This is a genomic window from Koromonas humicola, from assembly GCF_059726255.1.
The window spans coordinates 519,045-575,744 of sequence record NZ_AP040873.1; the positions used below are offsets into that span (position 1 = coordinate 519,045).

General features: G+C 56.2%; 55 protein-coding genes, 1 tRNA gene and 1 pseudogene (2 of these 57 running past the window's edge). 40 read left to right on the forward strand and 17 right to left on the reverse strand.

The genetic code is table 11. The features are described from left to right. The 18 genes and pseudogenes from pduB to AC6IZD_RS02370 all read left to right on the forward strand — a co-directional run. Nucleotides 1-294: the end of a propanediol utilization microcompartment protein PduB gene (gene pduB, locus AC6IZD_RS02285; RefSeq protein ID WP_497786060.1), read on the forward strand. 513 nt of this gene lie to the left of the window's left edge; the window shows 294 of its 807 coding nt (coding positions 514-807); the start codon falls outside the window, past its left edge; the stop codon is at nucleotides 292-294. 13 nt (nucleotides 295-307) lie between these two features. Then, on the forward strand, nucleotides 308-1,975 hold the full coding sequence (locus AC6IZD_RS02290; protein ID WP_497786061.1) for a propanediol/glycerol family dehydratase large subunit: 1,668 nt from the start codon (nucleotides 308-310) through the stop codon (nucleotides 1,973-1,975). 16 nt (nucleotides 1,976-1,991) lie between these two features. Beyond that, entirely contained in the window at nucleotides 1,992-2,645 is a 654-nt protein-coding gene (locus AC6IZD_RS02295) for a propanediol/glycerol family dehydratase medium subunit (RefSeq protein ID WP_497786062.1), read from the forward strand. 22 nt (nucleotides 2,646-2,667) lie between these two features. Beyond that, entirely contained in the window at nucleotides 2,668-3,216 is a 549-nt protein-coding gene (locus AC6IZD_RS02300; RefSeq protein WP_497786063.1) for a diol dehydratase small subunit, read from the forward strand. An 18-nt stretch (nucleotides 3,217-3,234) separates the two neighbouring features. Continuing rightward, the gene (locus AC6IZD_RS02305) at nucleotides 3,235-5,064 is read left to right on the forward strand and encodes a diol dehydratase reactivase subunit alpha (RefSeq protein WP_497786064.1); all 1,830 of its coding nucleotides are present in this window, start codon (nucleotides 3,235-3,237) and stop codon (nucleotides 5,062-5,064) included. 2 nt (nucleotides 5,065-5,066) lie between these two features. After that, nucleotides 5,067-5,540 (forward strand): glycerol dehydratase reactivase beta/small subunit family protein, encoded by a 474-nt coding sequence (locus AC6IZD_RS02310; RefSeq protein WP_497786065.1) that lies wholly within the window; start codon nucleotides 5,067-5,069, stop codon nucleotides 5,538-5,540. Between the two features lie 5 nt (nucleotides 5,541-5,545). Further along, nucleotides 5,546-6,184, forward strand: coding sequence for a BMC domain-containing protein (locus tag AC6IZD_RS02315; protein ID WP_497786066.1), 639 nt, complete (start codon nucleotides 5,546-5,548; stop codon nucleotides 6,182-6,184). Nucleotides 6,185-6,256: 72 nt separating this feature from the next. Continuing rightward, on the forward strand, nucleotides 6,257-6,880 hold the full coding sequence (locus AC6IZD_RS02320) for a hypothetical protein (protein ID WP_497786067.1): 624 nt from the start codon (nucleotides 6,257-6,259) through the stop codon (nucleotides 6,878-6,880). Nucleotides 6,881-6,926: 46 nt separating this feature from the next. Then, entirely contained in the window at nucleotides 6,927-7,763 is an 837-nt protein-coding gene (eutJ, locus tag AC6IZD_RS02325; RefSeq protein ID WP_497786068.1) for an ethanolamine utilization protein EutJ, read from the forward strand. An 11-nt stretch (nucleotides 7,764-7,774) separates the two neighbouring features. Then, nucleotides 7,775-8,725: a hypothetical protein gene (locus tag AC6IZD_RS02330; protein WP_497786069.1), complete on the forward strand. Its 951-nt coding sequence runs from the start codon at nucleotides 7,775-7,777 to the stop codon at nucleotides 8,723-8,725. Next, on the forward strand, nucleotides 8,607-8,912 hold the full coding sequence (locus AC6IZD_RS02335; protein ID WP_497786070.1) for a EutN/CcmL family microcompartment protein: 306 nt from the start codon (nucleotides 8,607-8,609) through the stop codon (nucleotides 8,910-8,912). The genes AC6IZD_RS02330 and AC6IZD_RS02335 overlap by 119 nt, the downstream gene beginning before the upstream one ends. After that, nucleotides 8,893-9,453, forward strand: coding sequence for a cob(I)yrinic acid a,c-diamide adenosyltransferase (locus AC6IZD_RS02340; protein ID WP_497786071.1), 561 nt, complete (start codon nucleotides 8,893-8,895; stop codon nucleotides 9,451-9,453). The genes AC6IZD_RS02335 and AC6IZD_RS02340 overlap by 20 nt, the downstream gene beginning before the upstream one ends. After that, nucleotides 9,450-10,064: a GlcG/HbpS family heme-binding protein gene (locus tag AC6IZD_RS02345; protein ID WP_497786072.1), complete on the forward strand. Its 615-nt coding sequence runs from the start codon at nucleotides 9,450-9,452 to the stop codon at nucleotides 10,062-10,064. Before AC6IZD_RS02340 ends, AC6IZD_RS02345 begins: the two co-directional genes overlap by 4 nt. Nucleotides 10,065-10,141: 77 nt before the next feature. Then, nucleotides 10,142-11,539: an aldehyde dehydrogenase family protein gene (locus tag AC6IZD_RS02350; RefSeq protein WP_497786073.1), complete on the forward strand. Its 1,398-nt coding sequence runs from the start codon at nucleotides 10,142-10,144 to the stop codon at nucleotides 11,537-11,539. A 47-nt stretch (nucleotides 11,540-11,586) separates the two neighbouring features. Further along, nucleotides 11,587-12,231 carry a sporulation membrane protein YtaF gene (gene ytaF / locus AC6IZD_RS02355; RefSeq protein WP_497786074.1) on the forward strand — a complete coding sequence of 215 codons (645 nt, stop codon included), beginning with the start codon at nucleotides 11,587-11,589 and terminating at the stop codon, nucleotides 12,229-12,231. 253 nt (nucleotides 12,232-12,484) lie between these two features. Beyond that, complete coding sequence (locus tag AC6IZD_RS02360) at nucleotides 12,485-13,054, forward strand: molybdopterin-dependent oxidoreductase (protein ID WP_497786075.1); 570 nt, start codon at nucleotides 12,485-12,487, stop codon at nucleotides 13,052-13,054. A 12-nt stretch (nucleotides 13,055-13,066) separates the two neighbouring features. Beyond that, nucleotides 13,067-15,520: pseudogene (gene fdnG, locus AC6IZD_RS02365) on the forward strand (formate dehydrogenase-N subunit alpha); the annotation flags it as partial. Beyond that, nucleotides 15,513-17,711, forward strand: coding sequence for a 4Fe-4S dicluster domain-containing protein (locus AC6IZD_RS02370; RefSeq protein WP_497786076.1), 2,199 nt, complete (start codon nucleotides 15,513-15,515; stop codon nucleotides 17,709-17,711). The pseudogene fdnG and the gene AC6IZD_RS02370, both read left to right, overlap by 8 nt. 308 nt (nucleotides 17,712-18,019) lie before the next feature. On the opposite strand, the gene AC6IZD_RS02375 is transcribed toward AC6IZD_RS02370, so the two are convergent. After that, on the reverse strand, nucleotides 18,020-18,292 hold the full coding sequence (locus tag AC6IZD_RS02375) for a hypothetical protein (protein ID WP_497786077.1): 273 nt from the start codon (nucleotides 18,290-18,292) through the stop codon (nucleotides 18,020-18,022). 301 nt (nucleotides 18,293-18,593) lie between these two features. Here AC6IZD_RS02375 and coxB point away from each other — a divergent pair, with 301 nt between their 5' ends. From coxB to AC6IZD_RS02415, 8 genes are read left to right on the forward strand one after another with little or no spacing between them, the layout of a single operon-like run. Further along, entirely contained in the window at nucleotides 18,594-19,598 is a 1,005-nt protein-coding gene (gene coxB / locus AC6IZD_RS02380) for a cytochrome c oxidase subunit II (RefSeq protein ID WP_497786078.1), read from the forward strand. Between the two features lie 7 nt (nucleotides 19,599-19,605). After that, nucleotides 19,606-21,309: a cytochrome c oxidase subunit I gene (gene ctaD / locus AC6IZD_RS02385; RefSeq protein WP_497786079.1), complete on the forward strand. Its 1,704-nt coding sequence runs from the start codon at nucleotides 19,606-19,608 to the stop codon at nucleotides 21,307-21,309. 20 nt (nucleotides 21,310-21,329) lie between these two features. Further along, complete coding sequence (locus tag AC6IZD_RS02390; protein WP_497786080.1) at nucleotides 21,330-21,923, forward strand: cytochrome c oxidase subunit 3; 594 nt, start codon at nucleotides 21,330-21,332, stop codon at nucleotides 21,921-21,923. 9 nt (nucleotides 21,924-21,932) lie between these two features. Further along, complete coding sequence (locus tag AC6IZD_RS02395) at nucleotides 21,933-22,775, forward strand: hypothetical protein (RefSeq protein WP_497786081.1); 843 nt, start codon at nucleotides 21,933-21,935, stop codon at nucleotides 22,773-22,775. Then, complete coding sequence (locus AC6IZD_RS02400; RefSeq protein ID WP_497786082.1) at nucleotides 22,772-23,518, forward strand: c-type cytochrome; 747 nt, start codon at nucleotides 22,772-22,774, stop codon at nucleotides 23,516-23,518. Before AC6IZD_RS02395 ends, AC6IZD_RS02400 begins: the two co-directional genes overlap by 4 nt. Continuing rightward, nucleotides 23,518-24,120, forward strand: coding sequence for a QcrA and Rieske domain-containing protein (locus AC6IZD_RS02405; protein ID WP_497786083.1), 603 nt, complete (start codon nucleotides 23,518-23,520; stop codon nucleotides 24,118-24,120). The genes AC6IZD_RS02400 and AC6IZD_RS02405 overlap by 1 nt, the downstream gene beginning before the upstream one ends. Next, the gene (locus tag AC6IZD_RS02410; RefSeq protein ID WP_497786084.1) at nucleotides 24,087-25,586 is read left to right on the forward strand and encodes a cytochrome b N-terminal domain-containing protein; all 1,500 of its coding nucleotides are present in this window, start codon (nucleotides 24,087-24,089) and stop codon (nucleotides 25,584-25,586) included. Before AC6IZD_RS02405 ends, AC6IZD_RS02410 begins: the two co-directional genes overlap by 34 nt. A 2-nt stretch (nucleotides 25,587-25,588) precedes the next feature. After that, nucleotides 25,589-26,431, forward strand: coding sequence for a cytochrome c oxidase assembly protein (locus tag AC6IZD_RS02415; protein WP_497786085.1), 843 nt, complete (start codon nucleotides 25,589-25,591; stop codon nucleotides 26,429-26,431). A gap of 6 nt (nucleotides 26,432-26,437) precedes the next feature. Here the strand turns inward: AC6IZD_RS02415 and AC6IZD_RS02420 are convergent, their stop codons facing one another. After that, complete coding sequence (locus AC6IZD_RS02420; RefSeq protein WP_497786086.1) at nucleotides 26,438-26,863, reverse strand: response regulator; 426 nt, start codon at nucleotides 26,861-26,863, stop codon at nucleotides 26,438-26,440. A gap of 261 nt (nucleotides 26,864-27,124) precedes the next feature. Here AC6IZD_RS02420 and AC6IZD_RS02425 point away from each other — a divergent pair, with 261 nt between their 5' ends. Beyond that, entirely contained in the window at nucleotides 27,125-28,408 is a 1,284-nt protein-coding gene (locus AC6IZD_RS02425) for a cytochrome P450 (RefSeq protein ID WP_497786087.1), read from the forward strand. 69 nt (nucleotides 28,409-28,477) lie between these two features. Here AC6IZD_RS02425 and AC6IZD_RS02430 read toward each other — a convergent pair whose 3' ends face one another. Both AC6IZD_RS02430 and AC6IZD_RS02435 read right to left on the reverse strand, forming a co-directional pair. Then, the gene (locus AC6IZD_RS02430; protein ID WP_497786088.1) at nucleotides 28,478-28,645 is read right to left on the reverse strand and encodes a hypothetical protein; all 168 of its coding nucleotides are present in this window, start codon (nucleotides 28,643-28,645) and stop codon (nucleotides 28,478-28,480) included. Nucleotides 28,646-28,699: 54 nt separating this feature from the next. Next, entirely contained in the window at nucleotides 28,700-29,260 is a 561-nt protein-coding gene (locus tag AC6IZD_RS02435) for a PAS domain-containing protein (RefSeq protein WP_497786089.1), read from the reverse strand. A gap of 378 nt (nucleotides 29,261-29,638) precedes the next feature. On the opposite strand from AC6IZD_RS02435, the gene AC6IZD_RS02440 reads away from it, so the two are divergent. Further along, entirely contained in the window at nucleotides 29,639-29,800 is a 162-nt protein-coding gene (locus tag AC6IZD_RS02440) for a hypothetical protein (RefSeq protein ID WP_497786090.1), read from the forward strand. A gap of 149 nt (nucleotides 29,801-29,949) precedes the next feature. On the opposite strand, the gene AC6IZD_RS02445 is transcribed toward AC6IZD_RS02440, so the two are convergent. After that, nucleotides 29,950-30,888, reverse strand: a complete 939-nt coding sequence (locus AC6IZD_RS02445; protein WP_497786091.1) for a universal stress protein — start codon at nucleotides 30,886-30,888, stop codon at nucleotides 29,950-29,952. 484 nt (nucleotides 30,889-31,372) lie between these two features. Between AC6IZD_RS02445 and AC6IZD_RS02450 the strand changes: the two genes are divergently transcribed. The 3 genes from AC6IZD_RS02450 to arcC are packed head-to-tail and all read left to right on the forward strand — an operon-like array spanning nucleotide 31,373 to nucleotide 34,695. Then, nucleotides 31,373-32,719, forward strand: a complete 1,347-nt coding sequence (locus AC6IZD_RS02450; RefSeq protein ID WP_497786092.1) for a cyclic 2,3-diphosphoglycerate synthase — start codon at nucleotides 31,373-31,375, stop codon at nucleotides 32,717-32,719. Further along, a complete protein-coding gene (argF, locus tag AC6IZD_RS02455) occupies nucleotides 32,716-33,678 on the forward strand; it encodes an ornithine carbamoyltransferase (RefSeq protein WP_497786093.1) in 963 nt (320 codons plus the stop codon). The genes AC6IZD_RS02450 and argF overlap by 4 nt, the downstream gene beginning before the upstream one ends. 15 nt (nucleotides 33,679-33,693) lie before the next feature. Next, the gene (gene arcC / locus AC6IZD_RS02460; RefSeq protein ID WP_497786094.1) at nucleotides 33,694-34,695 is read left to right on the forward strand and encodes a carbamate kinase; all 1,002 of its coding nucleotides are present in this window, start codon (nucleotides 33,694-33,696) and stop codon (nucleotides 34,693-34,695) included. On the opposite strand, the gene AC6IZD_RS02465 is transcribed toward arcC, so the two are convergent. Then, nucleotides 34,675-36,297 carry an acyl-CoA dehydrogenase family protein gene (locus AC6IZD_RS02465; RefSeq protein WP_497786095.1) on the reverse strand — a complete coding sequence of 541 codons (1,623 nt, stop codon included), beginning with the start codon at nucleotides 36,295-36,297 and terminating at the stop codon, nucleotides 34,675-34,677. The genes arcC and AC6IZD_RS02465 overlap by 21 nt on opposite strands. Before the next feature lie 178 nt (nucleotides 36,298-36,475). After that, nucleotides 36,476-38,521: a transketolase gene (locus AC6IZD_RS02470; protein WP_497786096.1), complete on the reverse strand. Its 2,046-nt coding sequence runs from the start codon at nucleotides 38,519-38,521 to the stop codon at nucleotides 36,476-36,478. A 302-nt stretch (nucleotides 38,522-38,823) separates the two neighbouring features. Here AC6IZD_RS02470 and AC6IZD_RS02475 point away from each other — a divergent pair, with 302 nt between their 5' ends. From AC6IZD_RS02475 to AC6IZD_RS02495, 5 genes are all read left to right on the forward strand, one after another. Continuing rightward, complete coding sequence (locus AC6IZD_RS02475; RefSeq protein ID WP_497786097.1) at nucleotides 38,824-39,297, forward strand: nuclear transport factor 2 family protein; 474 nt, start codon at nucleotides 38,824-38,826, stop codon at nucleotides 39,295-39,297. 221 nt (nucleotides 39,298-39,518) lie between these two features. Beyond that, the gene (locus AC6IZD_RS02480) at nucleotides 39,519-42,296 is read left to right on the forward strand and encodes a sensor domain-containing protein (protein ID WP_497786098.1); all 2,778 of its coding nucleotides are present in this window, start codon (nucleotides 39,519-39,521) and stop codon (nucleotides 42,294-42,296) included. Between the two features lie 79 nt (nucleotides 42,297-42,375). Further along, the gene (locus AC6IZD_RS02485) at nucleotides 42,376-43,065 is read left to right on the forward strand and encodes a CPBP family glutamic-type intramembrane protease (RefSeq protein ID WP_497786099.1); all 690 of its coding nucleotides are present in this window, start codon (nucleotides 42,376-42,378) and stop codon (nucleotides 43,063-43,065) included. Between the two features lie 90 nt (nucleotides 43,066-43,155). After that, complete coding sequence (locus AC6IZD_RS02490; protein ID WP_497786100.1) at nucleotides 43,156-43,458, forward strand: UBP-type zinc finger domain-containing protein; 303 nt, start codon at nucleotides 43,156-43,158, stop codon at nucleotides 43,456-43,458. Between the two features lie 144 nt (nucleotides 43,459-43,602). Then, nucleotides 43,603-43,770, forward strand: a complete 168-nt coding sequence (locus AC6IZD_RS02495; protein WP_497786101.1) for a hypothetical protein — start codon at nucleotides 43,603-43,605, stop codon at nucleotides 43,768-43,770. Nucleotides 43,771-43,971: 201 nt separating this feature from the next. Here AC6IZD_RS02495 and AC6IZD_RS02500 read toward each other — a convergent pair whose 3' ends face one another. The 8 genes from AC6IZD_RS02500 to AC6IZD_RS02535 form a co-directional block, all read right to left on the reverse strand. After that, nucleotides 43,972-45,120: an acyltransferase family protein gene (locus tag AC6IZD_RS02500; RefSeq protein ID WP_497786102.1), complete on the reverse strand. Its 1,149-nt coding sequence runs from the start codon at nucleotides 45,118-45,120 to the stop codon at nucleotides 43,972-43,974. 42 nt (nucleotides 45,121-45,162) lie between these two features. Further along, on the reverse strand, nucleotides 45,163-46,017 hold the full coding sequence (locus tag AC6IZD_RS02505; protein WP_497786103.1) for a prephenate dehydratase: 855 nt from the start codon (nucleotides 46,015-46,017) through the stop codon (nucleotides 45,163-45,165). Then, nucleotides 46,005-46,322 carry a chorismate mutase gene (locus AC6IZD_RS02510; protein WP_497786104.1) on the reverse strand — a complete coding sequence of 106 codons (318 nt, stop codon included), beginning with the start codon at nucleotides 46,320-46,322 and terminating at the stop codon, nucleotides 46,005-46,007. Before AC6IZD_RS02510 ends, AC6IZD_RS02505 begins: the two co-directional genes overlap by 13 nt. Nucleotides 46,323-46,857: 535 nt before the next feature. Next, nucleotides 46,858-47,613, reverse strand: a complete 756-nt coding sequence (gene modA / locus AC6IZD_RS02515) for a molybdate ABC transporter substrate-binding protein (RefSeq protein ID WP_497786105.1) — start codon at nucleotides 47,611-47,613, stop codon at nucleotides 46,858-46,860. Nucleotides 47,614-47,617: 4 nt separating this feature from the next. Further along, complete coding sequence (locus tag AC6IZD_RS02520; protein ID WP_497786106.1) at nucleotides 47,618-48,907, reverse strand: MFS transporter; 1,290 nt, start codon at nucleotides 48,905-48,907, stop codon at nucleotides 47,618-47,620. Between the two features lie 53 nt (nucleotides 48,908-48,960). Continuing rightward, nucleotides 48,961-50,139 (reverse strand): acyl-CoA dehydrogenase, encoded by a 1,179-nt coding sequence (locus AC6IZD_RS02525; RefSeq protein WP_497786107.1) that lies wholly within the window; start codon nucleotides 50,137-50,139, stop codon nucleotides 48,961-48,963. A gap of 130 nt (nucleotides 50,140-50,269) precedes the next feature. Further along, nucleotides 50,270-50,521, reverse strand: a complete 252-nt coding sequence (locus tag AC6IZD_RS02530; protein WP_497786108.1) for a hypothetical protein — start codon at nucleotides 50,519-50,521, stop codon at nucleotides 50,270-50,272. A 113-nt stretch (nucleotides 50,522-50,634) separates the two neighbouring features. After that, nucleotides 50,635-51,522, reverse strand: coding sequence for a tetratricopeptide repeat protein (locus AC6IZD_RS02535; RefSeq protein WP_497786109.1), 888 nt, complete (start codon nucleotides 51,520-51,522; stop codon nucleotides 50,635-50,637). Between the two features lie 408 nt (nucleotides 51,523-51,930). Between AC6IZD_RS02535 and AC6IZD_RS02540 the strand changes: the two genes are divergently transcribed. Then, nucleotides 51,931-52,974 (forward strand): N-acetylmuramoyl-L-alanine amidase family protein, encoded by a 1,044-nt coding sequence (locus tag AC6IZD_RS02540; protein WP_497786110.1) that lies wholly within the window; start codon nucleotides 51,931-51,933, stop codon nucleotides 52,972-52,974. Further along, nucleotides 52,961-53,989 (forward strand): rod shape-determining protein, encoded by a 1,029-nt coding sequence (locus tag AC6IZD_RS02545; protein WP_497786111.1) that lies wholly within the window; start codon nucleotides 52,961-52,963, stop codon nucleotides 53,987-53,989. The genes AC6IZD_RS02540 and AC6IZD_RS02545 overlap by 14 nt, the downstream gene beginning before the upstream one ends. Nucleotides 53,990-54,092: 103 nt before the next feature. On the opposite strand, the gene AC6IZD_RS02550 is transcribed toward AC6IZD_RS02545, so the two are convergent. Beyond that, nucleotides 54,093-54,168 (reverse strand) — tRNA-Thr (locus AC6IZD_RS02550). Between the two features lie 89 nt (nucleotides 54,169-54,257). Continuing rightward, nucleotides 54,258-54,704, reverse strand: coding sequence for a hypothetical protein (locus tag AC6IZD_RS02555; protein WP_497786112.1), 447 nt, complete (start codon nucleotides 54,702-54,704; stop codon nucleotides 54,258-54,260). Nucleotides 54,705-55,077: 373 nt separating this feature from the next. Between AC6IZD_RS02555 and sufB the strand changes: the two genes are divergently transcribed. Then, nucleotides 55,078-56,541 carry a Fe-S cluster assembly protein SufB gene (gene sufB / locus AC6IZD_RS02560; protein ID WP_497786113.1) on the forward strand — a complete coding sequence of 488 codons (1,464 nt, stop codon included), beginning with the start codon at nucleotides 55,078-55,080 and terminating at the stop codon, nucleotides 56,539-56,541. A 155-nt stretch (nucleotides 56,542-56,696) separates the two neighbouring features. Next, on the forward strand, nucleotides 56,697-56,700 hold the 5' end (the start) of the coding sequence (gene sufC, locus AC6IZD_RS02565) for a Fe-S cluster assembly ATPase SufC (protein ID WP_497786114.1). Its footprint extends 761 nt past the window's final position; 4 of the gene's 765 nt are visible here — the first part of the coding sequence; its start codon is at nucleotides 56,697-56,699; its stop codon lies beyond the right edge, outside the window.

Consider the following 56,700-nt stretch of genomic DNA (forward strand, 5'->3'; position numbering starts at 1 on the left):
GTGCTGAGCAAGGCGTTTGGCGTTCCCGAGGGCAAGGCCTTTGGCCTGATCCTTGGCGCGCCTGCCGTTGTAGGCATGCTGATGATCGATACCGCGGTGAAAGCGGCTGACGTTCAGGTCCTTGGACTTGGCACCCCGAAGAAGAACACCAGCTTCAGCAACGAAGTGTTCGTGTGGGTGACGGGTGACTCGGGTGCAGTTCGTCAGGCCGTAATCGCAGGTCGCGAAGTAGGCAACAAGTTGCTTTGCGGATGGGGCCAGAAACCGAAGTCGGCTGGAACACCGTACATCTAGAGGGAGGCTTGCAATGGCGAAGAGACAAAAACGCTTCCAGGTGCTAGCCGACCGACCGGTGAACAAGGACGGCTTCATCAAGGAATGGGTGGATGTTGGACTGGTTGCAATGGACAGTCCTAATGACCCCAAGCCAAGTATCAAGATTGAGAACGGCTCGGTGGTTGAACTGGACGGCAAGCGTCGCGATGAATTCGACATGATCGATACCTTCATCGCGGATCACTGCATCGACAAGGTGGTTGCGGAAGAGGCAATGGCGATCGACAGCGTGAAGTTTGCACGCATGTTGGTTGACATCAATGTTCCTCGCGCCGAAATCGTCCGTCTGTCTGTTGGCCTCACCCCGGCGAAGATCGTCGCAATCATGCGCGAAATGAATGTCGTCGAGTTAATGATGGCCATGCAGAAGCTGCGTGCCCGTAAGACGCCGATGAATCAGGCTCACGTCACGAACCTGAAGGATGCGGCTCCACTGCTGGCGGCAGACGCTGCTGAAGCAGCGTACCGTGGCTTCGCGGAAATCGAAACCACAGTAGGCGTCGGACGCTATGCCCCAATGAATGCACTGGCACTGCTGGTTGGTGGACAAACCGGACGTGCTGGAGTGTTGGCGCAGTGCGCGGTGGAAGAAGCACTGGAACTGAGCATGGGTATGCGTGGCCTGACCCACTATGCCGAGACGGTGTCGGTGTATGGCACCGAGCAAGTGTTTGTGGATGGCGACGACACGCCATGGTCGAAAGCATTCCTGGCTTCTGCCTATGCATCTCGTGGCCTGAAGATGCGCTACACCTCGGGCACCGGATCAGAAGTGCAGATGGGCTATGCCGAAGGCAAGTCGATGCTGTATCTCGAAGTCCGCTGCATCATGATCACCAAGGGCGCGGGCGTCCAGGGCTTGCAGAACGGCTCCATTAGCTGCATCGGCGTTCCAGGATCAGTTCCTGCCGGCATTCGCACAGTTCTGGCCGAGAACGTCGTCACCACGCTGATGAATCTGGAAGTCGCTTCCGGCAACGACCAGACCTTCACCCATTCCATTGAGCGCAACACTGCTCGCATGCTGATGCAGTTCCTGCCCGGCACGGACTTCGTGTTCTCCGGATACGCCGCCGAGCCGAACTACGACAACATGTTTGCCGGCTCCACGCATGATGTGGACGACTATGACGATTACCTCGTTCTGCAACGCGACCTTCAGGTTGATGGTGGCCTGAGACCCGTGACGGAAGAGGGCGTCATCGCTGTTCGCAACAAAGCTGCGCGGGCGCTGCAGGCGGTGTTCGATGAACTCGGCTTGCCTCCGATCACCGATGAGGAAGTCGAAGCTGTCACCTATGCCCACGGCACCAAGGACATCGGCGACCGCAACGTTCCTGAAGATCTGCGCGCAATCGACGAATTCATGAAACGCGGCAGCACAGGCCTGGATGTTGTCCGGGCGCTGGCGAAGCGCGGATTCAATGATGTTGCCGATGCTGTACTCCGCATGCAGATTGGAAAGGTCGCGGGCGACTATCTGCAGACCTCGGCTGTTTATACAGACAAGTTCGAGGTGCTGAGCGCCATCAACAATGCGAATGACTACGAGGGACCGGGCACCGGTTACCGTTTGTCTGGCGATCGTTGGGAGATGCTGAAGAACATCCCGCAAGCGATCGACCCCAAGAGCATCTAGGGTGGAGGTTTGATCAATGCAAATCACAGAGGAATTGGTAAGACAGATCATCCTGGATGTCTTGGAGCAAGAAGAGTCGACGAACGGAAAAGCTTCTGCTTCGAAACATCAGGACGAGCAGGTGCCGCCGCTCTCATTCCGCGAACTAGGCACGGCAACGCCGGGCACTGATCGGAATGAAGTGGTCGTCGGTGTGCCACCCGCATTCGGCACCTACATGACTAAGACAATCATCGACATCCCGCACAGCGAAGTGCTGAAGGAAATCTTTGCGGGTATCGAAGAAGAAGGGTTGAAACCGCGCCTGGTTCGCGTTGACCGCACGGCAGATGTGGGCGCAATCGCTCACGACGCCGCTCTGCTTAGCGGATCAGGAATTGGCATCGGAATTCTCTGCCGTGGCACGGCAGTGATTCACCAGCGCGATCTCGAGATTCTCCAGAACCTGGAGCTCTTCCCGCAGTCGCCGCTGGTCGATCGCGAAGTTCTCCGCGCTATTGGTCGCAATGCGGCCAAGTACGCGAAAGGCGAACGTCCGAACCCGGTCCCAACGCGCAACGATCCAATGGCACGCCCGAGGTACCAGGGTTTTGCCGCACTGCTTCATAACAAGGAGACACAGCACGTGAAACTTGGCGCACCGAGCGTTGAACTCGCGGTGCAGCGCTAGGTGGATCCAGGAGGTATGTTTCATGGCTCAGCAAGCAACGAAAATGGCACCAGAGATTTCTCCTGAGATGATTGCGGCTGCGGTCAAGCGAGTCCTTGCTAACCTTTCAGAAGGCAACGGGAGCGCGGTTGGCACGGCAGCCGCTCCAGCCAAGGAGCGTACGCTCGACGCCAACAAAGATTACCCACTCGCAATCAAGAGACCTGACCTCGTGAAATCTGCAACAGGGGCAAGGCTCAACGAGATAACCCTGGACAAGGTTGTTGAAGGCAAACTGACCTTCGATGACATCAAGATTCACCCCGACACACTGGAATACCAGGCACAGATCGCCATCAGCGCTGGCCGTCCGCACATTGCGAAAAACCTGCGCCGTGCGGCGGAACTGACCCGGATTCCCGATGCCAGAGTGCTCGAGATCTACAAGGCACTTCGTCCGTATCGTTCCACGAAACAAGAGTTACTCGACATCGCAAATGAACTCGAGACAAAGTACCAGGCACGAATTTGTGCAGAGTTCGTTCGCGAAGCCGCAGGTGTTTACGAGAAACGCGGTCGAATCAAAAAGTAATCCTCGGGGGCTATGGCAATGAAGTACATCGCCGGTGTGGATGTAGGAAACAACACGACGGAAGTGGCAATCGGTCAACTCTCCGGCAAGGATAATGTCCGGTTCCTTGCGAGTTCGATGGTGCGAACCGTCGGAATCAAAGGCACTCTCCGCAACGTGTTGGGAATCATCGACGCCCTGGATCTTGCGCTGAGGCAAGTCGAACTTCAGCGCAAAGACCTGAGTGTGGTGCTGCTGAACGAAGCAACACCGGTGATTGGCGACATAGCAATGGAGACGATCACGGAAACCGTGATCACGGAGTCGGCAATGATCGGGCACAACCCCTCCACGCCGGGTGGAGAGGGTTTGGGCCTGGGACAGACGATTCCGATCTCTGACTTGGCTCGCGCCAACGGAAATGGAAAACCGTGGATCGTAATGATCCCGGGTGAGACACAGTTTGAGGACGCCGCTGCCCAGCTTACAAAAGCAATGTCACACGGAATGAAAGTGACAGGCGCCATTGCGCAAAAGGACGACGGCGTTCTCATTAACAACCGCCTTCCTCATCCAATTCCCATCGTCGATGAAGTCAAGTTCATCGACAGGGTACCGGTGGGGATGCCGGCGGCGCTGGAGGTCGCGAGACCGGGACGAACGATCGAGAAGCTCTCCAACCCGTTCGACATCGCGACGGTCTTTAACCTCGATCCGGAAGAAACACGCAAAGTGGTTCCGATTGCTCGCGCGCTCATGGGCACTCGCAGCGCGGTGGTGATCAAGACTCCAAAGGGTGACATAGAAGAACGACGCATACCCGCTGGAAAGATCGTATTAATCGGACAGAAGCATCGGGCCGAGATTCCTGTCGAGGCAGGCGCCGAAGCCATCATGCAAAAGCTCTCCGAAATTTACCCGCTCGAAGAAGTGCAGGCAGAAGCGGGAACGAACGCCGGAGGGATGTTTGAGCAGGTGCGGCGCGTGATGGCGGATCTGACGGACCAACCTGTCCACACAATTCGTGTGCAGGACATCCTGGCCGTCGATACGTTCAAACCACAACAGGTGCTTGGAGCCCTGGCTGGAGAGTATGCGTTGGGTAACGCCGTTGGTCTAGCTGCGATGGTTCACACGCAGAAGCTTCCGATGCAGCGACTTGCTCGAAAGCTACAGGACGAGATTGATGTACCCGTTCAGGTTGGTGGAGTCGAAGCGGAGATGGCAATCCGCGGCGCGCTCACCACGCCCGGAACGAAAGCTCCGCTCGCAATCGTTGATGTAGGCGGAGGTTCGACAGACGCAAGCGTCATCAATTCAACAGGCGAGATCAAGAGCACGCATCAGGCTGGTGCGGGCGACATGGTCACGCTGCTCATCAACACCGAACTGGGCCTGAATGATTTCGATATGGCGGAGAACATTAAGAAGTTCCCGCTTGCAAAAGTTGAAAGCCTGTTCCACATGCGCCACGAAGATGGTTCGGTGCAGTTCTTCCATCAGCCGCTCGATCCAAAGCTTTTTGGACGCGTAGTTGTGCTGACCGATACAGGCCCGGTCCCGCTCGAAAGCAAGGAACTGCTCTCGAAGATCGTCAGCGTGCGCCAGGATGCGAAACACAAAGTCTTTGTGACGAATGCAGTGCGCGCGCTTGAACGCGTTGCTCCTGCGAACAACATTCGGCTGATTCATTCCGTGGTGTTAGTGGGCGGTTCGGGACTGGACTTCGAAATCCCGAAGATGATTTCCGATGCACTGCTTGACTATGCAGTGGTTACTGGCCGAGCCAATGTTCGTGGGACCGAGGGACCGCGAAACGCAGTCGCAACCGGGTTGGTGCTTTCGTACGCGATGGAGCATGAGGGCTAGCGATGGCGGAACTTTCAGAACTCGATCAGGAAAGGCGCCCAGCCGTCAGGATCCTCTCCTCTGGATGCACAGAGGACGAACTGCAGCCGATTCTCTGGGGACTCGAGGAGGAAGGAATTCCTTACGAGTTGCAGGAAATTACTGAAGGCGACGCCGCTTTCTTGGCGAAGAAGGCAGCGCACATGTCGACCCTCAACGTAGGCATCTCTGCAGATCACAGAGCGAACGTTGTTGTGCTGCATCATCGCGATCTGGCCGAGCGGGCACCGCTGTTCACGTTTCCGCTCGACAAAACGAGTGCATGGAAGTTGCGGCAGCTCGGCGCCAATGCGGCGCGCCTCGTGAAGGGTGATCCGCTGATGTTCGATGATGAACCCACATTTTCTGAGCCGCAGGCTAGCCCCCCGGCCCAATACGACGACGCGATCACTGAAGCCATTGTCCGTTCGGTTCTTGAGCTATTAGCGAAGGGGTAGGAGTCATGGAAGCAGCGAGCCTTGGATTTATCGAAACACTCGGATACGTGGCGGCCGTAGAGGCTGCCGATGCCGGAAGTAAGGCAGCCAACGTCATCATGCTTGGATATGAGCGTGGGCGCGCAGGCTTGATCACTGTCCGGTTTTCAGGAGATGTCGCTGCTGTACGTGCCGCAGTAACGGCGGGTACTGTGGCCGCTTCAAGAGTCGGAACGGTTGTGACCACGCATGTGATCGCACGTCCTTCGAAGCAGCTTGCTAAGCTTCACCCTCAGTTTGAGAAGCCAGCGAACGGAATGCGCAGCGTGCTCACTCCTCACCACCCAAAGCGCGGCGAAGCCAAACCTGAACCCGAGACTGCTTCGGCAAAAGCGGCGACGCCTCCAGCAGAAAACAATGTCGCAGTTGAGTACCCGCCTGCAGATGTGAAAGTAGCAGAGGACAACACCGCAACCAAGGCCGCGCCCACAGCAGTTGAGAATGACCAGTTGACGGCAGCGCCAGTTGCAGTTCCGGGAGAGATGCAAGAGGGAGAGCCTCAGGCTCTTCCTCCACCACAAGTTTTGCAAGAGCAGGATGCGCGTGCCAAGGCGACGATTCGCCATAAAGCCAAAGCGCACCGGGCCGAGGGGAAGCGTAAGTAGTATGCACGGCTCCGCGGGAGCCGCTTGATTGGCAACGCAAGTTTTGAACGAATTCGAGCAAAGGAGCGCGCTGTGGCTGAACTTCGTGCGTACGTTTATCTGGATCGTTTGCAGCCCCAACTGAGTGCATATTTCGGCACCAACATGAGAGGCTACCTGCCGGTGGTCGGAATGGCTGCCATGCTTATTGAGATTGCCCCCGGCATTGCTATCAACAAAGTTGCGGACGCGGCGTTGAAGGCTGCCTACGTCCAGCCAGGATTCCTCATTGTTGAGCGCAGCTTCGGCGTGCTCGAGTTCCATTCACGGACGCAGGCCGATGTGCAGCATGCAGGACAGGCGGCGTTGCGGTGCCTGGGTGTTGAAGAAGAGCAGAGAGTGAAACCGAAGATCCTGAGCTCCGAAATCATTCACAAGGTGAATGACTATCACGCGCAGGTAGTCAACGTGTCACGTCTGTGCTCGGTCATTATTCCCGGACAAGATCTTTACATCATGGAAGTCGTTCCTGCGGCTTATGTCACCTACGCGGCTAACGAAGCAGAGAAGAACGCGCAGGTCACGCTGGTTGATTGCCGCGTGTTCGGTGCCGTAGGGCGTCTATATCTCGGAGGTCGTGAGTCTGACATTGAGCGTGCGGCTGGCGCGGCCGAGTCGGCAATACAGAATTTGATGGGCACCGAAGTAGCAGTGTAGCCGCGGCAATCGTTGTGCACGTCCGCGGAGATCGTGGAGAGCAGCGGTGGAAATCGATGAGAAAGCCGGCGAACTTTTGGAACGGTTCGCGTCCGTACTTCAGCCCAATGAGGGCGGTATTCCTCGCGGCGAGTTATTCGCGGGCGTGGACTTGGGTACCGCCTACATTGTGACCGCAGTGGTGGACGAAGAGGGAGTTCCTGTCGCAGGTGCCATCACACGCAGCCGTTCGGCAATTCGCGACGGTCTGGTGCTTGATTACACCGGAGCAATCAAGATGCTTCGTGCTCAGGTCGATTCCATACGCAGCGCGGGTTATGCAATCGAGCGGGCAGCGGCGGCATATCCTCCGGGCACTACGGGAGCGAATGCGAAGAGCTTTTCTCATGTACTGCAGGCAGCAGAACTCGAGGTCACCGGCATGATTGACGAGCCGAGTGCGGCTGCAGTTGTACTTGGCGTTCGCGAGGGTGCTGTCGTGGACATTGGTGGCGGAACCACGGGAATCTCGGTTCTGCGCAATGGGCGCGTAGTCTATACCGCCGACGAACCAACCGGTGGCAATCACGTGGATCTTGTTCTCGCAGGCAACTTCAAGATCGATGTGGAAGCAGCGGAGCGAATGAAGACCGATCCGGCACGCCAGCGAGAGCTGTTCCCGGTAGTGCGCCCCGTGTTCCAGAAGATGGCCACAATCGTGAGAACTCACCTTCGCAACCGTGGTGTGAACTTGCTGTACCTGGTCGGGGGCACAAGCGCTTTTCCGGGGATCGCTGACGTGATGCGAGAGGAAACCGGGTATGACGTTATCGTACCGGACAATCCTTTGCTAGTCACGCCACTAGGCATTGCCTTGAGCTGTGCGGGATTTGCCTGCATGTAGAGGTAGAGGCTATGGAAGATCAGCAGACAGAACGGATCATCACTGAGGTGTTAAAACGGCTGTTGCCGCACCTAGGTGCAGACGGTTCACGTGGCAAGATCATCGTCGTGATGACCGGCGCGACCGTGCAGGAACCCGATGCCGTGAATCAAATCCGCGCACTGCTCCTTGCCGGATTTGAATTGCAGCTTGTGTTCTCTGACATGGCCGAGCACCTCTATGGGAATCTGGTTCGCGATCAACTTGCCGGTTTCCCGTGCTGGAGCCAACTGCCTCCCGTGGCGTGGTTGAAGTCACTGCGCGAAGCGCGCGCGGTCGTGTCGCCGCTGCTGAGCGTGAGTGCTCTTTCGAAGCTCGCACTTGTCATTGGAGACAGTCAGACAAGCAACATTCTTCTGCATTCATTGTTCATGGGAAAGCCTCTGATTGCTGCTCGCAACGGATTCGAACTCAACGCCGGACGTGCCGAACTCGGCTTCAATCATGCGAATGCTGCGCTCCTGCAACAGGTGGAGGAGCGTGCGAAAGCGGTCGCGAGCTACGGTTGCAATTTCGTAGATATTAGCCAGCTTTGTGCCACGACGATGGCGTTGCTCGGCGAACCACAAACTGCAGCCGAAGAGATCGAGGACGTGGAGCCTGCGAATACCACGCTCGAATGGGTTTGCGATTCCGCAGTCGTTAGCGTTGGAGATGTTCAGCAGGCTTGTGAGCTGGGCACCTCGTTGCACATCGCAGCGCGGGCACTCGTTACCCCTCTTGCACAAGATCGCGCCACAGCTTTGGGCGTGTTGATCGTGCGCAACGGCGCATCCAGGCAACCACAACCAGGAGGATTGGGAGATGTTTATAGCACTGGTGATAGGAACGGTAGTGGCTTCGCGAAAGCACGAGAGGCTAGTGGGGAACAAGATTCAGATCGTGCAACCCCTCGAGCCGCATTCGCAGCAGCCAAAGGGTGATCCACTCATCGCCGTTGATGCGGTCGGGGCTGGGGTGGGTGAACTGGTGATGGTGGTGCAGGGAAGCGCTGCTCGTAAGGCGCTCGATAACCAGTTGACTCCAGTCGACGCAACCATCGTTGGCATTGTTGACGAACTCGATGTAGAGAACATCGCGAGTGTGCAACATGAGCATTTACACGCGTAAAGGCGACGCAGGCGGTACAAGGCTTTTCAGCGGTGAGCGTATAGCCAAGGACGATCTGCGCGTGGATACCTATGGCACTCTGGATGAACTACAAGCTCAGCTTGGCATGGCGCGTTCACTGTTTGTGGACGACGAGTTCAGTGACCTCGTGTATCGCATTCAGCAGGACATCTCCAGCGCATGTGCCCAACTCGCGTCAAGTCCCGAGAAGCGTGCGCAACTCAAGCGCAAGGTCGGCAGGGAAGAGGCAGCGATGCTCGAGCATGAAATCGACCAACTCGTTGCCACCTACGCACTGCCGAATGGGTTCATCGTGCCGGGCCGTGCGCCTGATAGTGCAGCGGTGCACGTCTCAAGAACCGTTTGTCGTCGCGGCGAGCGCCTGCTGGTGAAACTCAATCGCGAGCTGCCAGAGTTCGACGACTTGCTGGTGTACTTCAATCGGCTCTCTGACTTTCTTTTCACGCTGGCGTGGGCTCTCGAAGTACGACACGTCGCTCGCACGGCCGTCACCGAAGTTGTGTTGGAGGGATCGAGATGAACACGCATCCAGCCAAGATTCCTCACGTTGTCGCACGGATGATTGCGACGCGCGCCGAAGCGGAAGCGCAACACATCAACGTGCCCATGGTGATTGCCATAACCGACGCGGCCGGAGGTCTCCAGATTTTTACGCGTATGGATGATGCTTTGCCCGTGAGCACTGAGCTTGCTGAGTCCAAGGCGTTTACGGCGGCGGTGTTGCGAATGACCTCTGCGCAGGCTGGAAAGCTGGCTCAACCGGGAGCACCACTCTACGGCATACAGAACACACATCAGGGACGCATCGTGTTGTTTGGCGGAGGTATTCCGCTGCGACGCTCCGGAGAGGTTGTAGGCGCCATCGGCGTGAGTGGAGGCAGCGTGGAGCAGGATGTTCGCGTGGCCGAGGCCGGAGTCGCGCATTTTGAGGAGATGGTGGGTTGGGAGCGCACGCTCTCCGGACCGTTGGCAAGCGGCGCCTTCAACGGAGTGCTGCTCGACAGCATGCAGGAGAAGCTCTGCGGCGTGCTCGAAGAATTAGCACCCGCAATGCCGGAAGAACACAGAACAGCAATCGCCGGAGGTGTCTGGCTATCGCTTTCGGCTGCAGGTTTAGAAGAACAGGTATGACGCCCCGGGTGGGCGTACGGCATTCATAATTCCGGCAATCATAGCCGGTCACGATTCGAGTTGCGAAGGAGAAGGCGATGGCCACTCAAGTTGATGATGTTGCAACACTCATTGAGAAGGTGCTCAAGGAACTGGAGTTCGAGGGTGTTGCCGGAGTACTGGACGGGCGTGGATTGTTCGACAAGGTCGACGATGCCGTTGAAGCGGCCGTGATCGCGCAGAGAGAGTTGATCCGCATGTCGCTTGAGCGGCGCAGGGACATCATTGCGTCGATTCGTAAAGCGATTCTGCTTGAGAATGAACGACTCGCGCGACTTGCCGTAAAGGAGACGAAGCTCGGGCGCGTTGAGGACAAGATTCGAGAAAACATCCTTTGTGCGACCAAGACGCCCGGAGTTGAAGACATTCAGCCTGTCGCGTATAGCGGAGATTGCGGGCTCACGCTGCTTGAGTACGCTCCGGTCGGTGTTATCGGCGCACTTACGCCCATCACCAACCCCACGGGAACGCTGATCAACAACAGTATCAGCATGATCTCGGCTGGAAATGCGGTGGTGTTCAATCCACACCCGAGCGCACGCGAAACCAGCACGCAAGTTGTGCTCGTATTGCACAAGGCGGTCGTGGATGCAGGCGGCCCTCCAGGACTGGTCAGCATCGTACGCGAGCCAACGCTTGAGACGGCAAAGCAGTTGATCGAGCATCCCAAAGTTAATCTGCTTGTCGCAACGGGCGGCAAGCCAGTCGTCCATGTCGTCCTGAGTTCCGGCAAGAAAGCCATCGGTGCTGGTGCCGGAAACCCGCCAGTGTTGGTGGACGAAACTGCGAACCTGCGTCGTGCCGCACGTTGTATCGTCGACGGTGCCAGTGTGAACAACAACATCTTCTGCATCTGTGAAAAGGAAGCCATCGTGGTGCAGGAGGTGTACGAGACCTTGATTAAGTTCATGGTGGAAACTGGCAAGGTGTATCTGCTCTCGGAAGAAGAGGCTGAGCGCGTCACCAAGTTAGTGATGGCCCCCGAAGGCAAGATCAACCCCAACTACATTGGGCGCAACGTGCAGATCATCCTCGCTGACGTAGGCATCCATGTAGGAGAGGAATGTAGGCTGGCGATCTTCCGTGCACCGCGTGAGCACCCGCTGGTGTGGAAGGAGCAAATGATGCCCGTGCTCCCCATCGTCTGCGTCAAAGACTTCAACGAGGCTGTGGAGTTCGCCGTCAAGGTGGAATCCGGCAACCGGCATACGGCAATCATGCACTCCACCAACGTAGAGCACATGACCAAGTTTGCGCGGGAGGTACAGACGACGATTTTCGTCAAGAATGCTCCATGTTATGCGGGCATCGGCCTCGGAGGTGAAGGGCATACTTCGTTCACCATCGCCGGTCCCACTGGAGAGGGTTTGACGTCGGCCCGTAGTTTCACGCGTCAGCGTCGCTGCACGCTGGTCGAGTCGTTCCGGATCATCTGATCGGTAGAACGTGACCTTCAGGAGAGAGACTCAAGGGGGCGGCCGTCATGCTACGAACCGGGTGGTCTGCGGCCGTCCTGCTTGCAGTCTCAAGTAGTCTCGACAATGTCGGAGTCGGTGTTGCGTACGCCTTCCGGCGTGTGCGTGTTCCGTTCTCAGCCAATGCAGTCATAGCAGCAGTCACCGGCGCTACCACTCTTGTCGCAATCCTCGCTGGCGCCAGCATCGCCCACTTTCTGCAACCTCAATTGGCCTCCGTACTGGGCGCCCTCATGTTGGTTGCTCTTGGATGCTGGATCGTTCTCTCGGAGTGCCTGAAATCTAGGGCCAAGGCCACGGTCTCCAATGATTGCCAGCAGTTCGCCAATAGAGGCTTCCTCACGAAACTCTCCATCATCCTAAGCAACCCGTCTTGCGCCGATCGGGATTCCTCAAGGCACATCGACAATCGTGAAGCCGTGGTGCTTGCCTGCGCGCTATCGATGAACAACTTTGTGAATGGCGTCGCGGCCGGAATCTTGCATTTGCCTTTGTTGTTCGTCACTGTCTGGGTCGTGATCCTGAGTATGGTCACACTTTGGCTTGGATTGCATGCAGGAAGACGACTGGCAGCCCGATGGATGGGAGAGTTGGCCGGGGTCGTCTCTGGATTGCTTCTCGTCGGAATCGGAATTCTACAACTACTTCTTTAGGGCCGGCCCTCGAACGGCACTACAACGGCGATTGGTTTCCTAGTCGACTCGTATCGAAACTACAATACCGTGAATACCCTAGTTCTCATCCCCTGCGTGCAACGCCTTGTGCGTTTCTAGTTGATTGTGACTCGAACGTGATTCGCGTCACTGTAAACACGTCCAGCTCAGGAGTACACGAGAAGTAACACTGTTTCACTTTTGGTATCTCCTGCCACAAGCACGGTTCGACAAAAACAGGGGTGGAGAAATAATGGCAATCAGCCGAAGAGACCTATTGAAAATGGGCACTGGTGTAGGCCTGACTCTCAGTGAGTTGGGATTCCAGGTGCCCACAGCACACGCGGCAACCAAGAAAGAGAAGTTGGCTGGCACCGAGGAATTCACAACGGCCTGCAACTTCTGCTCTTGTGGTTGCGGCATGATCGGCCACGTAAAAGATGGCGAGCTTGTGAACCTGGAAGGCGATCCAGACCACATCATTAACGAGGGCGCACTTTGCAGCAAGGGCGCCGCCATGCTGGAGACTCATCGATCTGCTCAGCGTGTGAAAAAGCCAATGCTCCGCACCGCTGGAAGCGACCAGTGGAAAGAGATTAGCTGGGACGAAGCCTATGACCGCATCGCCCGCAAGATCAAAGAAACTCGCGACGCCAATTGGATCGCCTCTGAGAAAGAAGGCGATAAGGAATTCGCGGTAAACCGCACAGACGCTATCGGCTTTATGGGTGGCGCGCAGAACACGAACGAAGAGTGCTATCTCATCGGCAAGATGGGACGCCTGCTTGGCACTGTTCAGGTAGAACATCAGGCTAGGCTTTGACATAGCCCGACCGTCCCCAGTTTGGGGGCAGCATTCGGTCGTGGCGCAATGACCAACCACTGGTTGGATCTGCAGAATGCGAAGGTGTTCCTCATCGAGGGCTCCAACGCCGCAGAGAACCACGTGATGGCCATGAAGTGGATCCGCAAGGCGCAAGAAAAGGGCGCCATCATCATCCACGTGGATCCTCGTTTCAATCGCACTTCTTCGGCAGCCGACATCTATGCCCGCATCCGTCCCGGTGCCGATATCGCGTTCCTCAACGCGATGATCAACTACATCCTTATCAATAAGCTGTATGACGAGCCGTACGTGAAGCTTCACACGAACGCTCTCATGATCAGTAACAAGGAATTTAGCTTCGAGGATGGACTGTTCTCGGGCTATGACCAGGAGAAGCACAAGTATCACCAGGAAGGTTGGGGATACGAACTCGGTCCGGACAAGAAACCTCTCAAGGCAAAGTCGCTCGACGATCCTCGTTGCGTATTCGCGCAGATGAAGAAGTTCTTCTCGCGGTACACGCTCAAGGTGGGCAGCGACATCTCCGGAATCCCCGAAGAGCAGATTAAGCTGATCGCCGAAACAATGGCGAAGCACAAGCCGGGTACCATCATGTATGCGCTCGGCATGACGCAGCACACGGTTGCCGTGCAGAACATTCGCTGCGACGGCATCATCCAGATGCTGCTCGGAAACATCGGAAAGCCAGGCGGCGGCGTAAACGCTCTCCGCGGTGAGCCAAACGTTCAGGGCGCCTGCGACATGGCCGTCCTCAACAACTACACTCCGGGCTACCTGAATTACCCGAACTACAACGAACCCACGCTGAAGGAATGGACGAACAATAACGGCACATTTCGTCGCAAGTTCCTCATCAACACCATGAAGGCGTGGTTCGGCGAGAACGCAACGGCTGACAACGACTACGGTTACGCGTGGCTGCCGAAGCGAAACACTGGTGATTACTCGATTCTCGGCATGCTCGAGGGCGCACTCGCCGGACGTACGAAGATGCTGTACGTCATCGGACAGAATCCGGCAGTGACGAACCCGAACCTGAATGTCACCTTCGCGGCGCTCGAGAAGCTTGAGATGCTGGTCGTTCAGGAACTATGGGAAACCGAGACTGCCAGCTTCTGGCATCGTCCGGGCGCCGACCCCAAGTCGATCAAAACCGAAGTTCTGCTTCTGCCTGCGGGCTACTTTATGGAGAAGGAAGGTACCATCTCCGGCTCCGGCCGTTTGGTGCAGTGGCGCTACGCGGGAGTCAATCCTCCGGGAGAGGCGAAACCAGATCTGGAAATCTTCGACACGTTGTTCAACAAGGTCCGCGCGTTATACAAGGACTCGACTGATCCGAAGGACGCACCGATTCTCAAGGCGGCTTGGAACTATCCTGCCAAGGATCGTGCCGAAGCCGTGCTGAAGGAAATTGGCGGATTCGATCTGACGACTGGCCAGCCGGTCAACGGAATCGCCGATCTCAAGGACGACGGTACGACCTCTTCGGGAGCTTGGATTTATGCGGGCTGCTTCAAGGGTGGTAAGAACCTGACGAAGCGGCGCGACAACAAGACCGATCCCAGCGGACTCGGTATGTATCCGAACTTCGCGTGGACTTGGCCGGGCAACATGAAGATCCTCTACAACCGCGCTTCGTGCGACGAACATGGTGTGCCGTTCGATCCCGAGCACAAGATTGTCTGGTGGGATGCCGAGCAAAAGAAGTGGGCCGGCGTCGATACTCCTGACGTTCCGGTGCCGACCGATGGGCCGGACACTCCGAATGGACAGCGCGCGTTCCGCATGAACGGAGAAGGTGTCGGACGTCTTATCGCTGGGCCTTATAAGGATCCCGACGCGAAGGACAAGGACAAACTTCCGCGCGATGCTTCGTACACGCCCAAAGATGGACCGCTCCCCGAGTTCTATGAGCCGGTCGAAAGCCCAACGGAAAACTCTCTGCACCCGGCCGTGAAATGCAATCCGTGCTTGAAGTATCCGCGCCTTAAGGATGGCAAGCACCCGATCGGCAAGGTGGAAGAATTCCCGTACGTGCTAATGACGTCGAGCATTGCGGAACATTGGTGCGCAGGTTCGACCACGCGCAACGTGCCTTGGCTCAACGAACTGATGCCCGAACCTGTCGTCGAATTGCCGGAGAATCTAGCCAAACAGCTTGGCATAGAGACTGGCGATATGACGACCGTGACCTCTGCTCGCGGTGAAGTGACGGTAAAGGCTGTCGTCACCAAGCGCATGCAGACGCTCGTGATCAATGGCAAGGAAGTAGCAACCGTCTGGATGCCATACAACTGGGGATTCAAAGGTCTCAGCACTGGCCCCAGCACAAACTATCTGACGATTGACGCCGTTGATCCTGGTGCTGGAACTCAGGAGACGAAGGCTTGTCTTGTGAAGGTCGCGCGTGCAAAGCGCACGCAGGGAGGTGCACGTGTCTAGCGGAATGTTGATAGATACGACTAAGTGCATCGGTTGCCGTTCATGCCAGGTTTCCTGCAAGGAATGGAACAACCTGCCTGCCGAAAAGACGAGTGCACCGGAGAAGGGCCTCGGATTACAAAACCCGAAGGTGCTTTCTGCTAAGACGCTAGTGGTGATCACCGACCACGAGGTCGAAGATTCGAAAGCTCCGGGGCATTTGCGCACGATTTTCGCAAAGCGGCAGTGTATGCACTGTGATGAACCGGCGTGTGTTTCGGCTTGTCCTGTGACAGCAATGCACAAGACGCCCGAAGGTCCGGTGGTTTACGACAAATCCAGATGCATCGGATGTCGCTACTGCATGTGGGCTTGCCCCTGGAGCATTCCAACTGCGGAGTGGGATTCGCTTGCGCCGAAAATCAGCAAGTGCACCATGTGCTACGACCGTCATGCGCAGACGTTGCCTGTCGTGCGCAACGGCCAGTCGAATCCGACGGACAAGAAAGCGCCTTATGCAACCAAGCTTTCCGAACCGATCTGCATAAAGCAGTGTCCAGCCGGAGCTCTGAAATTCGGCGAGCGTGAAGAGCTTCTCGCAGAAGCAAAGCGACGCATCAGCCAGAATCCCGACATGTACGTGGATCACATCTACGGCGAGCATGAAGCCGGAGGCACGGGAGTTCTCTATCTGGCGAGTGTTCCTTTCGATCAGATCGGATTCCCAAAGGTGCAAACCGATCCTCTGCCTCGCATTAGCGCCGTCGCCCTGGGATCTGTTCCCCCGGCGGTAATTGGCGTTGGTGCAGTGCTCGGTGGCGTTGCGGCTCTGAACAAGCGTCGTGCAAAGGTCGCCGAAGAAGAAACGAAAGCTGCAAAACACAAGCATGATCACCACCACGTAGAGTTCGCTCCGGTCGGAAACGGCAACCCGTTTTCTCGCAGCAATCTCTTCTCCGGTGGAAATCTCTTGTTGCTCATCCTGATGGCATTCGGAGCACTGTCGTTCCTAGTCCGCTTTGCCGTGGGTCTCGGTGGCAGTACAAACCTCTCTGACACTTGGGCATGGGGACTTTGGATCGTCTTCGACTTCGTCTGGATCGCGATCGCTGCAGGTGCGTTTGCAACCGCAGGTCTGATCTACGTCTTTGCGCGAGAAGATCTATACCCCATCGGTCGATCTGCCGTGCTCATGGGCATGCTGAGTTACACCTTTGTCGTGCTCACGCTGATGGCCGACCTCGGATTACCATGGCACTTCTATTCGCTGGGCATGTATGCACCAAAGCACTCGGCGATGTTCGAAGTCTCGTGGTGTATCACTTTCTACCTGACGGTCTTGGCCTTTGAATTCGCGCCAGTTCCGCTAGACCATTTCAAGTTGCACGAGTGGAAGGCTCTCTGGACGAAGTATTCGCCCATGTACGTTGTGGTCGCGGTTGCTCTGTTCGTGTATCTGATGTCACGCAACGTGCTCTTCGCCGCAGTGGCGTTTGCAGCTTTCGCGTTCATGGCCTACGCCTTCCGCACAAAGGAAGGACAGAAGCCGGTTCCTGTGATGCTTGCTATCGCGGCCGTAACGTTCTCAACCATGCACCAGAGCTCGCTTGGTTCGCTCTTCCTGCTCATGCCGGATAAGCTCCATCATCTCTGGTGGTCACCCGTGATGCCCATCTGCTACTTCCTCTCTTCGGTAGCCGCTGGCACTTCGCTGATGATTTTGGTCGAGATGTGGATTGCGAAAGCGTTCAAGCGCGCCCTTCAGATGAAGCCGCTCTCAGCAATGGGCAAGATCTCATTCTGGGCGCTTCTCGTGTACCTTGTGGCTCGTATAGGTGACGTTACGGTGCGCGGACAATTTGGGCATCTCTCCGGTTCTTACGGCGTCATGTTCCTGGTTGAGATTGTGCTCCTCGGCTTTGTCCCGCTTGTGATGCTTGCAACTCCGAGCGTGCGCAACCGTCCGGCAACACTGGGCTGTGCTGCACTGCTCGCTGTGAGTGGAATTGTATGGAATCGCGCAATGGGCGTGATCTTCGCCATGAATCTTACTGGGCCAATGCCTCAGATTGCTCCGGCACATTACTTCCCGAGCATTTGGGAATGGGGTATCTCGATCGGCATGGTCTCAACTACTATCTTCCTCTTTGGATTGGGAGTCCGTCTTGTTCCTGTTCTCCCCAAGGAAGAAGAAGCTTCTTTTACTGACTAGCAAACCGGGGCCGTGTGTAAAAAGCACGGCCTCTTCTTGTCCCTACAGGTCTCTAATCTCTAATCTATGTGGTGCGAGGATGTGCGGTATTGATGCCGTGCGGCCTCACAGAAACGGATCAGAATGATAGCCGCACGGGAATTAAGTTCCACGCTTACTTCCTTTCTGTGTGTGCAACAACGTCTTTACTTCTTTCAACCTTCTACTGCCTTTGTACGATTTCTAATTCTTCTTCTCCCTCCTTTGTTGTAGCTCTCACATACTCAGAGCCGATGATTAAGCGCACATCGCTAGTAATCAGAGCACTCCTACGAAGCCTTCCGTTTGTTGCCCTGCATTGCTTCCGAAGTACGCGTGTGGTGATGTACGTTGCCTTCTGAGTCTCGATATTCGCGCTCTTTCAGGTCTTCACTTTCATTACTGCCCGATTGAGTCTGTTGTTTGTGCCCCTGGGATCCAGAGATCTTCGCCTGATTGCTCTCTCGACCGCTGCGCGAGCCTTCTTCATTCCCCTTCGTGTGCGGAAACGGTTCTTCACTGTCCTTATGCGGATGCTTCCCCGTGCCTTTCTCGTCAGCCATTTCTGCTCCTAATCATTTTGTCTGAGCATTATGAGGACGCGAAGTCGTCACCTCGTTGGCCACCGTATGCTCGTGTGTCGTGTCATAAAGCGCCAGAGCACTGCTGAGTCGGCCCCCTTACGGTTTAGGCGCGGCTTAACTCTGAACTAAGTCTCCGCACAGCCTGAAATCTGTTCTTCGCGCAACGTGCAATCAATTCAACTCATCGCAATACTCAAGAAACGTAATTTCACAACCCGACACACGCGAGACGTCGATTTGCTCCGCGAAACAATTGGATTGGAAGTGAAAGAGAGCAAGCATGAGTGGGGCAGCAATCCTAAACGCAATTATCTACATCCCGCTCTTGGGCGCGACTTCTGACACGTCGATCTTTGCTCCCGTTGCTACTCCGTCTCGTTCAATCGAGCATCTGGCGTTTTTCGTCCTCGCTATTGCGGCAGGAATCTTTCTCACTCTAGCCACGCTGATCACCTACATCATCATCCGTTTCCGCGCACGTCCCGCTGACGTACATCTCGAACCTCCGCAGGTTTTCGGCAGCACTGAAATTGAGCTAGCGTGGACCATCATTCCCATCCTCATAATCGTCGTCTTGTTTCTAACGACCGCCGGAGTGCTCTTTGGATTGCAGCACGCGTCCAAGCCTGCGTCTGCCCTCGACGTTGTTGTGATAGGACATCAATTCTGGTGGGAGTTTCGTTATCCAACCCTCGGCATTACTTCGGCAAACGAACTACACATTCCGGCAGATACTTCCGGACACTCACGCCCAACCTACATGAAGCTGACTTCCGCTGATGTCATTCATAGCTTCTGGGTTCCGAGAATTGCGGGGAAAGTGGATGTCATTCCGAATCGCGTGAATGAATTATGGGCGGATCCCGGGACGCCCGGCGTGTATTTGGGCCAGTGCACCCAGCTATGCGGCGTAGAGCATGCAAAGATGTTGCTGCGGGTTTACGTCGATACCCCAGATAAATTCGACGAATGGGTCAACGCACAGAAGCAGCCTCCGCCTAGCTCGTCCGCTGTCGATGCTGGACGTCAGGCATTTGAGTCGCAGGCTTGTGTGAATTGTCATCGGGTGGCGGGAACGATTGCAACTGGCAGGTTTGGCCCTGATCTCACTCACCTCATGAGCAGAAACACGATTGCGTCTGGCGCAGTTCCTCTCACGCGCGACAACCTGCGCAAGTGGATCGCCGATCCAGATGCCTTCAAGCCCGGTAGCCTCATGCCTTCAATGCATCTTGGTGGCCAGCAACTCGATTTGATTACCGACTATCTTATGTCGCTTAAGTAGGAGAGCAATGTCCGACGCCAGTCTTCCAGTTCCCGGCGACATGGGATCAAACATTGAGATCACAAGGACAAGCCCGGATCAAAGCACGATCCTTGAGCAACTGCATGAGTGGATCGTGACCGTCGATCACAAGCGGATCGGTCTCCTCTACATCACGTACGGAACACTCTTTCTGCTGGTCGCTGGGCTCGAAGCTCTTCTCATCCGCGTTCAGTTGTTTGTTCCGCATAACACATTCGTCACCCCGGAAACTTTCAACCGACTGTTCACGCTCCACGGCACCACGATGGTGTTTCTTGCTGGAATGCCGATTCTGCTTGGCTTCGGCAACTATCTTGTTCCGCTCATGATTGGCGCGCGTGACATGGCTTTTCCGCGACTGAATGCATTCAGCTTCTGGATTAGTGCATTCGCTGGCCTGCTCCTTTACTACAGTCTTGTCGGAGGCATGGGGTTGGCGGGGGCGGGAAGTGCGCCAGATGTCGGATGGTTCGCCTACGCTCCACTCACAGAGATACCCTTCTCGCCCGGACATTCAACTGATTATTGGACCGTCTCAGTATTGTTAAGCGGCATCGGCAGCATTGGAACCGCCGTGAACATCATTGCGACTGTTCTTTGCATGCGCTGCAAAGGGATGACTCTCTCTCGCATGCCACTGTTGCCATGGGTCTATCTCACTGTTGCCGTGTTGATGGTCCTTGCCATCAGCCCACTTACCGCAGCACAAATCATGCTTCTCGTGGATCGCTACCTTGGCGGACATTTCTTCGATGCTCAGGCCGGCGGCTCGCCCTACATGTGGATCCACTTCTTTTGGATCTTCGGGCATCCGGAAGTTTACATTCTTGTGCTTCCCGCCTTCGCCTTCGCCAATGAGATCGTCCCAGTCTTTTCGCGCAAGGCAATCTTTGGCTATCCCGCCATGGTCGCAGCAACCATGGGCATTGCATTCGTCAGCATGGGAGTCTGGGCACACCACATGTTCACCGTGGGCATGACCTCGTTCTCCAACGCGTTCTTCACGCTCTCGACCATGCTCGTCTCCATTCCCACCGGAATCAAAGCTTTCAATTGGCTCGCCACGATGTGGGGAGGCAAGATTCGCTTCTCCTCTCCCATGCTCTTTACTGTTGGATTTCTCTTCCAGTGGCCCATTGCCGGACTCACCGGCATCATGCTGGCTGTCTCGCCCTTTGACTTGCAGTTGCACAACAGCTATTTCCTAATCGCGCACTTTCACTATGTTCTTGTGGGTGCCATCGTATTCATGATCTTCGCCGCCATTTACTATTGGTACCCCAAAATGACCGGCCGCATGCTCGACGAGCGATTGGCCAAGGTGCATTTCTGGCTCATGCTCATCGGCTTCCACATGACGTTCGATCTTATGCACATTCCCGGCATTCTCGGAATGCCGCGCCAGATCTTTACCTATGAGCCCGACCGTGGCTGGACAGGATGGAACCAACTCGTATCCATCGGAGGGTTCATCCAAGCCCTCGCTGTGCTCGTTTTGGTCTTCAACCTTGTGCGCTCCTACTTCGTTGGAAAGCGCGCCGGAGCAGACCCTTGGGACGCGTGGACTCTGGAGTGGGCTACTCCTTCTCCGCCACCTTCTTACAACTTCGCCGTCGAGCCTGTAGTCGGAAGTCGCCGGCCGCTCTGGGATCTCAAGCATCCCGACGACCCCGACAGTACATACGAGTAGAGCATTGGAATGAGGACTCGATGAGCACAACGCAGCTTACGCACCCGCAATTCGAAGGCGAATGGAAGCTACCTTCTCGTGGCGTCGTTGGAATGTACTCGTTCATTGCGGCCGAGAGCGCCATCTTCACAATCTTCGTCGCTGCATACATCTATTTCATCGGGCGCAGCACCTACGGACCAACGCCAAAGGTCTTACACGTTCCTATCTTCTACACCGTGTGCCTGCTGTCCAGCAGCATCACGATCTTCATCGCGGAGCATCGCCTTGTTCGCGGCGCACTCAAGAGTTTCGCAGCGTTCTGGCTACTCACGTTCCTGCTCGGAGCTGTATTCCTGTACGGCACAGCAGTCGAATGGCACAAGCTGATCTTCGAAGAAGGGCTCACAATCCGCACCAACGTTTTCGGCACAACGTACTACTCGCTCGTGGGCTTGCACGCTTCGCACGTAACCGTTGGCTTGCTGATGATTTTCATCGTCCTAGCTTTCACGGTGACCGGGAAGTTAACCCGCCAGCATGCAGAGCGGGTACAGGTACTGGCGCTCTATTGGCACTTTGTCGACGTCGTGTGGGTCGTTGTATTTACGGTTGTCTATATAGTCGGACGATGAGGAGAGGCAATGCACAGCACGCGTGACGAATCGCAGGCCACCGTTCATCTTCCCGCCCCAACTGCGTGGCCTTTCGCGTTCGCCGCCGGTATCGGGCTCATCTTTGCCGCGCTTGTCACGCATGGCTGGATCGGGGTGCTCGGACTGCTCCTTACTGTGATTGCTGCAGCAGGATGGTTTCGGCAGGTGCTTCCCGTGGAGCGGCACATTGAGGTCACAGGCGATGTTGCTCCTGTAGAGCTCACTTCATTAGCCACCGGAGTGTCTCGTGTGGAAGTGACTGAGACTCATCGTGCTCAACTTCCGCTGGTCACTTATCCAGTTTCGTCAGGCGTGAAAGGTGGCATCGCGGGTGGCCTCGCCATGGTCGTCCCCGCCGAGATCTATGGCCTCATCACATTTCATAGCCTCTGGTACCCCATCAATCTTCTGGGAGGCGCTGGCGCCACCGGCCCACAAAAGCCTTCGCTGGAATATTTGGTCTCGTTCCATGCTGAAACATTTCTCATCGCGTGCATCATCCACATCGCCACGTCCATTCTTGTCGGCTTGCTATACGGAGCCCTGCTTCCGCTCTGGCCGTCTCGTCCCATTCTCCTCGGAGGTGTGATCGCTCCTGCCCTGTGGACTGGTCTCCTTCATAGCGTGCTTGCGGTCGTCAATCCGTTTTTCAACGAGAAGATTTCTTGGCCGTGGTTTGCAGCATCCCAAGTCTTCTTCGGACTCGTTGCTGGATACACTGTCGCGCGATTCGGCAAACTGAAACGGCTATCGCAAATGCCTCTCGCTGTGCGCCTCGGTATTCAGACACCTGGGTACATTCGTGAACGCAGGGAGGACGGCAGACAATGAGAGCTGGTCTGCTGTGTTTCATATTGTTCGGCTTCATCCTGCTTACCGTTGCTTGCGAGCGCATCGAAGGCCATGCCAGCAAAGACCGCGAACAACAGCACGCGCAACCTCCGGAAGCGGTAATGTCATTCGACGTTCTTTATCAGAAGAATTGTGCAGGTTGTCACGGCGCGACTGGACAAAATGGCCCTGCATCAAATCTGGCCAATCCCGAGTACCAGGCATTGATCGATGACAACACACTTCGTGACATTGTCGCCAAAGGGCAAAAAGACACCATGATGCCGGGTTTCGCCAAGGCTGCCGGAGGCGACCTCACCGATCAGCAGGTTGATGTGTTAGTTCGCGGCATGCGCAAACAGTGGTCCAAGGGCAATGTCCTTGGCCCGGGCGCTCCTCCGTACAAAGCTGTGAGCGCGGGCGATGCCGAACGCGGCAAGCAGGTGTATGCATCCGACTGCGCAAACTGTCATGGTCCTGTCGGTGGTCCACCCGGACCGAAGGGAGCCATTCTTGATGGCTCGTTCCTCGGAGTGGTATCTCCGCAACTGATTCGCACCACCGCAATCGTTGGCCGTCCTGATCTTGGAATGCCCAATTTTCGCCAGCGCAGACCTGGCCGCCCACTGACCGATCAGGAGGTGACTGACGTTGTCGCCTTCGTCGTATCTCAGCGCCCGCAGCGTCCTGGTCAGCCATACGCCGATTCCGCAACTGTATCTCACAACGAAGGTAGACCGTGATGGATGAAAAACTTCCACCTCCAAGTCCCGCAGAGCAAGAGCAGCGTCTTGAAGGCGAGCACCTCACACGACGCACGTTCCTCATGAAAGCGGGCCTGGCCCTGAACGGACTTGTGGCGGCCGCCTTAGCTGTACCGATCGTGCGTTACGTGTTGTCGTCCACCGGTTCGCCTAATCGTTATCTGCGATGGACCGAGATCGGAAACGTTGCCGACTTTCGCGATGGCGACACCAAACTTATCAGTTTCATCAACCCCGTTGTGAGTCCGTGGGACGGTGACACCGGAAAGATTCCAGCCTACGTTCGCAAGACCGGGAACAACTTCACAGTCTTTGCAATCAATTGCGCTCATCTCGGATGTCCCGTCCGATGGTTTGCCGAGTCCCAGCTCTTCATGTGCCCTTGCCATGGCGGAGTTTATTACGCCGATGGCAGTCGCGCTTCAGGCCCACCCGAGCGCGGCCTGTTCACTTACGACTACAAGGTTGAGAACGGAAAGCTCTACATCAACGCCGGGCAGATTCCGACTTTCTCCAATCGCGCAAAACTGATTCAGGAAATTCATCCATGCCCTGGTACAAACAGCTCTACGATTGGTTAGAGCGCCGCGTTCAACTCGAAGGTCCTATCAAGGAAGCGGCTCTGCACGTTGTTCCGCGCAAGACCGCTAGTTGGTGGTATGTCTTCGGCAGCGCTGCGCTAACGTTGCTCATCCTCCAACTCGTCACCGGAGTGCTGCTTGCACTCACCTACATTCCGTCCGCTGCCGAAGCATGGAATAGCCTGCAGAATATCAACCAGCACGTTGCACTAGGATGGTTCATTCGTGCGCTTCACGGTTGGGGCTCCAACTTCATGGTCGCTGTTGTGCTCGTCCACATGGCGCAAGTATTCCTCTTTGGAGCCTACAAGTTCCCCCGCGAACTTACATGGATGATTGGTGTTTTTCTTCTGCTCATGACGCTCGGAATGGCATTCACTGGGCAGGTGCTTCGCTTTGATCAGGATGCCTACTGGGGAATCGGCATTGGCGTTTCGATCACCGGACGCGTGCCATTCGTGGGCGGTCAACTCGTTCACCTCCTTCTCGGAGGACCGATCATAGGGGGAACGACACTCTCCCGATTCTTCGCTCTCCACGTTTTCGTCATTCCCGGCCTGCTTCTCGCGCTCGCAGGTCTGCACGTCTGGATGGTCCTAAAGCTCGGCGTGAATGAGTGGCCCATGCCTGGACGCATCGTGCGCCGCGAAACCTACATAAAGGAATACAACGAACTGGCTCATCGCGACGGAATCCCCTTTATTCCGGGCGCTGCGTGGAAGGACCTTGTTTTCTCCGCCTCCATCCTTATTGCTGTTGCGGTTTGCGCGTTGTTCTTCGGGCCATTCGGGCCAACGGGCATGCCCGATCCAACAATCATCGAAACCGTCCCTAAGCCCGACTTCTTTTTCCTCTGGCTCTATTCGTTGTTATCTCTGCTGCCGCCAAGTTGGGAAACTCCATTCCTACTCATCGCGCCGCCAATAGCGATCGGCTTGCTTCTCGCTCTGCCACTCGTAGCGGGCACTGGCGAAAAGAGCTGGCATCGTCGTCCGGTCGCGGTGCTTACGCTTCTTCTTCTTGCTTTTGGATGGGCCACCCTCACGCGCCTCGCCACATACGCCCCATGGAGTCCGAAGATGAATGCCTGGAGCGGCGCGCCGATCCCCGTCCACTTCATCCGCAATTCCACACCATTGGTGCGACAAGGAGCTAACGTCTTCCAATACAAGCAGTGCCGCAACTGTCATGCTCTGGGAGGCATTGGCGGCGATCGCGGCCCGGCACTCGACGAAGTCGCAACGCGCATGACCAAGGATCAACTCATTCGACAGGTCATTCAGGGTGGAGGAAACATGCCAGCGTTTGGTAGTAGCCTCTCGCCGCCAGAAGTAACTGCACTCGTCCAGTTCCTTGAGACATTGCGTCGTCCCAACCAAGCCCCTGCGCGCGATGTCTCGAGAGGTCTCGCCGAAACTGGAGAGCGGCCTGCGAACACCGACGTAGAACAAGGCTCGAGGTATTAGCGATGCACGTCGGCTCCGACGATCAGCTCTGGAACATTCCTGTTGTCGCCTCTACAGCCCTCGTGGTCACCACAGTGATTTACGCTCGCGGCTATGCCCTGGCTCGTCAAATGCGACCTCTAGAGCTTCCCATTTGGCGCTGCTGGTCGTTTCTTGCAGGCATTGCTGTTTTGTTCTTGGCTATTGCTTCACCCGTGGATACCTTTGCAGACGATCTCTTGCTCGCGCACATGACACAGCATTTGCTGTTGATGTCCGTCGTTCCGCCATTGATCGCCTTGGGTGCGCCTGTCGTTCCCATGCTTCGTGGCTTGCCTCGCTCCGTCTTGGCTGCCGTGATCAGTCCGTTGCTGCGGAATCGGGTTTCTACCTTCTGCGAACGCCTTCTCCGTAGCCCGATCTTCGCATTCTTTGCCATGAACATCGCTTATATTGCTTGGCACATTCCCGCCGCCTATGAACTGGCTCTTGCGTCAGAGCCGTGGCATGACTTCGAGCATCTCTGCTTTCTAGTAACGTCTATGCTCTTCTGGTGGAACGTGCTTGAGCCTTGGCCTTCGCGAACTCCGTGGGCACAGTGGGCAGTCATCCCATACCTGCTCGGAGCCGATCTCGTGAATACCGGAGTGTCTGCTTATCTGTGTTTTGCCGGACGCGTCATCTATCCCAGCTACGCGCGCGCTAGTGGTGTGCTCGGGCTTTCTCCATTAGACGACCAGATTGCCGCCGGAGCCGAGATGTGGGTACTCGGTTCCTTGATCTTCCTCGTGCCTCTCGCCATCAAGTCGTTTCGCCTGCTCTCGCCCAGAGCTAGTTCGCGAGAGCGCGTTCGACTCGCTGCATGACGGCTCTTAAGAGGCTTTTCTCAAAGGTTCTTGCGCGAGCGACGGACGTCTCGGCCGCAGACTTGCGTCGGGCAGAAGCTGCTCTATTGTGTCCAACAAGGTATTCGGACCTGACACTCCTTTGAGTAGTACGGCGTCTACGCGCGCGCGTGCTTCTTCTGGCAGTTTCGTCTCGCCCGTAATCATGATGACCGGTACTTCCGGACGCATCATCCGCAGTTCCTGCGCAACCTCGTCTCCCGTTCTGCCTTCCGCCAAATGGTAATCGATCACAAGGATGTCGATCGCGTGCTCATGAAGAGCGCGCATCGCAGAGGTGTAATCTCTTGCGACCAGAGTCTCGCATCCAAACTGATTCAGTAACAATGCCCGCACCCGGACGTTCTCCGGCCGGTCATCTACGCATAAAACTTTTGGTTTTCTCTTTTCCACGCTTTGTCTCTTAAACGGCTGAAGGAGCAGTGCGTATCGGCTTATTTTTTGAGATGCGTTCAAACTTCTGAACAATGTTGCTCTAAAAGGGATTCGTAAGTTGATCTGTAACTTTTCCGACACTCAATCCACTCTCGCTTACGCCAAGGTTTCGGGGTGGGGCAGAAGTGGCCCAGGAAAATTGCACCTCAGTGCGGCAGCTATCGCCAAACAAGCATCTCTACCCTAAAGCTCACACTCCAGCGAACGCAGGGTTGCACAATGATGAATATTCCTCGGGACCCGTCGTTTGACAGTACATACGCTCTGCTCTTCTCCGAAGGGTATAAATTCATCTCCAATCGTTGCGAGCGGCTAGGCAGTGACGTGTTCCAAACTCGCGTCATGCTGCGCCGCGCCGTCTGCATGCAGGGGGCAGAGGCCGCCGAAGAATTCTATTCCCCTGGGCGTTTCTCTCGTCGCGGTGCAATGCCTCTGTTCGCAGTCACTCTCATTCAGGATCTGGGCAGCGTCATGATGCTTGACGGAGAAGATCACCGCCGTCGCGAAAAGATGTTCCTGTCGTTCATGTCTCCCGACTCACTCACTCGGCTCACGCGGTTGACGGCTCAGCATTGGCGAGCACACGTCGAACGCTGGCGCAAGATGCGTAGAGTGAATATCTTCGAAGAAGCGCACGTCCCGCTCTGTGCCGCCGTGTGCGCGTGGGCTGGCCTTTCCCTCAGCGACTCCGACATTCGTCAGCGGGCTCGCGAATTCGAGGCGATGGTCGAGGGTACCGGTGGCATCGGAACGCGCAATTGGCGTGGCCACCTCATGCGATTCCGCACCGAGCGATGGATGCGGCAGATTGTGCGCAACATTCGCGGAGGCAAGCTTCGTGTCCCAGGTTCCAGTCCCGCGTATCTCATCAGCACATTCCGCGATAGCCGTGGTCGTCTCATGGACGTGAAGTATGCTTCCGTCGAGTTGATCAACCTACTTCGTCCTACGGTCGCCAATGCGCGATACATGATGTTCGCGCTCATGGCGCTTCACGCCAACCCTGAATGGCAAAAGAAACTCGCGAAGAGCGACGATCAGCTTGGGTTCTTTGTCGATGAAGTGCGCCGCTTCTATCCGTTCATTCCTCTGATTGGTGGGCGTGTTCTGCAGGAGTTCACCTGGCGCAATCATCGCTTCAACAAACGCGACTGGGTGCTCATGGATCTATATGGAACCAACCATGACCGGCGGATCTGGGGCGATCCTGAGCGCTTTCGTCCTGAGCGCTTCCAGAAGGAGCGCCATGGCCTCTACGACCTTGTTTCCCACGGTGCGGGCGACCGACGCTTCACTCATCGTTGCCCCGGAGAGTACATCACCGTTGAGCAGATGAAGGCCATCGTTCGCATCATGGTTCGCGAGGTGAAGTACGAAGTTCCGCGACAGGATCTGACAATCGACTTTTCCCGAGTCCCCGCTCTGCCTAAAAGTCGATTCCTTATTTCAAACGTGGCTTGGCAGGCCAACGTTCGTCGCGAGAAGACTCCTGCCGCCGCCTAGTTGCAACTTTGCGCCAATAAGAAAAGCTCCCAGCTTTCGGGGGAGCTTTTTGTGCCAGTGCAACGGCCATCAGGCGGCCTTGTGTTGCGGCTTTGTTGCGCTCTTCTTGTTTCCAACCTTTGTCTTTTTGCTCGTGCCGGCCCCGCTCTGAATCATAGGCTCAGCTCCTGTGCGGCGTCCCGGATTTCCCCCGGCCATTGACTCGGACCCGCGTTGATGGTGCGGCTGCTTTGACATGTTTCCTCCACGGAAGTGTCTTAGTTACGATGGACGCCAATCGCTCATCGTTGTTCAGGCAACATCGGTTTTTCCAATTCGAATAACCCTCAGCACCACGCCTTCACTGCGGTTGTCCGCCGTGCGATATGGAAACAAACGAACTGTGCATGTTTGTCCTGATTCATCAGTGAACTGATGCTCCTTCGGTTGCAGTTCCGAGATCACGCTCAGCATAATCTGCTCCAGGTGGTCAATATTGAGCTTCAATTTCAGTCGCGCAATCGGACGCCCAACGTCAGTACTTGTCAGCCCTAGCGTCTGTGTCGCCTCGGCTGTGAATCGACGAATACTCAAGTCTGCACCGACCATCACTAGTGGCATGTTCACGCTGTTCAGTACATTCGTGAGGTCATTGTTGAGCTGGGTCAGCAACTCATTCCGATGCTGTATCTCGTCATTCACCGTGTGCAGCTCTTTGTTCGCCGACTCCAGCTCTTGTTTCGACATTTGCAGCTCTTCATTTATGCTCTGCAATTCTCCGTTCGTTGTCTCAAGTGCCTCGATGATCGCTTGTAAGTATTCCTTAGTCGCTGCGAGCTCCTGCTGCAAATGCGCGATCTGCTTGTCTTTCATTACTCGCTAGCCATCGCCCAGTCCGCGAAACATTGCAGTGCTCAAATTCTGGATGACTTGGGTCGTGGGTCGCTGGAATGCTTCCACGTGTGTTGGTGCTGGTGTGTGGTCACCTGCCATGCTTGCCACGCTCTCTCGCCCGCTAAGGGCGTGCTGATCTTTAATGCAAATATGGATGGAAATATTCGTTTTCGTGCGCTTGCTCGCGACGAGTTCTTCGGCTCCTTCATGCCTTCGCACTGAAATTCATTGCGCTTTCAACTGAGATCGCCGCAATTCAACGCAGGTTCAAGCTCCTGCCTTGCCGCTCACGCTGAAGCCAACGCCGCAGCGCGTCGACGAATCGCACCCCTAGAACGGAACTTTCAGGAGAGCAGAATGGCAAATCAGTCGGAGAACCAGCAGAGCGAAAAGCCGCAGCGCAGGGAAGTAGGTGTCACCAACGATCCTTCCGAGCAGGAACGTCAAGAGAAAGTCGTCCGCGATCGCCCAGAAGGTCAAACCGCTCACGAGAAAATCAAGGAACGCAAGTCTGCGTAGCTCGTAGCAGGTGACGTACTCGTCACGGTCGTCACCTGCGTGACAAAGCGCCACGTCTCGTCCACCCAATTTGGGAGTGGCTACACACAAACAACAAACAGCGTTATGTCCGCTCCTGGTGAACGGCCGTACAGTTCTTCCGTCTTCGCCTAGCTTCTCACTGTTAAGACCGGGCAATGTGCCTTGCACACCACGGCCGATGCTGTCGCCCACGGCAGGTGCGTCACGAGTTCGCCCTGATCAGCGCGATGCGCTCCCATCACGATCAGGCTCGCCTTCTTCCTGTTCGCCTCATCGAGAATCGCTTCCGCAGCCGCGCCACAACTCACCACCATTTCTGGTTGCAACTCATGCATCACGCGGGGCGGAACGAAATCGTGGAGCCGTCGTTTCGCGATCGCAATCTCATCCTCGATAAATTCCTTCGAGAGCTGAATCGTAGCCGCGCCACAGTTAAAGTCTGCTGGCACAATTCCTGGTAGCACCGGTACTGCGTGCATCACGATCAGCCGACATTTGTACCTTTGCGCCATTGACACTGCATACGGCAACGCTTCTTCCGACCCTTCAGAGAAATCTGTTGCAAACAAAATCACTCCATTGGTCAACGCCTTCGCATTCGCGCCTGCTGCTTCAGGACCAACCGTCAGCACCGGGCATCGCGCCTGGCGAAACACTTTCTCCGCCGCCGATCCGAGCATCAGCTTCGAGAGTCCACGACGTCCATGGGTGCCCAACACAATGAGATCGATCTTTCGTTCCGCAATCATGCCTTTCAGCGCCAGCCAGAAGTCTCCTTTGCGCACGGTCCACGTGCAGGTCGCTTCGCCAAACGTTCTTCTGATCCGCATCGCTCTGAACAAGTTTTCGGCTGCTTCGCGATCGCTCTCCAGTTCCGGAATCATGTCCAGCTGGACCTCAAGCACTGGCTCGGGTGGCACCACGTTCACGACGTGAATTGTCGAACCGTAGTGCTCAGCGATGTCGCGAAGATAAGGGAAGGCCCGTTCGGAGCAAGCCGAGAAATCTGTCGCAAAAAGGATGTTCTTGAGTGAGAGGACAGACGGGCTTTGCGCAATACTAGACATGGGATACCTCCTTTCGGAGAGAATTCCCATCGTCGAGTCTAGACCAACCCCAAAAAGTGGCAGTGACCGTCATCACCGCAAATACGCTCACGGTGCCAACTCTGGTGTTGCGAACTGACCAGGCACGCCTGTTTTCAATGGATTATCGGGCGGCGAACACAGCATACAATTCTTAGCTGTCGTTCCAAACCGGGAAACGCGAAAAAGTAATTTTCTTTCACCTGCCGCACCCCACACAAGTTTCTAGTTCGAAAAATATTCAAGTCCGATTGGTATATGCATGCAACTTCGAGCTGAATATACATTCGCATGCATATTGATACATTCCGTCGGCTCGTCCGCCTGTGCTGCTTGCAAACCATCACCGTTTCTCGGTCTGAATTCGCACCCATGCCTGTGACGCCGCTCACCGCCGCCCTTTATTTCTGGGAACAATCTCTCCTCCTACAGGAGGCAGGATTCGGGTCGAATCCGCTGAAACGGTATGAAGAAACTGCTCATTCTTGGTGCTGCTGGACGCGACTTTCACAACTTCAACGTTCTTTATCGCGACGATCCAGAAGTCAGAGTTGTCGCCTTCACCGCCACGCAAATTCCCGACATTGCAGGCAGGAAGTATCCTCCCGAACTCGCCGGGAACCTCTACCCGAATGGCATCGACATTGTTGAGGAATCAGAACTGGAAGAGCTCATCAAGCGCGAGCAAATCGATGAGGCCGTGTTCTCCTACAGTGATATTTCGCACCTCAATGTCATGCACCTTGCCTCACGTGTAGTCGCCGCCGGAGCGAACTTTGTTCTCGCCTCCAAAGAACGTACACAACTCCAATCCACTCGCCCCGTGATCTCCGTCTGTGCCGTTCGTACCGGATGCGGAAAGAGTCCAGCCACACGTCGGGTTGCAAAGCTTTTGCGCGAACAGGGATGGACGCCGGTGGTTATTCGCCATCCGATGCCTTATGGCGATCTGGCACGCCAGGCCTGCCAGCGTTTCACTCGCATGAAGGATCTCGAATTTCATCAGTGCACGATCGAGGAGCGAGAGGAGTACGAGCCGCACATTGCCCAAGGCACGACGGTCTATGCCGGAGTCGATTACGAACGGATTCTGCGCAGCGCCGAGTGCGATGGCGACATCATCCTTTGGGATGGCGGAAACAACGACACATCGTTCTACCGCAGCGATCTCGAAATCGTTGTCCTCGATGCGCATCGTGTGGGGCACGAACTCAGCTACTATCCCGGCGAAGTGAATTTCCGCACTGCGTCGGTCCTCATCATCAACAAGGTTGATAGCGCAAATCAGTTTGAGGTGCGTCAGCTTCGCGAAAACTGCCGCTTCTATAACCCGTCGGCGAAAGTGGTGGAAGCAGCTTGCACCGTCAGCGTTTCCAAGCCTGAACTTCTTCATGGCAAGCGCGCTCTAGTCATTGAAGACGGACCAACGCTCACGCACGGTGGTATGGCTTATGGTGCCGGAGTGATTTGCGCCCGAAACTGCGGAGTCGCGCAGGTAGTTGATCCTCGGCCTCACGCCGTCGGTTCCATCCGCCAGACCTTTGCTAAGTATCCGCATCTCAGCGCCGTTCTCCCCGCAATGGGCTACAGCGAGACTCAGCGCCTTGAGCTGCAGGAGACCATCGAACGCACACCATGCGATGTAGTCGTCATCGCCACGCCTATTGATCTGGCGCGTGTCATTCGCATCGGAAAACCTTCAGTTCGTGTCGGCTACGAACTGGCAGAAGTAACTCGTCCTAACCTTTCCGAAATTCTCGAAGACTTCACTCGTGCTCACCAATCCGCGGCCTTGGAGGTGGCTATCGTGTGAACGACCTTATTTCCATTCGCGATCTCAAACCCGCCGACATAAAGCATCTGTTGCAGTCGGCGAGTCATATCAAGGAGTCGCCCACGTCCTATGCCGAGATGCTTCGAGGCAAGACATTAGCCATGCTGTTCGAGAAGCCCTCGCTTCGCACGCGCGTCACCTTTGACATTGCAATGCACGAACTCGGCGGCCACGCGCTCTATCTTGGTCCAGAAGAGGTGCGCCTTGGCCAGCGCGAGAGCGTGCACGACGTTGCCAAGAATCTCGAGAACATGGTGGACGCCATCATGGTACGCACCTTCGATCACCGCCGGGTCGAGGAACTTGCGCAACACGCATACATCCCTGTGATCAATGGACTCAGCGATTACAGTCATCCGTGCCAGGCCCTTGCCGACTATTTCACGATCATGGAGATCAAGGGGCGTGTTCGCGATCTCAAGATCGCCTACATCGGAGACGGCAACAACGTAGCGCACTCACTTCTGTTTGCCGGAGCCCTTCTCGGAGCGAGAATTTTCATCGCCACACCGCCGGGCTACGAGCCCGATGTTTCTGCTTATCGCTGGGCTAACTCGTGGGCGCACGAGACTGGATTCTCCTGCACTCTCACGCACGATGCCCGCGAAGCCGCTGCCGATGCTGATGTGATCTACACCGACGTTTGGGTCAGCATGGGCCAGCAGGAAGAGGCCGCTGACCGCAAACGCGACTTCAGCAATTTCCAGGTGAACCTTCAACTCTTCCGCCTTGCGCAGCCCGATGCAATGTTCCTGCATTGTTTGCCCGCGCATCGTGGAGAAGAAGTCACCGACGATGTCATTGATTCACCAAACTCGTTCGTCTTCCAGCAGGCAGAGAACCGCTTGCACACGCAAAAAGCGGTGCTGCTCGAAACCATGTACAACCTGCCCGAACGCATGGCTCGTCATGATGCCATGTTGACCTCGGCGCAGTGACCAAGGAGCGGAGCAATGACCGAGAGTGCGTTGATCGCTATTGGAGGCAACTCGCTCATCCGCGAAGACGAGCGCGGCGAGGCCTCGCAGACAGCAGAAAATCTGCGTCGCACCGCCTCAGCCGTCGTCGACCTCCTGCGAGACGGTCTCCGCCTGGTGATCACGCACGGCAACGGCCCTCAAGTCGGAGCCGCATTGCTCCGCTCCGAAATTGCTTCCGACCGCGCCTATCCGCAGTCGCTGGACCTTTGCGATGCTGCAACGCAAGGTGAAATCGGCTATGAACTTCTTCAGTCGCTAGAGAACGCGCTTGCCTCCTCCGGACTCAACATCCCCGTCGCAAGTGTCATCACTCAGACCGTCGTTCGCCGCGACGATCCCGCCTTCAATCATCCCACCAAACCTATCGGTACCTTCTACACCGAGGAGGAGGCGCGTTCTCGAAGTGCTCAGCTTGGATGGCACATGGTCCGCGACCGCCAGCGAGGCTATCGCCGCGTGGTCCCGTCGCCCGATCCAGTTGAGATTGTCGAAATCGAAACTCTTCGCCGCCTGGTCGCATCAGGCGCGCTGGTTGTTGCCGCTGGAGGCGGCGGCATACCGGTCATTCGCACTCCGCAAGGTCTGCGAGGTGTCGAGGCCGTCATCGACAAAGACCTCGCCTCTTCGTTGCTCGCGACTCAACTCGGATGCGATCTGTTCCTCATTACTACAGACGTCGAGCGGGTTTGCATCGATTACCAGACGCCGAACTCGCGAGCCATTGAAAGCATCCACGTTGAAGAACTCGAGTCTCTCCGTGATCTCGGTCAGTTTCCTCCCGGCAACATGGGCCCGAAGATCGAGGCTGTCATTCGCTTCATTCGCGCCGGAGGCAAACGGGCCATCATCACCGACTGCGATCACCTGCATGAAGCATTGCGCGGCTATGCGGGAACCCAGATTCTTCCGGGCCGCATTCGCCCGTCACGCGCCGCTTTGTCTGAGAGTGGATTGCTAGTCACTGCCCGAAGTTGAACTGTGCCTGGCCTCCGTCTCATCCTCCAGCAGATGCACTCCCATTTTGCGCACGCGCTCGTCTTCTGCGCCGAGCTTCGGTGGATCTGTATCTTCCATATAGCGAATCGCTATCATCCATCGCCGCTCATCTCCTGCGGACAGCGCCTCCGCCGCTCTGTGGCATAAAAGAGCCAGGGCCATTGTGTGACTCAGACTGTCCAACAGTCTCCGCGCATATCGCTGAGCATTTTCCTGACTCGCCATCACTAACCCGACCATCGTCCGGTCTTCGCCCATCCTTGTGCTCAAGGCTTGTCTCAGTTCCGCCATTTGCGCCGGAAGTGCGTCTATCACCTCGTGTACGCGCTGCTCATAGAGAGCCAGCCCGGCATATTTCGGTGACAACAGCCGCAAGAGTTCCAGCGCTTGAATATTCGCCGGACCTTCCCATACTGTCAGCACCTGCGCGTCACGATGGATACGCGCCACGGGAAAATCTGCCGTGTACGCATTGCTTCCAATCAACTCCAGTGCACCGCGAGTCGCTCGAATCGCATCCTCTGCCGTCAGATACTTCGCCAGCGCTGTCACCAATCTCAACCACGTCTTCGCACTTTCCGAATCATTCGCCAGCGCGCTATCAAAAGCCAGCGCAGCTTCGAAGGCCATCGCCGCGCCTGCCTCGAATCTCGCTCGCATTCCGAGCAGGTCATCCAGCACCATCGGATACTCAACCAGCGCATGGCCGAATGCTTTTCGCGATCGTGCCCACTGCACGGCTTCTCTCAGGGCTCGCCGCTCTACACCTGCCGCGCCTACGGCGTTGTGTACGCGACTGTACTCCAGAGCCGCCATCATCAGTCGAAACCCGTTTGGCGGGCCTGCCACTTCTACCGCCTCCGCTCCTCGGAGTTCAATCTCTCCTGTGGGCAGCCCCTTGGTGCCGAGCTTCTCTTTCAAGCGCCGAATCTCGTAGCGGTTCGGGCGTCCATCTTCGAGATGACTCGGTATGAGATACAGCCCAAGCCCAGCCGTTCCTGTCTCTGCACCCATCGGACGAGCCGTGGCCAGTGCCAGTCCGCTGTTTGCATTGCTCGTGAACCACTTCAATCCATGCAGCGAAAACTTGTCTCCTGATCGAGTGGCCGTCGTCGTAGTAGCTCCTACATCGCTGCCGCCGTGTAGCTCCGTTGCCCACGTCCCACCCGTTGCGGTGTGCCCGTCCAGGCGCGTAACCGCGTGAAGATACCTGTCGCGCACTTCTGGCGTCGCATGATACCCAAGCACATAAGCCACGGCTCCCGTCAGCGTCACCGGACAATGCAGGCTTATATCAGCCTGCGACAGCAGATACCCCATCGCAAAACTCAGCAGATGCGGAGCCCCCTCCGAATACGTCAGCCCCACCGCACCTCGCCTGTATGCTTCCTGGTGCTGCTCCTCGTACACGGGATTCACAACGACGCGATTCACCAACGCGCCACTTCGGTCATACTTTTCCAACGCAGGAGGCGCATATTGATCCGTGTAGTTTGCCTGTGCATCGACCTCTGTCAGCACCCAGTCGCGAAAGTCCGCGAGCTTGGGAAGATACCTTTGCAATCGTGGCTCACGTCTCATCAGCCACGGCTCAACATAGGAATCGAAATGTGCATGGTCTTTCATGGCAGCAAGTAAGATGCCTACCACCTCGAACTTGCCACATCCCAATTTGCAATAACCACCAAACTACTCACCGCAGTTTCGGCGCATAAAAAAGCGCGCCGGCGAACCGACGCGCGTCCACACCATCATGTTTTTATTTTTTGACTGTCATGTCATCGTAGGAATGAGTCCGCGCCGAAATCAGCTCCAGAGCTTTTTGCGCAATGTGTTCGGCCGAAACCTCAAACTCCTTCACTAACTCCCAAGGCGCACCGGAATCTCCAAACCTATCTTGTACGCCAATGTATCCGGTCACCACCGACTGATGAGATAGCGTTGGCTCTTCCAGCACAATCCCCGCAACGCGCCAACCCAGGGCACCAATCTGATGCTCTTCAGCCGTGATCAGCACTCCGGTCTCGCGCGCTGCTGTCAGCACTGCATCGCGGTCGATGGGCTTCAGCGTGTGCATGTTCAGGATTCGAGTCTGGTAGCCATAATCGCGATTCAGAATCCAGGCCGCCCGCATCGCTTCCGGCACCATTGGCCCACACGCGACAATCGTTAGATCCTCGTGCTCGTTCTCGTAATCCTCGGCTAGGCAGGTCTCAAACGCATCAGCAAAATTCTCTTTCTCGTTGCGGAAGCGAATGACATTCGCCTTGCCAAACACAAACGGAGTTGCCGCGTCCGAAATTACCGGTGTCGCCTCACGTGCAAAGCGGATGTACTTCGGTCCCTTGTGCTGGAGCAACAGGTACTCCGTCGCTTTTCTCGTCTCGACAGAGTCAGCCGGAACCACCACGCTCATGTTTGGCAGTCCGCACATCGCAAACAGGTCTTCCAGCGCTTGATGCGTTGCACCATCTGGGCCCACACTCACCCCGCCATGCGCTCCGGCGATAAACACGTTCAGATTGCCGTAGCAGACCGACACTCGTACCTGATCCAGGTTGCGTGCCGCTGCAAACGTTCCGTAGGTTCCAAATACAGGCAGCTTGCCTTCCTTCGCCAGTCCCGCTGCTACTGCCGTTGCCGATTGCTCTGCAATGCCCATGCTGAGCCAGCGCGCTTTACGTTCCGGATGTCCCGCGTAGAACTCGCTGATGGTGATTGATCCTGAGATGTCCAGTCCGAGCGCGACCACGCGTTCATCATCGCCGTTCTTGGCCAACGCTTGCCCAAATCCTTTACGCGTGGGCTCCATCGCAACTTTCATATTCGGCTGCGAATTCCACCAATAGCTCGCTCCGAACTTCGGCATCTTCGCCGTCAGCTTCCGCTCCACTCCCTGCTGATACTCGGCTGCGTACGCCTCCATAGCCTCGACGTCCACCTTGTCATGCACGCCTAGCTCTTCAAGAGCCTTCATCAGTTCATCGCGGTTCGGACTCTTGCCATGCCATCCAGCCACGTTTTCCATGAAGCTGACGCCTTTGCCCTTGATCGTGTCGGCGATGATCACCTTCGGCTTGCCATTTCGGCTCTGCTTCGCCTCTGTCAAAGCCTTTACCACCTGCTCCATGTCGTGGCCGTTGATGCGCACGACCTCCCAGCCAAAAGCTGCGTACTTCTTCTCGATCGGATCTATCTCCATCACATCTGAGACTTTCCCATCGATCTGTAGCCCGTTCTTGTCGAGAATCGCGACCACGTTGTCCAGCTTGTAATGTGCCGCTTCCATCGCGGCTTCCCATATCTGGCCTTCCTGCTGCTCGCCATCGCCCATAATGCAGAACACGGTGTAGTTCCTGCGATCCAGGCGAGCTGCCAGCGCGTTACCTACTGCAACGCTCAATCCTTGTCCCAGCGAGCCACTCGAAATCTCGATGCCTTTCATCTTCAGCCAGTGCGGATGCCCTTGCAGTGGCGACGAAAGCTTTCTCAGCAGCGCCAAGTCGTGTTTCTTGCAGTAGCCCGCAAACGCCAATCCCACGTAAAGCGCTGGAGCCTTATGTCCCGCCGACCAGATGATCCGGTCGCGATCTTCCCAGCTCGGGTTTTCCGGCATGTGATTGGCGACTTGCAGATACAGTGCTGCAGTGATGTCCATAATCGAGAGCGTACCGCCTGAATGGCCGGAGCCCGCGCAGTACAGCGCTGCCAGGTTGTAGCCACGCATCAGCGCCGCTTTATTTTTGAGTTCCTCAGTTGTGTATTGTCGAACGGGTTGGAGCGTTTCAGCGTCAAGAATCGCCATGTTCGCCTCGGTCGGGGATGCAGTGCCGGTCTCTGGAACTCTATCTGGCTGCCGCACCGCGCGAAACTGTATGTCGTCTGACATAAGTGCGCAGTGAGCGATATCACTTCAGGAATGTGACGGCAACTCCCGCCGTCGAAGGCTTGACCCAGCTCTCCCTAGCCTTCTAACTACTCTGCTTCACAAAACCCGACCTGAACAGGCGAATTCAGGGCAACTCCGGCCTGCCACTCCCATTCTGAGTGCGTTGAGAAATGCAGGGCTGTCAATTGTGTCCTGCCAGATCACCTCAGGAGAATCGTATGAAGCTCTTTACTGCAATTGCGGCCACCACTTTGTTTATGGGCAGCATGGTCTTCGCTCAGGATCCGGCAATGGCTTCCAAGGCCGACACTGCTACCCGCTCCGGCTCCAATGTTGAACAGCAACTCAAGGATATGGAGAACCAATGGGCGAAGGCGGCACTCGCCAACGATGCCGACTCCCTCCAACCTATGATCGCGGATGATTTCGTCGACGTCGACGCCGATGGCTCCATGCACAACAAGTCCGACATCATTGAGCGCACGCGGAAAGCTAAGTTTGAAATCAGCCAGCTCAGCGATATGCAGGTTACCCCGCATGGCGACTTTGCTGTCATAACCGGTACCTGGACCGGCAAAGGAGTGGACGCCAGCGGCAAGAAGATCGATGCTCGCGAGCGCTGGGCCGATACCTGGGTCAAGAAAGACGGCAAATGGCAGTGCGTCGCCTCTGCTTCGGCTCCTCTGAAGTAACCTGGCGGAAACCGGGCTCCAGCACTCGTTTGCAACGGAGCCCTCACAAAATTGCCTTTTTTACCCACTCTTGTGGATTACCGAAGTAACCACTTCGCAAGCCTTTCCAAGCTCTTCCGTCCAAGCCTAGGTGTACAGTGGCACCCTGTATAGTTCTGTACCCTCCCCCGCCGCTCGAAGTAATGCAGTGATGCCGGACACGCCTGCAACATTGGATTGCTATGAATTCGATTTTCCAGTTGTGGATCACCGGATTTGCTGTCGCCCTCTTTTTGTGCCTGATGGTGCAGCTTCCCGGAGTTGCGTACCTACGATGGTGGCTATTTGCCTCAGCCGCCGGGCTCGTAGTGTCGCTGCTCGAGTGGTTCTCTGCTGGACCTCTTTCTTGTCGCGTTCAGTCCGTCATTCTGATCTGCGTCTGCGTGCAGATGGCATGCGTAGCTTGTGGATTGCTCGCACACCTTCGAATGCAACGGCCAGCGCGCTCCGTTATGGCTGGGTGCGTCCTACCCGGCTTCATCTTTGTCGCCATATTAGGTAACTCGGCCGACCAGCTTGCCATTGCTCGCAGCTTCGTATCGCTCTTGGTGCTGGGTACCATCTTCGCGGCTTTCTGGAAGCAGAATGACTTTCACCGCTGGGCGCGGGGCGTAATCTCCAGCGTTCTGTTGTTCGCTATCGCGCACGAAACGTTCTGCTTCATCCTCCTGTGCTTTCATCTTGTTCCCCGATTTCCAACTAGTGCGGCCATGGCTGCAATCATTGATTCCTGCGCCGCGACGATTGCGCTCGTCTTCCTTGCGCTCAGTGGCGTTGCTGTCGAACTCGGTGAAGCGCGTCTCAGTGCTCAACGCATGATGCAGTTGGTCAACTCCACTGACCACGGCATCTGCGAAATCAACGAAAACGGCCTCGTGACGTTTGCCAACACTGCTGCTACGGGCGTGCTCGACATTCATGACGACCGCATCACGCAGGTATGGATACAGGAGAAATTACGCGCCGACGACGATGAGTCGTCTGTCCGAGCTGTCTCGGAATTCATCCTGCGACCCACTGCCATGTTCAACCAGGTTCGAGGTCGCATTTCGCGATGGAGTGGTCCTCCCACTCCGGTCGAGTGGTCGTCCTCGCCGATTCTCCGCGACGGAAAAGCAGTGGGTGCCGCTGTCACGCTCAACGACATCTCCGACCGCGATGCTGCAGATCGCTTTCTCCGCAACCGCAACGAGATTCTCGAGATGATCGCTCGCAACAAGCCCGATGAGGATGTTGCCCGTGTTCTTGTCTCTGCCGTAGAGGAGCGGTTGCCGGGATTCGCATGCTCGATTCTCGTCTGCGATATCGAGAGCTTTCGTGTGATCGCTTCTCCGCGACTTCCTGAAGCCGTTCATTACGCCATGAACGCCATGCCTTGCAGCCGAATCTATCAGGCCACCGAGCGCAAGGGGTCGACCGAGTTGAAGAACTGGGAAGACTCGCTCCGTCGCATCGTTGGCGAATACGATTACGCAGGCACGTGGGCCGCACCCATGATTTCTGCCGCAAACGAACTACTCGGGACCGTAGTTCTCAACCATCCCATCATGGCTCCGCTGAATCCCGAGCAGAGCTGGGTTCTTTCCGAAGCCGCCCGCCTCAGCTCCCTTGCTGTCGAGCACAGAATGGGTTGGGAGCGCTTGCTTCATCAGGGCTACCACGACGCTCTCACCGGATTGCCCAATCGTCTTCTCCTTGCCGACCGCGTCAAGCAGGCGGTTGCTCGTGCCGAACGCAACCATACCCAAGTCGGCTATATGTCGATCGACCTCGACCGATTCAAGGACGTTAACGACACGCTAGGGCATGACGCCGGAGACTTATTCCTCAAGCAGATCAGCGTTCGCCTTCAGGCCCGTGTTCGTGCCAGTGACACTCTTGCTCGCACCGGAGGCGACGAGTTCACTCTCATCCTTCCCGACATGCACGACGTCCGCGAGGCAAACCGTGTCGCCGAGGCCCTCACGAATGCTCTACGCGATCCCTTTACTGTCGAGAACCACACGCTTTACGGCACGGCTAGCATTGGCATTGCTGTATATCCGCGAGATGGCCATGACATCGACACCCTGCAGCGCAACGCCGATCGCGCCATGTATCGTGCCAAGGCGCAGGGGCGCAATCTCTACCAGTGCTACTCCGATCAGGATTCAATTGAAGACCGCAACCGCATCGAGATCGAGTTTCATCTGCGCAGGGCAATCGAGCAGGGGGGCTTCTCGCTCAACTTTCAACCGCAATTCACCTGTGACCATCGGCTCGTTGCCTTTGAAGCCTTGCTACGATTCCAGCATCCGAAACTCGGCTTGGTTCCGCCCAGTCGCTTCATTCCTATGGCCGAGGAAAGTGGGCTCATACTCCCCATTGGCGAATGGGTTTTGCAGGAAGTTTGCCGACAGCTCGCTGAGTGGCAGGACAAGGGGCTCCGCCCCATTCGCATTGCCATCAATGTGTCGCCTCTCCAACTCGCCCGTGGAGACTTTGCGGAAACCGTGGCCCGCGCTCTTCATACCTCCGGAGTTCGTGCCGATCTGCTCGAACTCGAACTCACCGAGGGAGTTCTCATGACCTCGGTCCGCGATTCGGCAGAGCAGATCGCCAACATGGCCCGTACCGGTGTCCGTCTCTCAGTCGATGACTTCGGCACTGGCTATTCGTGCCTCAGCTACTTGCATCAGCTCCCGCTTCATGTGCTCAAGATCGATCGCTCGTTCGTCGCCCGTATGCTCGAACCTGACGGCACGCGCTGCATCGTCGAAGCCATCATCTCCCTCGCACATCGCCTCGGATTGCAGACTGTCGCCGAGGGTGTCGAAAACGCTAATCAGCTCGAGTTCCTGCGCAGTCTCGGTTGCGATCTCATTCAGGGATTCTTCTTCTCGCGCCCCCTTTCTGCAATCGATGCTTCCTGCCTTCTCTGGAAAGACACTGTCCTCCTGAACCACGACTCACTGCTCTAGTAAACCCGCTCTAGCAAACCAATGTTGTCCGCGCGCTCATCGCACTTGGGGCGAGTATTCCCCAGACGAGCACAGAACAATGAGTACTCAAGCTGTATCGGCCAATACGATTTCCCGGGCTCGCTGGCGCGACCTCATCGAACTCACCATCGGCTACAGCCTGATCCTGCTCGTCATCTGGACTCCCCAGCCGTGGCAGCGCATGTTCTTCTTCGTCGCGCTCGCCTGGATCGTCATCGTCACCTGCTTCTCATTCGAAGGGCTTCACGAGATGGGGTTGAGCGGTCGCGCCCTCGTACGTTCTCTCTGGGTCGTAGTCCTCGCCATCGGCCTTGCAGCCATTGCCGTTGCCTTGGCAGGGAAGTATCGCACCGCCCACATCCTATATCCGCCCACGTTGCTCTTCAAACGCTTCTGGGGCTACGCGATTTGGGGTTTTCTGCAGGAATTCCTCTTGCTCGACTTCTTCCTGCTTCGATTTCTCCGACTTCTGCCCTATCGCAAATCAGCCGTGCTCGCCGCGTCCGGACTCTTCACCTTCGCTCACCTTCCAAGCCCGATTCTTACTCTGGTGACGCTCATCTGGGGCTTGGCTTCCTGCCTGCTCTTTCTGCGTTACAGGAGCCTCTATACACTCGGCGTGGCCCACGTTATTTTCGGAGTCTGTGTCGCGATCACCATCCCATACACCGTCACCCACAACATGAAAGTTGGTCTCGGATACCTCAGATACCGCCCGCCTGTCGCTGCCGGACTGCCCCATCCCTGATCTCAGTCGCGAATCATTGCTGAGAAAGTGCGTAAGAAAAACAGTGTCACCGTCGCCCGCCGAAGCATCTCTCCATGCAGGAGAAGCGCCTTGTACAAGCAATGTTCACACCTCGACCAGATCAAAGTGACCACTACCGACAAGGATGTCTGCGAAGAATGCGTCAAGATGGGAGACGACTGGGTGCATCTTCGTCTCTGCCTTGAGTGCGGACACGTAGGCTGCTGTGATTCGTCGAAGAACCGGCATGCCACGATGCACTACCACGAATTGCATCATCCCCTCATCCGCTCCATCGAGCCTGGAGAAAGCTGGGTCTGGTGCTACGTTGACGAGACTGCGCCCGGAGAACTGCGGCGTCAGGGCTTCGTCCCTATGCACAAGGTGAGCTGAGTTGGGAGTAACAGAGCGAGTTGCAGCCCATCTCTGCCGAACTTGGCAGAGGTGGGTGCGCAGACTTTGCTTCAATGATTAACAAATTGCACGAGCGAAGGTGAACGGAAGAAGCAGTACAATACCCATCCTTGGAGGGCGCTCATGTGCAGCAACTTCGGATTGAATCTTCACCCCGGACGTAGGCCCTGCGCCCTTCAGTGGCAGTGGTATAACTTCACCCTACAGCTCTACAACCGCTTCCGTCGCCGCTTCTTCCCCCGCGCCCTGCGCCTCACTCCTGACCGCGAAGGCTTCCGCGGCAAGCCCTAAACATTGCGCGGCAGCCAAGTCTGCAAGTCTTCGCATCGCGGAGCACCGCGGGTGCCCCATATACGCTTGCCTCTTTTGGCAAGCGCATGTGGGATCTAACAAAGAAAGCGCGAAGCGCTCCCAGAGGTTCTGATCTTGATGTTGACTTTGGTCTTGATCTTGTTTCTGATCTGAATTGCAGGCAATCCCGACCGAACATCCTTACACCTTCAGAAAGATCCTCTTCCGATACAGCATCCACGTCGCGAGCCAACAAAACGCCGTAAAGAACAACGCATACCCGAGCGCCGCCCACGGCACCGATGGAATGTTGTCGAATGAATACGTGCTGATGAGTTCTTTAAACCCCATCAACTTTCCACCCACGTGGAATTTGAACGCCACGAACGCAATTGCCACAAACTCCGAGAACGAGTAAGCAAAAATGCAGTTCGTTCCAAATACAACGGGCACCATCGTCCAGCGTCCGCGATGCTTGCTCACATCCACAAGCCAGTAGCAGACAGCTAGTGCCACCATTGCAAGACCCACCGTCACCAGGACATAAGAACTCGTCCACAGCTTTTTGTTAACCGGGAACCACCGTCCCCAAACTTCACCGGCCACAAAGCACGCAACACCCACCGCCACCAGTCGCCGCAACAGCATTTCGGATTTTCCACACAAGCCGCGAATCCACTCTCCCACCGCGATTCCGAACAGTGTGTTCGCTATCGCCGGAAACGTGCTCAGAATCCCTTCCGGATCGCGCACTTTCTCATACAGGTGTCCCCACATCACTTTGCGGTCAAGCCACGCCACAATGTTTCGATCCGGATCGAGCAGCGGAATATCTACTCCCGGCACGCCGAACCCCGGCACCGGCACATAACGCATCAGCATCCAGTAGCCAATCAGCAGACCGCCAATCACAGCCCATCGCGTTCTTGTTCCGGTCCACAGATAAAGCACCGCTCCCACCGCATAGCAGATCGCAATTCGCTGTAGCACACCTGCAAAGCGCCACGTCGCAAGATGGTAGTAAGGAAATGCGTTGATTAGCAGTCCAATGCAGAAGATGATCGCCGAGCGTCGCAGAATGTGCGGCAGCAGCTTCCACCGCGACTCATCTCCCGCCGTTCGCGATGCAAACGAAAACGTCAGAGATACGCCAGTAATGAACAGGAAGAACGGGAAGACCAGGTCGGTCATCGTCCAGCCATTCCATTCCGAGTGCAGCAGTTGGCTGAACGATCCTCCGCCGCTGTTGTTGACCACAATCATCAGCAGGATCGTGAATCCCCGAAAGACGTCAAGCGACATCAGGCGCTGTTTTTCAGCGCTCACAAGCGTAGCAGCAGGAGCAGTCATTGCCCCTCATTATATCGGCCACTCTGCCCGCCTCGCGAGCAGTCATTTGCCCGACCGATATGTTCCAAGCACGCGCAACTCCACTGTCTTCGGCGCCAGTTCGGCCAAAGCTTTCTGCATGCGCTCATCCTGCTCTGCCGCGGCCACTTCCATAAAAAATCGATAGTGCCATGGCGTCCCCACCAGAGGACGGCTCACCAGGCTCATCAGGTCCACGTTGTTTTTCGCAAATGGCTCGAGTGAATGAAACAGCGCGCCTGGCCGATTCGCAATCGTCACCACCAGCGCCGTGGCATCCGCCTCGCCATCGAGCGCTACCTCAGTCATCGGCTTCAGCAGACCAAATCTCGTGTAGTTGTTCGGATCGTCTTCGACCGCCGCGGCCAGGATCTGACCGCCGTACTCGCGAGCCGCATATTCGCTGGCAATCGCCGCTTCTGCTTTATCGCCCTTTTCAAGAATCTGCCGCACGCTGCCAGCCGTGTCATCAGCAATCCGTTTGGCAATCGCCGAATGCTCGGCAAAGAATCTCTCGCATTGCGCGAGCGCCACCGGATGCGATTGAATCACCTTGATCTCTTCCAGCTTCGACCCCGGAAATCCAATCACGCAGTGCCCAATCCTTAGCACCACCTCGCCGATCATTCTCAGCGAATCCTCGGTCGATCCTTGGTACAGCAGGTCGTAGCAGCGCAGTACCGGTCCAGCCAGCGTGTTCTCCAGCGGAGCCAAAATCAGGTCGGCTCGTCCATAGCCAATCGATTCGAACAACGATTCAAACGTGGGGCAGGGAACTGTCTTCACCCGCTCGCCCAGCAGTTTTCGCGCCGCAATCTGGCTGAATGCTCCCGGTTCTCCCTGAAACGCAACTCTCGCTCCGTCCGCTATTTCGTGCATTGTGCGTTGGCCCCCAGGTGATACTGCAGCCGTCGGCTCTCGGCCAAAATCGATCCGAAGATGCGTTTCACACTCGCCGCATTCAGCGGCCCTGCATTCCGCTCCACCACGGAATTCAGCACCGCGGCTTCCCGTGCCTCATCGGACACCGGAAGATTATTGCTCTTTTTCAGTTGCGCAATTTCCGCCACTGCCTGCGCTCGGCGGTTGATCAGCTTCAGCAGCTCCATATCAAGATGGTCAATTGCAGTTCGCTTCTGGCTTAATTCCTGGTTCACGACGCTCTCTCCTTTGTTCTCGATCACGTACTTTCCCCAAAAACACAAAGGCCGCGATTTTTGAATCGCGGCCTGGGATGAAGATTGTGTGCGAAGTCTAGAGTTGTCTATTCGAAGCGCACACCCTCATGCCCGACCGCGACGTAAATCCGCGGTAAGCAAAAAAGCCGAAGCTAAATCGAGTGGTGTGCATAACTCTCCCAAAACCTTAGCGAAACTCGCCTCTTATGTCAATCAGCTTCGAATCCCCCACGGCTTTACCTTGCTGAAACGCCTTCGTCGTGTGGGAGCAGCAAGGTCGATCCCTGAGCAACCCCAAGCGCCGCGGGTGCCCCATATACGCTCGCCTCTTTTGGCGAGCGCATGTGGGATCTAATAAAGATCGCGCGCGGCGCGCTCTAAAGATTCTTCGTTTGCTGTTGCCTTTGTTCTTGGTCTTGCCTTTGCTCTTGCTCTTGCTCTTGCTCTTGCTCTTGATCTTGATCTTGATCTTGATCTTGGTGTCATCCTGAGCAAAGCGAAGGACCCCTACCCTCTCCACCGTTCCTCCGCTCTCAGCCCCTTACCTCGCCTGCACAAATCCATACTGCGCCATCAACTTCACAATCTCCGGCTTGCGCACGAATTCCATGAACTGCGCTGCCGTACCTTTGTCCCGTGCATTCTTCAGAATCACCGCAGCCTGCTCCAGAGGCGCATAATCCGACGCCGGAACCTCAACCCACCTACCGGCATTCTTCATGGCAGGGCTCAGCGCCAGCGAAAGCGCGATCAGTCCTGCATCGGCATTTCCCGATTGCACAAACTGCGCCGTCTGCGAAATGTTCTCGCCCACCACAAACTTGCCTCGCAGTTGGTCGTACAGTCCTTCGCGTTTCAGAGCCTCAGCCGCGGCGCGCCCATAAGGAGCATGCTGCGGATTAGCCACCGCGATCCTTGCAATCTGCGGAGCCAGCAGCGCCCGTGTGCCTTGTTGCAAATTCAGCGGAGAGTGATTCGGCACATACAGCACCAGCCTCCCGATCGCGTACTTGTAGATCGAATTCGGTACCGTCAATCTCTGCGCCTGCAATCGCTGCGGAAACTGCACATCTGCGGAGAAGAAGACATCCATTGGCGCGCCGTTCTCAATCTGCAGCATGTATTGTCCCGACGAGCCATAGTTCACCCTCACCCGCTTGCCAGTCTGTTTTTCAAATCGAGAAGCGATCTCAGGAAACACGGAGGACAAGTCCGACGCTGCCGCAACCGTCAGGTCCTGTGCCCACGCCGTTGCCGACAAAAGAAGAACGATGACTGCAAGGACGAGTTTCTTCATGGGACTATGCTGCTTCTTTGCCTTTCCAAATCGTTCCCGCAATTGCAACGGTGATCAACTGCACCAGCACGATCAGCGCTACGCAAGCCTTCCATTGCCCATAGCGCCACAGCATTCCCGGCAGCACTCCAGCCACCGAACCGCCGATGTAATAGAACATCACGTAGAGACCCGATGCCGAGGCGCGACCGCCCGACTTCGCCTCGCGCTGAATATAGCTGGTCGAAGCCGATTGGCAAATGAACACGCCCGACGACAGCATCACCAGACCCAACAGAATCACCAGCATATGCGGCACCAGCGTCAGCAGCACGCCGCAAACTCCCGCCAATACCGAAAATATCAGAGCCGCACGCGAACCGACTCTACTAATCCACACGCCTCCGAATGGCGTCACCAGCAGTCCTACCAGGTACACCATGAACAGCGCGCTCAAAGCTGCTGGAGTCAGTCCAAATGGCGGTGCTGCCAAATAGAACGTGATGTAAGTGAAGGTCGCGACCAAAGTAAACAGCACATTGAATCCCACAGCGTAGGTCGCCATCAACTGCGGATTCCGCAGATGCCGCGTGAACGTCGACAGGTCCGTTTTCACTGTCTGCGCCAGCGGAGTATCCTTTGGCAGCCATCGCCACAGCAGGATTCCGAATATAAGGTCAAATGTCCCAATGATCGCGAACCCATTTCGCCAGCTTGGAGCCATAAATGGAATGAGTTGATGAGTTGCCGCCACGCCCGTCAGAATTCGTCCAAAGAAGCCGCCTGCTACAGTGCCACTCACATAAATCGACGTCACCTGCGCAATGCGATGTCGTGGCCATTCCTCGCCAATGTAGGCAATCGTTACACCGAACACACCCGGCATCAGCGCGCCTTGCAGAAATCGCCAGAAGACCAGCACGGACAAGCTTCCCGCCGTTGCCGCCATGATCGTAGGTATCGCAAGCAGGAAAATCGAGATGACGATCACCTTCCTGCGTCCTGCGCGCTCGGCCAATGCTCCGCAGAAAGGTGCGCTCAGCGCCACTCCCAGCGTTGCTGCCGAAACCGTCCGTCCCACTTGCGTTTTCGAAGCGTTAAATAGTGCTTCCAGTAACGGCAGGATTGGCTGAGTCGCGTAGAGGTTAAAAAACGCGGCAATTCCCGCCAGCGTGACGGCAATTACCGCGCGTGTATCGCTTTGTTCTGTAGCCGTGCCCAGCGAGGGACTAGCTGTCGTAGACTCGCCGGCAGCCACTACTGCGTCGGCAGTTTCGTCGCTGGAGAATTCGTCGGAACCTTCAAATGCTTGCATGAAACCTCAACATTTTAGGTTACACCCGGCGCCTCGGCTCCAGCGACTCGACTCTATCTCGCGTCCATCGCCAGCTTTGCGATGGTCATCAACTGCATATTCGATGTGCCTTCGTAGATGCTGCCAATCTTCGAATCGCGGAAGAACTTCTCAGCCGGATACTCCTTCGTAAATCCCACTCCGCCGAAAACTTCCACCGCTTGTGAAGCCACACGCTCCGCCACCTGCGATGCATACAACTTCGTCATCGCGGCTTCTTTCAGGAACGGAACTCCAGCATCCTTCATCCGCGCGCAGTTATAGACCATCAACCTGACTGCCGTGATCTCGGTCGCCATCTGCGCTAACTGGAACTGAATCCCTTGGAAGCTCGCGAGCGATTGTCCAAACTGCTTGCGCTCTTTCGCATACTTCGCCGCTGCTTCCCACGCGCCTTGAGCCAGACCGAGCATCTGCGCGCCAATTCCAATTCGTCCTTCGTTCAGTGTCTCAATCGCCACCTTATAACCCTTGCCCACTTCGCCCAGCAGATTCTCTTTCGGCACGCGGCAGTCGGTCATGATCAGCTCCGTCGTGCTCGAAGCGCGAATGCCGAGCTTGTTTTCCTTCTTGCCCACCGCAAAGCCGGGGAAGTCCTTCTCGACGATGAACGCCGTGATCCCTTTGTATCCGGCCGAAGGATCGACCGTCGCGATGATGATGAACAGATTCGATTCCTTGCCATTCGTGATCCACAACTTCTGACCATTCAGCAGCCAGTGGTCGCCCTTGTCTTCCGCGCGAGTCTGCAACGCAAATGCATCTGAGCCGCTGCCCGCCTCGCTCAACGCATAGGACCCCACCCACTCGTTCACCATCTTCGGAAGGTACTTCTTCTTCTGAGCCTCATTGCACCAGCGCAGCAGGGCGTTGTTCACCAACGTGTTCTGCACGTCCACCAGCACGCCCACCGAAGGATCAACCCTCGACAGTTCTTCGACTGCGAGAATGGCCTCGAAGAACGTTCCCGCTCCGCCGCCATACTCTTCGGGAATCTCGATGCCCATTAGTCCAAGCTGATGGAATTGCTCGACCAGCGAATGGTCCATTACTCCGCGCTCATCCATCTCGCTCACGAGAGGACGCACGGACTCTTCGGCAAATCGCCGAATGTTGTCACGGAAAAGCTGCTCGTCTTCGGAGAGTACAAGCAACGGTTGTGGCCCTTTTTCACGCCCTGTAGCTGTTGTCATTGGAAGAGAGTCCTCGCATGAGGGAGATGAGGAACGGGCGATTGTAGTCAGTTTCTAGCAGGTCGCGCAACTTGCGGGAAGGGAATGAATTTGTTCGTGTCACCCCAGGTGACTCTAAATGGAGCGATTCTTAGATCTTAGCCTTCGTCATCTTCCTCCAGATCCAGCTAATGCTCTGCAGTACGAAGTAGTAGAACCACACGTTCACGGCGATCGTAACAACAAATGTTATGAGTTCGTTGTCGAAGAAGAATCCGATAAGAAGGCCAAATACGATGCCTGGCATGAGGCGAAACATCCCGGCTTCAGTGTGGGCGAGCTCAGCGGTTGCTTTCGAATGCATTCCGGAGAACCAGAATGCCAATGCAATGCCAGTCGCCACTGCGAGCTCAACTTGCTTGCGCCGAGTCAATCGAAACCTCGATAGGTGTCCAGAGTTGGTCTCCGACTCTGGGCCTGTCTGCCCCCGAGCAACATGCTTACGAACTCAAAGCCCTACGCTCGCCGATAAACGATCTTCAGCTTTTCTGCTTCCAGAAGTTTCTTGTACTGCGCGCGAGCGTGCACTGCCCACGGCCCTTGCATGTCCAGATTCAGATAGGCTCGCCAGTGCTTGATTGACCGCCGAGGCTGCCCCGAGCGCTCATAGGCCAGCGCCAGATTGTAGTGCGCGTCGGCATACGTCGGAGCCAGTTGGACTGCGGTCTTGTACGCCAGAATCGCCTCGGCCATACGCTGGGTCTCGTCCAGCACGTTGCCAAGATTGAAGTACGCCAGCGCATACTTCGGATCGCTCTCGATAGCCCGCCTGTAGTGAGCCTCAGCCAGCGCATATTCCGAGTGGTTGTAGTAAATCGTACCCAGGTTAATGTGCGCAGCAGCGTACTTCGGGTCGAGTTGCAGGACCCTCTTGTAGTACTCGATCGCCTCGTCCGCGGTCGCCGGATCTTCTTCCAGCGCCACTCCTCGGGCGAAGAGCTCTGCCAGCGTCTGGCCTTGCGGCGGTTCCTGGCGCGCAGGAGTTGCCGTAGCTTCCAGAACCTGCCCCGAGTCACCGAAGTCCATGATGAACTGGCCATTGATCGGATCCAGCGTCTTGCCTTCGGTCCGGAAAGCCACCCGCGAGCCAATCGAGAACGACCCAGCCTCCAAAAATGGATTCTCCATTCCCGAGACACGCGCCTGCATTGCCTGTAGGGAAGCCAGTATCGTCGCGCTCTTTACGCGTTTAGCCCTCAGGTCGCGAACCTTTTTTATTTGTAGGAGGTCAAAAAACGAGAAACGGTCGCCTTCAGCAACCAAGCCGGCTCGCTGCCACCCGCTGAGTTGCCGCGCCGTGATTCGAAGAATCCTAAGTAGATCCGTTCGTTCGAAATGGGTCACGTTAGCTCGCCGTTCGTAGCCATTATGGCCAGCACGACATTTGAATGCAAGGGAAATTGTTGAAGGTGAAGGAATTGCACCAGAATGAAGACATTTCTGAGAGCGAGCCCTGCCCTAATTCACACTCAGATCCACACGATCTTGTGGCGTTGCAGTTCCTCCTCAGATGGTGCGTCTGGAGGCGCGAGGTCCGGCTGGCTCTTCCGCTGAGGCGAATTCGCAGTTCTCCTAAGTCATTCCACCGCTACGTTTGTACCCGGAAACTCATTAGTGTGACGTAGTCGCGAGTGATTTCGGCAAACTGCCCAATTCCTGAGGACCCCCTCTCTTGGTATTGCTCTGTACTCGGCCGCAGATTTCGGCGTTCTGGATCGCGATTTGAGGTATCGCAGCGCAGAGTTGACGTTCATGAGAAGCAAAGAAAACGTTAAGCACCGGATGATCCGCGAGGTGATCCAGACCAACCTCGAAAATCCGGCAGCCAAGCTGCGACGCAAGCGCCTGCGCTGGCAACTTCTTCGCTGGGCGCCACCCATTACGGTCACTGCCGTGCTCGCCGTTTCCTCTTTCCTCGTTCTCAGGAGCAAGGTATTGCCGAGCCATCCCGTAAGCGCAGCTGCGGCAAAGGTCCCACTCACCACCAACCTTCGTGTCGTTGCCCCGCAAACTGCTGAGCCGCCAATTCCCGAGCCGTCCATACCTCAGACGCCGCCTGCCGATGTGACCCTCTCTGTCCTCCCGCTTGCCGTCAAGCGCATCGTCATCGACCCCGGCCATGGCGGAGACCAACCCGGAGCGATGTCCAGAACGGGCTTGGCTGAGAAAAATGTCACGTTGGATATCGCGCTTCGCCTGCGTCAGCTCATGAAGCAGTCATCCTACGAGGTCCTTCTGACCCGGGAGAACGACCAAACGGTCACGTTGGCCGATCGGGTGACATACGCCAACTCCCGCAAGGCCGATCTCTTTGTTTCCATCCATATCAACTGGATGCAACCGCGTTCGATTCACCCACTTGAGACCTACTACGTCGGCCCCAGCAAGGATCCGCACGTTCTGCAACTCGCTGGAGTAGAGAACCGCGACTCGGGATACACCTTATCCGAATACCGCCAGCTTCTCGAAAAAGTCTATTTGGATGTGCGTCGCAACGAATCTCAGGCGCTCGCCAAAAGTGTTGACGCCGAGCTTTACAAGTCCCTGAAGGCACTCAATCCCAAGCTGGACGACCGTGGAGTCAAGATGGCCCCATTCGCCGTCCTAGTAGGGACGCAGATGCCGGCCATCTTGGCCGAGGTTTCATCTCTGTCCAACGATGAAGACGACAAACTCCTGAAAGACGAGCAATACAAGGAAAAAATAGCAACTGCACTTTTCAAGGCAATCACCGGTTATGCAAACACCCTTAACAACTCCGGAAAGCGAGGCGGTACCCCTAATGGCACAACATGAAGAGACGATTTGTGTAGGAATTGATTTGGGAACTTCACGAAGTTCCATTTCGGCCTCCAACGGCGAGCGCCATGTCGTGGACAGCTATGTCGGCTGGCCCCTAGACATGGTCGCCCGAAAAGTAATGAAGAAGGAAGTCCTCATCGGCCGCGAGGCGCTCGAAAAGCGTTCCATGCTCGACCTACGCCGTCCGCTTGAGAACGGCGTCATCAAAGACGTATCGGAACGCGATGCAAACGCTGTCCGTGAACTCTTGCGCCACCTGGTCTCCCTGCTTGGAGCAAAAGACAACGGCACCACCTACAAACTGCGTGCCGTCGTTGGCGTCCCGGCGGAAGCCATGCAGGCGAGCCGCTTGCGCATTCGCGCCGCAATGGACGGCATCGCCGATACTGTCATGCTGGTCTCCGAACCCTTCGCCGTCGCCTACGGCACCGAAGCTCTCATGCATGCCATGGTCATCGACATAGGTGCCGGCACTGCGGACATCTGTGTCATGCAGGGCCGCTATCCGACCGAAGACGATCAGCGCACCCTTCCCAACGCGGGAGACTCCATCGACCAGAGGCTGTTCAAGGCATTGCAGGAACATCACCCTCAAGCGCAGTTTTCCATCCACAGCGTGCGCTCCTGGAAGGAGAAGTTCAGCTTTGTTGGTGAGCCCAAGCGCCGTGTCCTTGTAACGACCTCAGCCGAAGGCAAGCCCGTTGAGATCGACATCACCGACGACATGCGCGCTGCCTGCGAATCGATCGTCGCTCCCATCGCCGAAACCGTTCGCGAGCTGCTCTCGCGAGTCGAGCCCGAATATCAGCAGCGCGTGCTCGACAACATCACCCTCGCCGGTGGAACCTCGTTGATCGACGGTCTTTCTGAGGCGCTGAAGAACGCCCTCTCGGAACTCGGCAAAGCGAAGATTTCCCTAGTCCAAGATCCGGTTTTTGCAGGCTCCGATGGCGGACTCGCCATTGCTCGCGACGCCTCAGATGCGGATTGGGAGAAGTTGTCGCTCTAAGGCCCGGCTTGGGGCATGCTCGCCATCCTCCAAGCCCCAAATTCCCGTAGAACAACAAAGCCCACCGGAGACGGTGGGCAACTTGCTTTGTACAAAGGATTTCTGGAGCCGACGATCGGACTTGAACCGATGACCTGTCGATTACGAATCGACTGCTCTACCAGCTGAGCTACGTCGGCGTCTTCTTAACTATAGTAACGGCAGCTTCCCTGTCTCGTAAAGAGCCAGTGGGCAACGAATTCAATGCCCTTCTTGTGGATAACTGTCCTCACCGCTGCATCGTGAAGTTGCCCGAGCCAGCGCACCCGGAAGCAGTTCCTGTCAGCGTCCACGAGCCTGTCACCGTGTTGTTGTTGACGGTGCCGGTCATGTTGAGCACGCTGTTTGTGCTGGAACTCGACTTCACTAGCAGCGCCAGATTCCCGCTTGTTACCCCGCTGAAAGTCCCGCTCAGGGTGAATCCGCCACTCGCTGTCGTTGTTCCCGGAGGGAAGCACGGCGAGTCCGTCGTAAAGTTCAGGTTCGTTACCGAAACCGAGTTGTCGCTGTTCTGGAACATCGATAGCGTGAAGGCAAATGAAGGCGAATTCTTGTTGCCCGTCAGCGTAGCTGTCCAGTTGCCGCTCACGCTGTTGGAACTCCTATTAGAGCTCCCAGTTCCGCAGCTCCCCAGCAATATCGCGAGCACAACCGCCGCCCATGCAAAGCGTTTCATGGTCTCCCCTTGGTTCTTACGAAATGACCGAGATGCCTATTCCGCGTCGCAAGATGACAGGCACGCCGAATCTCCAATCTGGAGTTCGACTCCTGGCTGTTGCCTCCTCGACCGTACCTCTCTGATTCCAAGTCAGCAGTCCGAGCATCTAAAGAACCGTGCAGCCGGTTATCGCGGACGTGTGTAGTTCACCCGCAGCCGGAGACTGTGGGGCAGTTGAGGTCGTGTGCTTTGGCAATCCAGCCAAGCTCGGATTCCGCCCTTGGTCTTCCGAACTCGCTGCAGCTTAAGGCTTTCAACCACCGTTCACCCGCAAGGAATCGGCGCGGGCAACTACCGCAGAACAGCGGCAGCAGCAAACGACAAGAGGATTATGAGTTCAACTACTAGCGTTGACACGATTCGGGATCTGGCGCAGCGGGAGTACAAGTGGGGTTTTGTCTCCGACGTCGAGTCCGAGAGCGTTCCCAAAGGCATCAACGAGGACACTGTTCGCCTCATTTCGGCTAAGAAAAATGAGCCTGAATTCATGCTTGAGTGGCGTCTCAAAGCCTACCGCTACTGGGCGTCGCTCGAAGAAGCAGAGGCGGAGCCCAAGTGGGCCAACATCAAGTACGACCCGATCGACTACCAGAGCATCGTCTACTATTCGGCACCCAAAAAGAAGCCGCAGCTCGAGAGCCTGAACCAGCTCGATCCCGAACTTCTGCGCACTTACCAGAAGCTCGGCATTCCACTCGAAGAACAGAAGCGGATGGCCAACGTCGCAGTGGATGCGGTGTTCGACAGCGTCTCCGTCGTGACCACCTTCAAGGAAAAGCTGCGCGAAGCCGGAGTCATTTTCTGCTCCTTCTCCGAAGCCGTACAGCAGCATCCCGAGCTGGTGAAGAAATATCTGGGCTCGGTTGTTCCATACACCGATAACTTCTTCGCTGCTCTCAACGCGGCGGTCTTCTCCGATGGGTCGTTCGTCTACATTCCCAAGGGCGTCCATTGCCCCATGGAGCTCTCAACTTATTTCCGCATCAACGCCGCCGAAACCGGACAGTTTGAGCGAACGCTGATCGTTGCCGATGACGACGCATACGTCAGCTATCTCGAAGGCTGCACCGCGCCCATCCGCGATGAGAACCAATTGCATGCCGCCGTTGTCGAACTCGTAGCGCTTGACAATGCGCAAATCAAGTATTCAACCGTGCAGAACTGGTATCCCGGCGACAAGGAAGGCCGTGGCGGTATCTACAATTTCGTCACCAAGCGCGGCAAGTGCCAGGGCGTGAATTCCAAAATTTCTTGGACGCAGGTGGAGACCGGCTCCGCGATCACCTGGAAATATCCGAGCTGCATTCTGCGCGGCGACAACTCCGTAGGCGAGTTCTATTCCGTCGCCTTGACCAACAATCATCAGCAGGCCGACACCGGCACCAAGATGATTCACATTGGCAAGAACACGAAAAGCACCATCGTCACGAAGGGCATTTCCGCCGGCTTCGGACAGAACACCTATCGCGGTCAGGTGAAGATCATGAAAGGTGCCGAAGGCGCGCGCAACTACACGCAGTGCGACTCGCTGCTTATCGGAGACAAGTGCGGGGCGCACACCTTCCCCTACATTGAGGTACGCAACTCCTCGGCTCGCATGGAGCACGAAGCTTCAACCTCGAAGATTGGCGAAGACCAGATGTTCTACCTGCGTCAGCGTGGCCTCAGCGCCGAAGATGCTATATCGATGATTGTGAATGGATTCTGCAAGCGCGTATTTAAGGAGCTTCCGATGGAGTTCGCCGTCGAAGCCCAAAAGCTGCTCAGCGTGAGCCTCGAAGGCAGCGTCGGCTAGTTGGTGGCCCAGAGTTGGAGTTGTTCCAACTCTGGGATGTACGTTCATCGCGGAACCCTCGGGTGCCCCACGTTCGCCCTCTTTTGGCTAACGTGGGCGACAGCGCAGTCATCGCAGCCCTACCGCCTCACTGAGGCAGGAGAGAAAGACAAGAAATGA

Excerpts from the sequence above, each read along its gene's own strand:
- AC6IZD_RS02475 (WP_497786097.1), top strand. The coding sequence starts at position 38,824 with ATGAAGCTCTTTACTGCAATTGCGGCCACCACTTTGTTTATGGGCAGC.
- AC6IZD_RS02540 (WP_497786110.1), top strand. The coding sequence starts at position 51,931 with ATGAGAAGCAAAGAAAACGTTAAGCACCGGATGATCCGCGAGGTGATC.
- AC6IZD_RS02360 (WP_497786075.1), top strand. The coding sequence starts at position 12,485 with ATGGCAATCAGCCGAAGAGACCTATTGAAAATGGGCACTGGTGTAGGC.
- AC6IZD_RS02395 (WP_497786081.1), top strand. The coding sequence starts at position 21,933 with ATGCACAGCACGCGTGACGAATCGCAGGCCACCGTTCATCTTCCCGCC.
- AC6IZD_RS02500 (WP_497786102.1), bottom strand. The coding sequence starts at position 45,120 with ATGACTGCTCCTGCTGCTACGCTTGTGAGCGCTGAAAAACAGCGCCTG.
- AC6IZD_RS02405 (WP_497786083.1), top strand. The coding sequence starts at position 23,518 with ATGGATGAAAAACTTCCACCTCCAAGTCCCGCAGAGCAAGAGCAGCGT.
- AC6IZD_RS02505 (WP_497786103.1), bottom strand. The coding sequence starts at position 46,017 with ATGCACGAAATAGCGGACGGAGCGAGAGTTGCGTTTCAGGGAGAACCG.
- AC6IZD_RS02435 (WP_497786089.1), bottom strand. The coding sequence starts at position 29,260 with ATGAAAGACAAGCAGATCGCGCATTTGCAGCAGGAGCTCGCAGCGACT.
- AC6IZD_RS02295 (WP_497786062.1), top strand. The coding sequence starts at position 1,992 with ATGCAAATCACAGAGGAATTGGTAAGACAGATCATCCTGGATGTCTTG.
- ytaF (WP_497786074.1), top strand. The coding sequence starts at position 11,587 with ATGCTACGAACCGGGTGGTCTGCGGCCGTCCTGCTTGCAGTCTCAAGT.
- AC6IZD_RS02350 (WP_497786073.1), top strand. The coding sequence starts at position 10,142 with ATGGCCACTCAAGTTGATGATGTTGCAACACTCATTGAGAAGGTGCTC.
- coxB (WP_497786078.1), top strand. The coding sequence starts at position 18,594 with ATGAGTGGGGCAGCAATCCTAAACGCAATTATCTACATCCCGCTCTTG.
- AC6IZD_RS02315 (WP_497786066.1), top strand. The coding sequence starts at position 5,546 with ATGGAAGCAGCGAGCCTTGGATTTATCGAAACACTCGGATACGTGGCG.
- AC6IZD_RS02335 (WP_497786070.1), top strand. The coding sequence starts at position 8,607 with ATGTTTATAGCACTGGTGATAGGAACGGTAGTGGCTTCGCGAAAGCAC.
- AC6IZD_RS02485 (WP_497786099.1), top strand. The coding sequence starts at position 42,376 with ATGAGTACTCAAGCTGTATCGGCCAATACGATTTCCCGGGCTCGCTGG.
- modA (WP_497786105.1), bottom strand. The coding sequence starts at position 47,613 with ATGAAGAAACTCGTCCTTGCAGTCATCGTTCTTCTTTTGTCGGCAACG.
- AC6IZD_RS02445 (WP_497786091.1), bottom strand. The coding sequence starts at position 30,888 with ATGTCTAGTATTGCGCAAAGCCCGTCTGTCCTCTCACTCAAGAACATC.
- AC6IZD_RS02495 (WP_497786101.1), top strand. The coding sequence starts at position 43,603 with ATGTGCAGCAACTTCGGATTGAATCTTCACCCCGGACGTAGGCCCTGC.
- AC6IZD_RS02555 (WP_497786112.1), bottom strand. The coding sequence starts at position 54,704 with ATGAAACGCTTTGCATGGGCGGCGGTTGTGCTCGCGATATTGCTGGGG.
- AC6IZD_RS02415 (WP_497786085.1), top strand. The coding sequence starts at position 25,589 with ATGCACGTCGGCTCCGACGATCAGCTCTGGAACATTCCTGTTGTCGCC.
- AC6IZD_RS02480 (WP_497786098.1), top strand. The coding sequence starts at position 39,519 with ATGAATTCGATTTTCCAGTTGTGGATCACCGGATTTGCTGTCGCCCTC.
- AC6IZD_RS02430 (WP_497786088.1), bottom strand. The coding sequence starts at position 28,645 with ATGTCAAAGCAGCCGCACCATCAACGCGGGTCCGAGTCAATGGCCGGG.
- AC6IZD_RS02410 (WP_497786084.1), top strand. The coding sequence starts at position 24,087 with ATGCCCTGGTACAAACAGCTCTACGATTGGTTAGAGCGCCGCGTTCAA.
- AC6IZD_RS02545 (WP_497786111.1), top strand. The coding sequence starts at position 52,961 with ATGGCACAACATGAAGAGACGATTTGTGTAGGAATTGATTTGGGAACT.
- AC6IZD_RS02465 (WP_497786095.1), bottom strand. The coding sequence starts at position 36,297 with ATGAGACGTGAGCCACGATTGCAAAGGTATCTTCCCAAGCTCGCGGAC.
- AC6IZD_RS02375 (WP_497786077.1), bottom strand. The coding sequence starts at position 18,292 with ATGGCTGACGAGAAAGGCACGGGGAAGCATCCGCATAAGGACAGTGAA.
- ctaD (WP_497786079.1), top strand. The coding sequence starts at position 19,606 with ATGTCCGACGCCAGTCTTCCAGTTCCCGGCGACATGGGATCAAACATT.
- AC6IZD_RS02345 (WP_497786072.1), top strand. The coding sequence starts at position 9,450 with ATGAACACGCATCCAGCCAAGATTCCTCACGTTGTCGCACGGATGATT.
- AC6IZD_RS02340 (WP_497786071.1), top strand. The coding sequence starts at position 8,893 with ATGAGCATTTACACGCGTAAAGGCGACGCAGGCGGTACAAGGCTTTTC.
- AC6IZD_RS02525 (WP_497786107.1), bottom strand. The coding sequence starts at position 50,139 with ATGACAACAGCTACAGGGCGTGAAAAAGGGCCACAACCGTTGCTTGTA.
- AC6IZD_RS02450 (WP_497786092.1), top strand. The coding sequence starts at position 31,373 with ATGAAGAAACTGCTCATTCTTGGTGCTGCTGGACGCGACTTTCACAAC.
- AC6IZD_RS02330 (WP_497786069.1), top strand. The coding sequence starts at position 7,775 with ATGGAAGATCAGCAGACAGAACGGATCATCACTGAGGTGTTAAAACGG.
- AC6IZD_RS02470 (WP_497786096.1), bottom strand. The coding sequence starts at position 38,521 with ATGGCGATTCTTGACGCTGAAACGCTCCAACCCGTTCGACAATACACA.
- AC6IZD_RS02390 (WP_497786080.1), top strand. The coding sequence starts at position 21,330 with ATGAGCACAACGCAGCTTACGCACCCGCAATTCGAAGGCGAATGGAAG.
- AC6IZD_RS02310 (WP_497786065.1), top strand. The coding sequence starts at position 5,067 with ATGGCGGAACTTTCAGAACTCGATCAGGAAAGGCGCCCAGCCGTCAGG.
- AC6IZD_RS02520 (WP_497786106.1), bottom strand. The coding sequence starts at position 48,907 with ATGCAAGCATTTGAAGGTTCCGACGAATTCTCCAGCGACGAAACTGCC.
- sufB (WP_497786113.1), top strand. The coding sequence starts at position 55,078 with ATGAGTTCAACTACTAGCGTTGACACGATTCGGGATCTGGCGCAGCGG.
- AC6IZD_RS02440 (WP_497786090.1), top strand. The coding sequence starts at position 29,639 with ATGGCAAATCAGTCGGAGAACCAGCAGAGCGAAAAGCCGCAGCGCAGG.
- arcC (WP_497786094.1), top strand. The coding sequence starts at position 33,694 with ATGACCGAGAGTGCGTTGATCGCTATTGGAGGCAACTCGCTCATCCGC.
- AC6IZD_RS02425 (WP_497786087.1), top strand. The coding sequence starts at position 27,125 with ATGATGAATATTCCTCGGGACCCGTCGTTTGACAGTACATACGCTCTG.
- AC6IZD_RS02305 (WP_497786064.1), top strand. The coding sequence starts at position 3,235 with ATGAAGTACATCGCCGGTGTGGATGTAGGAAACAACACGACGGAAGTG.
- AC6IZD_RS02300 (WP_497786063.1), top strand. The coding sequence starts at position 2,668 with ATGGCTCAGCAAGCAACGAAAATGGCACCAGAGATTTCTCCTGAGATG.
- AC6IZD_RS02400 (WP_497786082.1), top strand. The coding sequence starts at position 22,772 with ATGAGAGCTGGTCTGCTGTGTTTCATATTGTTCGGCTTCATCCTGCTT.
- AC6IZD_RS02290 (WP_497786061.1), top strand. The coding sequence starts at position 308 with ATGGCGAAGAGACAAAAACGCTTCCAGGTGCTAGCCGACCGACCGGTG.